This is a genomic window from Nocardia brevicatena NBRC 12119 (assembly GCF_000308495.1).
GTDB lineage: Bacteria > Actinomycetota > Actinomycetes > Mycobacteriales > Mycobacteriaceae > Nocardia > Nocardia brevicatena.
This window is the reverse complement of record NZ_BAFU01000070.1, coordinates 173,015-230,685: the sequence shown is the minus strand read 5'-3', so window position 1 is coordinate 230,685 and position 57,671 is coordinate 173,015. Positions and strand designations below refer to the sequence as shown.

At 68.8% G+C, this 57,671-nt stretch carries 50 protein-coding genes (2 of these 50 running past the window's edge); 25 read left to right on the top strand and 25 right to left on the bottom strand.

From position 1 onward, the window contains the following. Together ON20_RS20085 and ON20_RS20080 are read left to right on the top strand one after the other, a co-directional pair. On the top strand, positions 1–1,208 hold the 3' portion of the coding sequence (locus ON20_RS20085; protein WP_040837584.1) for a PPE domain-containing protein. The gene continues 73 nt to the left of window position 1, outside the view; only the last 1,208 of its 1,281 coding nucleotides appear in the window; its start codon lies off the left edge, out of view; it ends in the stop codon at positions 1,206–1,208. Beyond that, on the top strand, positions 1,205–2,143 hold the full coding sequence (locus tag ON20_RS20080) for an ESX secretion-associated protein EspG (RefSeq protein WP_040837801.1): 939 nt from the start codon (positions 1,205–1,207) through the stop codon (positions 2,141–2,143). The genes ON20_RS20085 and ON20_RS20080 overlap by 4 nt, the downstream gene beginning before the upstream one ends. Positions 2,144–2,182: 39 nt before the next feature. Here ON20_RS20080 and ON20_RS20075 read toward each other — a convergent pair whose 3' ends face one another. Further along, a complete protein-coding gene (locus ON20_RS20075) occupies positions 2,183–2,947 on the bottom strand; it encodes a hypothetical protein (protein ID WP_040837582.1) in 765 nt (254 codons plus the stop codon). A 240-nt stretch (positions 2,948–3,187) separates the two neighbouring features. On the opposite strand from ON20_RS20075, the gene ON20_RS20070 reads away from it, so the two are divergent. Both ON20_RS20070 and ON20_RS20065 read left to right on the top strand, forming a co-directional pair. Further along, positions 3,188–4,360, top strand: coding sequence for an acyl-CoA dehydrogenase family protein (locus tag ON20_RS20070; RefSeq protein ID WP_040837800.1), 1,173 nt, complete (start codon positions 3,188–3,190; stop codon positions 4,358–4,360). Positions 4,361–4,369: 9 nt separating this feature from the next. Then, positions 4,370–5,497 carry an acyl-CoA dehydrogenase family protein gene (locus ON20_RS20065; protein WP_040837579.1) on the top strand — a complete coding sequence of 376 codons (1,128 nt, stop codon included), beginning with the start codon at positions 4,370–4,372 and terminating at the stop codon, positions 5,495–5,497. Between the two features lie 92 nt (positions 5,498–5,589). Here ON20_RS20065 and ON20_RS20060 read toward each other — a convergent pair whose 3' ends face one another. Next, positions 5,590–6,366 (bottom strand): hypothetical protein, encoded by a 777-nt coding sequence (locus ON20_RS20060; protein WP_040837577.1) that lies wholly within the window; start codon positions 6,364–6,366, stop codon positions 5,590–5,592. 298 nt (positions 6,367–6,664) lie between these two features. Here ON20_RS20060 and ON20_RS20055 point away from each other — a divergent pair, with 298 nt between their 5' ends. From ON20_RS20055 to ON20_RS20040, 3 genes are all read left to right on the top strand, one after another. After that, the gene (locus ON20_RS20055) at positions 6,665–7,015 is read left to right on the top strand and encodes a hypothetical protein (protein WP_218002576.1); all 351 of its coding nucleotides are present in this window, start codon (positions 6,665–6,667) and stop codon (positions 7,013–7,015) included. 551 nt (positions 7,016–7,566) lie between these two features. Beyond that, on the top strand, positions 7,567–8,652 hold the full coding sequence (locus tag ON20_RS20045; RefSeq protein ID WP_040837574.1) for an S-(hydroxymethyl)mycothiol dehydrogenase: 1,086 nt from the start codon (positions 7,567–7,569) through the stop codon (positions 8,650–8,652). Then, the gene (locus ON20_RS20040; RefSeq protein ID WP_040837572.1) at positions 8,649–9,266 is read left to right on the top strand and encodes an MBL fold metallo-hydrolase; all 618 of its coding nucleotides are present in this window, start codon (positions 8,649–8,651) and stop codon (positions 9,264–9,266) included. Before ON20_RS20045 ends, ON20_RS20040 begins: the two co-directional genes overlap by 4 nt. A gap of 653 nt (positions 9,267–9,919) precedes the next feature. On the opposite strand, the gene ON20_RS20035 is transcribed toward ON20_RS20040, so the two are convergent. Genes ON20_RS20035 through ON20_RS20010 form a run of 6 tightly spaced genes read right to left on the bottom strand, consistent with a single transcriptional unit; the run spans position 9,920 to position 15,660 of the window. Then, entirely contained in the window at positions 9,920–10,402 is a 483-nt protein-coding gene (locus ON20_RS20035) for a nitroreductase family deazaflavin-dependent oxidoreductase (protein ID WP_040837571.1), read from the bottom strand. A gap of 21 nt (positions 10,403–10,423) precedes the next feature. After that, positions 10,424–11,002: a TetR/AcrR family transcriptional regulator gene (locus ON20_RS20030; protein ID WP_040837570.1), complete on the bottom strand. Its 579-nt coding sequence runs from the start codon at positions 11,000–11,002 to the stop codon at positions 10,424–10,426. 18 nt (positions 11,003–11,020) lie between these two features. After that, the gene (locus ON20_RS20025; RefSeq protein WP_040837569.1) at positions 11,021–12,487 is read right to left on the bottom strand and encodes an FAD-dependent oxidoreductase; all 1,467 of its coding nucleotides are present in this window, start codon (positions 12,485–12,487) and stop codon (positions 11,021–11,023) included. Next, positions 12,487–13,398 (bottom strand): NAD(P)-dependent oxidoreductase, encoded by a 912-nt coding sequence (locus ON20_RS20020; protein WP_040837567.1) that lies wholly within the window; start codon positions 13,396–13,398, stop codon positions 12,487–12,489. Before ON20_RS20020 ends, ON20_RS20025 begins: the two co-directional genes overlap by 1 nt. Further along, entirely contained in the window at positions 13,398–14,147 is a 750-nt protein-coding gene (locus ON20_RS20015) for an SDR family oxidoreductase (protein WP_040837565.1), read from the bottom strand. The genes ON20_RS20020 and ON20_RS20015 overlap by 1 nt, the downstream gene beginning before the upstream one ends. A gap of 43 nt (positions 14,148–14,190) precedes the next feature. Further along, complete coding sequence (locus ON20_RS20010; protein ID WP_040837563.1) at positions 14,191–15,660, bottom strand: aldehyde dehydrogenase; 1,470 nt, start codon at positions 15,658–15,660, stop codon at positions 14,191–14,193. 321 nt (positions 15,661–15,981) lie between these two features. Here ON20_RS20010 and ON20_RS20005 point away from each other — a divergent pair, with 321 nt between their 5' ends. From ON20_RS20005 to ON20_RS19985, 5 genes are all read left to right on the top strand, one after another. After that, positions 15,982–17,187, top strand: coding sequence for a cytochrome P450 (locus ON20_RS20005; protein ID WP_040837561.1), 1,206 nt, complete (start codon positions 15,982–15,984; stop codon positions 17,185–17,187). Beyond that, on the top strand, positions 17,187–17,978 hold the full coding sequence (locus ON20_RS20000) for an SDR family oxidoreductase (RefSeq protein WP_040837560.1): 792 nt from the start codon (positions 17,187–17,189) through the stop codon (positions 17,976–17,978). The genes ON20_RS20005 and ON20_RS20000 overlap by 1 nt, the downstream gene beginning before the upstream one ends. Positions 17,979–17,987: 9 nt before the next feature. Continuing rightward, entirely contained in the window at positions 17,988–19,103 is a 1,116-nt protein-coding gene (locus ON20_RS19995) for a cytochrome P450 (protein ID WP_040837559.1), read from the top strand. Then, a complete protein-coding gene (locus ON20_RS19990) occupies positions 19,100–19,585 on the top strand; it encodes a glutathione peroxidase (RefSeq protein ID WP_040837557.1) in 486 nt (161 codons plus the stop codon). The genes ON20_RS19995 and ON20_RS19990 overlap by 4 nt, the downstream gene beginning before the upstream one ends. Before the next feature lie 542 nt (positions 19,586–20,127). Beyond that, positions 20,128–21,297, top strand: a complete 1,170-nt coding sequence (locus ON20_RS19985; protein ID WP_040837555.1) for an MCE family protein — start codon at positions 20,128–20,130, stop codon at positions 21,295–21,297. Between the two features lie 3 nt (positions 21,298–21,300). Here ON20_RS19985 and ON20_RS19980 read toward each other — a convergent pair whose 3' ends face one another. The 3 genes from ON20_RS19980 to ON20_RS19975 all read right to left on the bottom strand — a co-directional run bounded on the left by ON20_RS19980 (position 21,301) and on the right by ON20_RS19975 (position 23,393). Further along, the gene (locus ON20_RS19980) at positions 21,301–22,248 is read right to left on the bottom strand and encodes a hydroxymethylglutaryl-CoA lyase-like TIM-barrel protein (RefSeq protein WP_051162888.1); all 948 of its coding nucleotides are present in this window, start codon (positions 22,246–22,248) and stop codon (positions 21,301–21,303) included. A 187-nt stretch (positions 22,249–22,435) separates the two neighbouring features. Further along, complete coding sequence (locus ON20_RS36560) at positions 22,436–22,588, bottom strand: hypothetical protein (RefSeq protein WP_157228913.1); 153 nt, start codon at positions 22,586–22,588, stop codon at positions 22,436–22,438. A gap of 34 nt (positions 22,589–22,622) precedes the next feature. Next, positions 22,623–23,393: a deoxyribonuclease IV gene (locus tag ON20_RS19975; RefSeq protein WP_040837554.1), complete on the bottom strand. Its 771-nt coding sequence runs from the start codon at positions 23,391–23,393 to the stop codon at positions 22,623–22,625. A 186-nt stretch (positions 23,394–23,579) separates the two neighbouring features. Between ON20_RS19975 and ON20_RS19970 the strand changes: the two genes are divergently transcribed. The 4 genes from ON20_RS19970 (at position 23,580) to ON20_RS19955 (ending at position 30,288) form a co-directional block, all read left to right on the top strand. Next, positions 23,580–24,626, top strand: a complete 1,047-nt coding sequence (locus ON20_RS19970) for a serine/threonine-protein kinase (protein WP_083865077.1) — start codon at positions 23,580–23,582, stop codon at positions 24,624–24,626. 176 nt (positions 24,627–24,802) lie between these two features. After that, complete coding sequence (locus ON20_RS19965; protein ID WP_040837553.1) at positions 24,803–26,593, top strand: protein kinase domain-containing protein; 1,791 nt, start codon at positions 24,803–24,805, stop codon at positions 26,591–26,593. 414 nt (positions 26,594–27,007) lie between these two features. After that, a complete protein-coding gene (locus ON20_RS19960; RefSeq protein WP_040837796.1) occupies positions 27,008–27,730 on the top strand; it encodes an ABC transporter ATP-binding protein in 723 nt (240 codons plus the stop codon). A 29-nt stretch (positions 27,731–27,759) separates the two neighbouring features. Then, on the top strand, positions 27,760–30,288 hold the full coding sequence (locus tag ON20_RS19955) for an ABC transporter permease (protein WP_040837551.1): 2,529 nt from the start codon (positions 27,760–27,762) through the stop codon (positions 30,286–30,288). 21 nt (positions 30,289–30,309) lie between these two features. Here ON20_RS19955 and ON20_RS19950 read toward each other — a convergent pair whose 3' ends face one another. The 4 genes from ON20_RS19950 to ON20_RS19935 form a co-directional block, all read right to left on the bottom strand. Further along, complete coding sequence (locus ON20_RS19950; protein WP_051162886.1) at positions 30,310–31,497, bottom strand: VWA domain-containing protein; 1,188 nt, start codon at positions 31,495–31,497, stop codon at positions 30,310–30,312. Positions 31,498–31,714: 217 nt separating this feature from the next. Continuing rightward, positions 31,715–34,183, bottom strand: a complete 2,469-nt coding sequence (locus ON20_RS19945; protein WP_245547332.1) for a DUF5682 family protein — start codon at positions 34,181–34,183, stop codon at positions 31,715–31,717. Then, entirely contained in the window at positions 34,180–35,295 is a 1,116-nt protein-coding gene (locus ON20_RS19940) for an ATP-binding protein (RefSeq protein ID WP_040837550.1), read from the bottom strand. The genes ON20_RS19945 and ON20_RS19940 overlap by 4 nt, the downstream gene beginning before the upstream one ends. Further along, positions 35,292–38,150, bottom strand: a complete 2,859-nt coding sequence (locus tag ON20_RS19935) for an SWIM zinc finger family protein (RefSeq protein WP_040837549.1) — start codon at positions 38,148–38,150, stop codon at positions 35,292–35,294. Before ON20_RS19935 ends, ON20_RS19940 begins: the two co-directional genes overlap by 4 nt. 389 nt (positions 38,151–38,539) lie before the next feature. On the opposite strand from ON20_RS19935, the gene ON20_RS19930 reads away from it, so the two are divergent. Both ON20_RS19930 and ON20_RS19925 read left to right on the top strand, forming a co-directional pair. Further along, positions 38,540–38,956: a YchJ family protein gene (locus ON20_RS19930; protein ID WP_040837548.1), complete on the top strand. Its 417-nt coding sequence runs from the start codon at positions 38,540–38,542 to the stop codon at positions 38,954–38,956. 9 nt (positions 38,957–38,965) lie between these two features. Beyond that, entirely contained in the window at positions 38,966–39,277 is a 312-nt protein-coding gene (locus tag ON20_RS19925; protein WP_040837547.1) for an Rdx family protein, read from the top strand. Positions 39,278–39,298: 21 nt separating this feature from the next. Here ON20_RS19925 and ON20_RS34650 read toward each other — a convergent pair whose 3' ends face one another. Then, the gene (locus ON20_RS34650) at positions 39,299–39,523 is read right to left on the bottom strand and encodes an FmdB family zinc ribbon protein (protein WP_040837546.1); all 225 of its coding nucleotides are present in this window, start codon (positions 39,521–39,523) and stop codon (positions 39,299–39,301) included. A gap of 77 nt (positions 39,524–39,600) precedes the next feature. Here ON20_RS34650 and ON20_RS19915 point away from each other — a divergent pair, with 77 nt between their 5' ends. Then, positions 39,601–41,169: a carboxylesterase/lipase family protein gene (locus ON20_RS19915; RefSeq protein WP_083865076.1), complete on the top strand. Its 1,569-nt coding sequence runs from the start codon at positions 39,601–39,603 to the stop codon at positions 41,167–41,169. Between the two features lie 20 nt (positions 41,170–41,189). On the opposite strand, the gene ON20_RS19910 is transcribed toward ON20_RS19915, so the two are convergent. Both ON20_RS19910 and ON20_RS19905 read right to left on the bottom strand, forming a co-directional pair. Next, positions 41,190–41,912: a TIGR03089 family protein gene (locus ON20_RS19910; protein ID WP_040837544.1), complete on the bottom strand. Its 723-nt coding sequence runs from the start codon at positions 41,910–41,912 to the stop codon at positions 41,190–41,192. A 104-nt stretch (positions 41,913–42,016) separates the two neighbouring features. After that, positions 42,017–43,480 carry an LCP family protein gene (locus tag ON20_RS19905; RefSeq protein WP_245547331.1) on the bottom strand — a complete coding sequence of 488 codons (1,464 nt, stop codon included), beginning with the start codon at positions 43,478–43,480 and terminating at the stop codon, positions 42,017–42,019. 147 nt (positions 43,481–43,627) lie between these two features. Here ON20_RS19905 and rfbD point away from each other — a divergent pair, with 147 nt between their 5' ends. The 5 genes from rfbD (at position 43,628) to ON20_RS19880 (ending at position 49,806) form a co-directional block, all read left to right on the top strand. After that, positions 43,628–44,500 (top strand): dTDP-4-dehydrorhamnose reductase, encoded by an 873-nt coding sequence (rfbD, locus tag ON20_RS19900; RefSeq protein WP_051162883.1) that lies wholly within the window; start codon positions 43,628–43,630, stop codon positions 44,498–44,500. Between the two features lie 77 nt (positions 44,501–44,577). Next, positions 44,578–45,471, top strand: a complete 894-nt coding sequence (locus ON20_RS19895) for a glycosyltransferase family 2 protein (RefSeq protein WP_040837542.1) — start codon at positions 44,578–44,580, stop codon at positions 45,469–45,471. 76 nt (positions 45,472–45,547) lie between these two features. Then, positions 45,548–46,627, top strand: coding sequence for a mannose-1-phosphate guanylyltransferase (gene manB / locus ON20_RS19890; RefSeq protein ID WP_040837541.1), 1,080 nt, complete (start codon positions 45,548–45,550; stop codon positions 46,625–46,627). A gap of 360 nt (positions 46,628–46,987) precedes the next feature. Then, on the top strand, positions 46,988–48,355 hold the full coding sequence (locus tag ON20_RS19885) for a cation:dicarboxylate symporter family transporter (RefSeq protein ID WP_051162950.1): 1,368 nt from the start codon (positions 46,988–46,990) through the stop codon (positions 48,353–48,355). 140 nt (positions 48,356–48,495) lie between these two features. Next, on the top strand, positions 48,496–49,806 hold the full coding sequence (locus ON20_RS19880; protein ID WP_040837538.1) for a cytochrome P450: 1,311 nt from the start codon (positions 48,496–48,498) through the stop codon (positions 49,804–49,806). On the opposite strand, the gene ON20_RS19875 is transcribed toward ON20_RS19880, so the two are convergent. The 7 genes from ON20_RS19875 to ON20_RS19845 form a co-directional block, all read right to left on the bottom strand. Then, positions 49,796–50,722 carry a cation diffusion facilitator family transporter gene (locus tag ON20_RS19875; protein WP_040837537.1) on the bottom strand — a complete coding sequence of 309 codons (927 nt, stop codon included), beginning with the start codon at positions 50,720–50,722 and terminating at the stop codon, positions 49,796–49,798. The genes ON20_RS19880 and ON20_RS19875 overlap by 11 nt on opposite strands. 546 nt (positions 50,723–51,268) lie before the next feature. Then, entirely contained in the window at positions 51,269–52,486 is a 1,218-nt protein-coding gene (manA, locus tag ON20_RS19870) for a mannose-6-phosphate isomerase, class I (RefSeq protein WP_040837534.1), read from the bottom strand. Next, entirely contained in the window at positions 52,486–53,712 is a 1,227-nt protein-coding gene (locus ON20_RS19865; RefSeq protein WP_040837532.1) for a hypothetical protein, read from the bottom strand. Before ON20_RS19865 ends, manA begins: the two co-directional genes overlap by 1 nt. Positions 53,713–53,827: 115 nt before the next feature. Continuing rightward, positions 53,828–55,204 (bottom strand): phosphomannomutase/phosphoglucomutase, encoded by a 1,377-nt coding sequence (locus tag ON20_RS19860; RefSeq protein ID WP_040837530.1) that lies wholly within the window; start codon positions 55,202–55,204, stop codon positions 53,828–53,830. A 181-nt stretch (positions 55,205–55,385) separates the two neighbouring features. After that, positions 55,386–55,772 (bottom strand): DUF3499 domain-containing protein, encoded by a 387-nt coding sequence (locus ON20_RS19855; RefSeq protein WP_040837529.1) that lies wholly within the window; start codon positions 55,770–55,772, stop codon positions 55,386–55,388. 342 nt (positions 55,773–56,114) lie between these two features. Then, the gene (locus ON20_RS19850) at positions 56,115–56,594 is read right to left on the bottom strand and encodes a metallopeptidase family protein (RefSeq protein WP_169332360.1); all 480 of its coding nucleotides are present in this window, start codon (positions 56,592–56,594) and stop codon (positions 56,115–56,117) included. 80 nt (positions 56,595–56,674) lie between these two features. Further along, positions 56,675–56,932: a WhiB family transcriptional regulator gene (locus ON20_RS19845; RefSeq protein WP_169332364.1), complete on the bottom strand. Its 258-nt coding sequence runs from the start codon at positions 56,930–56,932 to the stop codon at positions 56,675–56,677. A gap of 488 nt (positions 56,933–57,420) precedes the next feature. Between ON20_RS19845 and cofD the strand changes: the two genes are divergently transcribed. Further along, on the top strand, positions 57,421–57,671 hold the start of the coding sequence (gene cofD, locus ON20_RS19840; protein ID WP_051162881.1) for a 2-phospho-L-lactate transferase. It continues 748 nt past the right edge of the window; the window shows 251 of its 999 coding nt (coding positions 1–251); its start codon is at positions 57,421–57,423; its stop codon lies off the right edge, out of view.

Sequence of the window (57,671 nt, the reverse complement as noted above, 5' to 3'; positions counted from 1 at the left end):
TCTTCGACAATCTCACCCATCAGGAGATCCACGCCGGTGTGTCGCTGCTGAACCCGGTGGTACTGCAGACCGGCAGCCAGGCATGGCAGGGCGCGGCGATCGGCCTGTCGGATGCGGTCGCCGCGGCGCATACGGAGATTCGCGCCGCCATCGCCGACGGCTGGCGCGGCGGAGCGGCCCGGCAGGCCGCCGCGGCGGTCCGTGATTTCGAGCAGGCCGGTCGGGATCTGGCCGATGTCCTGGCGGCGGTCGGGCAGCGGCTGGGACGGGCCGGCGATGCCGCCGAAACGCTGCGCGCGGGTATCGCCGAACCATCCGGTGCCGAAACAGATCTCGCCGCCGCACTGCTGAGCCCGGCGGCGGCGATCGACAATATCGCCGTGCAGCGCGGAGCGGAGGATGCTCGCCAGGACGCGGTGCGTGTAATGGAGACGGTGTACGCGGGCGCGTTCATTCCAACCGGCTCCGCGGTGCCGGCCTTCCCCGAACTGCCCGATATCGGGACGGAAGCCGCGAGCGCACCGGTCTCGGCTCCGGCGCAGGCCGAGCGGGGTGGGTCTCCGGAAACACCGACGGGACAGACCCCCGCCCGGCCCGGTGCGGCCTCGCTCCCGAGCCCGGTGGCCGGCGTCGGCGATGTCGAGGCACCGGCCGTCGCGGCCGCGGTGGGTGAGTCCCCCGCGGTTCTCGCGGCATCCGTCGCCGGAGTGGCCGGTATCACCGTCCCCGAGCAGGTTCCGACGACCGCCACTGCCGCCGCCGAACCCCTTCCCGCACCCGGTACGCCGAGCGCGCAGCCGGCGCCGACGGCGACCGGCCCGACGGCACACCAGGTTTCCGCCGCGGCCCCGGCGACAGTGATGCCCGGCCTGCCCGCCGCCGTCGCGGCGTCGGCTTCCCCGGATCAGCGCAAACGCGAAGAGCCCCGCGATGGTTCGGGAAGCGAGACGGTCACGGGTATGGGCGCGGGGGCGGTCGGCGGCCTCATGGGAGGCGCGCTCGCCTCCGATACGGTGCGATCGGGAACGGGTGTGGCCGGTACCGCCACGCCTCCGACGCGTACCCAACGCGTCGAGGACGACGAGCAGCTGCACTTCCCCGACGAGGAATTGTTCTTCCTGGAGCCGGGCGAGGAGGCCGGGGAACTCATCGGCGCCATGGACCCGACCACGCCGCCCGTCCTGGGCGAGTGGGCCGAGCCCGAGTGAGTTGGATACTCACCCCGGACCAGTTCGCGCTGGTCTGGGCACGTACCGACGGTGACCGCATACCCTATCCGCTCGCGGTTCGCCTGTCCGCTCGCGACAGCGTCGAACGTGCCGCGCAGCTGGCCGAGCTGAACGCGTGGTGCGATCGCACGCTCGATGCCGACCTGGAGGCGGCGCTGCGGATACTCGGCCGCCCCGACCTGAGTATCGAGGTATTCGGGCAAGGGGGTGGTGCGGGCGGGCCGAGCGATATGGTCTCTTCCCGCGGCGCGTCCGGGTACGGCGGGACGCGACTCTCCGGTGACGAGAGCGGAGCAGTACGGACCGAGGTCGCCGGTCGGCTCGGCGGGGCTCGTGGGCAGTCCGGCCCGGTGATCGGGTCGGGGCGTTCCGGCGCGGTAGTGGAGCACAACCGTCCTCTTCCGTCGGAGGAGCCGATACGGGTGCTCGGCGCCGTGGCCGGGAATATCGCGGTGGTCGTCGTCCAAGAGCCGGGGGCGGCTCCCGACCGCGGGGCGCGGCTGCGGATCTCCGTCGGCGGTGTCGGCTCGCTCGCCGCCCGCGTCGTCCGGGCGCTGCCGCCGGTGGCCGCGGGTGGCGGTCCGAGGCTCGGCGCACCACTCGACCGGGTGGTCGAGGACGGCCGCGACCTGGTGACGGTTCCGGTGGAGGGCCCCACCATGTCCACTCGTATCCGCAGGCTGCTGGTCCGGCGCCGCGACGGTCTGGGCCAAATCGTGGTTTCGGTGCACCGGGACGGGCGTCCCCGGCCTTTCGGGGTGCTGTGTTGGATCGACGTGACCGGTGACGGGCGCTATACGGTGCGCACCGGCAAACATGTCGATATCGAGGCGGTCACCGCCGACGGGTTCACCGCCGCTCTGCGCACCGTGATCACCGCGGGCCGACGCACCGCGGCCTACGCCGATCGCTGACCGGCGCGCCCGGCCCGGCGTTCCGGGCCTGCGCCGGTGTTACTCGGGTGCGGTCTCCGCCGGTGTCGGTCCGGGTGCCGGTGCCGGGTCCGGTCCGGGTGTAGGGCTCGGTGCGGATGTCGGAGTCCCGGGCGTGGGTGCGGGCGTCGGAGTCGCGGCGGGGACGGGTGGCACACCGAACACGCCGACGGTCGGCGTCACCATGCAGAGCGCGCCCGGATAGTCGACCGGACCCCATATCGATGCCAGGACCGTGCCGTATCCGGTCGGCACCGTCTTGGACAGCGACGGCAGCCCGGATGCGTTTCGGTCGTCGAGGGTGGTGAGACCGGCGGCGCCGTTGTTGATATTGATCCAGGCGATCGTGAGGCCGGTGTTCTGTGGGATACCCGCATGCGACGGGGTGGCGTGGAAGGTCAGCGTGCCCGGTGCGCTGTTGCGACCGAAGGTGGTACTGGGGCCGTTGGCGGTGGCCGAGGCGAAGGTGGTGGTGATCAGGCCGTTGCTGCCGCAGCCGAAGGTTACCGCGGGGTAGGAGAACGGGGTGAACAGGCTGTTGACGTTGCGCAGTTCGGCGATATCGAGGAGTTGGGTGTACTTGCGCAGCGCGTCGACGCCGTCCCGGGCCTTCGGGTTGTCGGCGGTTCGGTCGGCGAGGGTGAGGAGCGCCGTCTTCGCCGGGGCGGACGCGGTGGTGTCCGGCCGGGTGGGTTCGGCCGCCGCCGGTGCCGTGGGTCCGAGGCCCGCGCCGATGCCCAGGGCGGCCGCGGTCGCGGCGATACGCACGATGGTTCTGTTGTGCACTGCCTACTCCCTCATCCGAACCGTCGCGGTGACGCTCGATCGCACATCCGGTCCGACGCAATCGTGAGCGTCTCCGCCCACGCTGCAAGGTACCAGTGGTCGCTGCCCGGCGCCGGTCACCGCCCGGTTTGGGCGGTCGGGGGCGATATGTGACCTACTCGACTGTGATCCACTCGACAGCGCATGATTACCGAAGGGTAGGTTTAAGGCGGGATATTCGAGACACGCAGGGAGATGCGTATGAAACTAGCCCTTTCCCCCGACGACGTCGCGTTCCGGGACGAACTGCGACGGTTCTACCGCACCGAGATTCCCGCCGAGATTCGTGAGCGCGTCAAATACGGCCTGGAGCTGTCGCGCGAGGACATCGTCACATCGCACAAGATTCTCAACGACCATGGTCTGGCCGTACCCAACTGGCCGGTGGAGTGGGGCGGCAAGGACTGGACTCCGATGCAGCGCCATATCTGGCAGGACGAGATGCAGCTGGCCTGCGTGCCCGAGCCGCTGACATTCAACGCCCAGATGGTCGGCCCGGTGATCGCCCACTTCGGCTCGGAGGAACTCAAGAAGCGGTTCCTTCCGCCGACCGCCGCCCTGGACATCTGGTGGTGCCAGGGCTTCTCCGAGCCCGACGCCGGCTCCGACCTGGCCTCCCTGCGCACCACCGCGGTCCGCGACGGCGATTCCTATATCGTCAACGGCCAGAAGATCTGGACCACTCTGGCCCAGAACGCCGACTGGATCTTCTGCCTGGTCCGCACCGACCCGAACGCTCCGAAGAAGCAGGCGGGTATCTCCTTCCTGCTGTTCGATGTGAAATCGCCCGGTGTCACCATCCGCCCGATCAAGCTCATCGACGGCGGCTACGAGGTGAACGAGGTCTTCTTCGAGAATGTCCGAGTGCCCGCCGATCAGCTGGTCGGCGAGGAGAACAGGGGCTGGACCTATGCCAAGTTCCTGCTCGGCAACGAGCGCACCGGAATTACCGGCGTCGGACGCACCAAGGTGAAGCTGGGCGTGGCCAAGGAGTACGCCGCGGCCACCACATCGGGTTCGGGCACCCTGCTCGAGGATCCGCTGTTCGCCGCCCGGGTGGCCGAGCTGGAGAACGAACTGCTCGCCCTGGAGCTCACCCAGTTGCGGGTCGTGTCGAATTCCGCCGACGGGAAACCGAACCCCGCCTCGTCGGTACTGAAGCTGCGAGGCTCGGAACTCCAGCAGGCCGCAACCGAACTGCTGCTGGATATCGCCGGTCCGGATGCCCTTCCGGTCGGTGCCGGGGATATCGCCTCGCCCGAATGGGCGCAGCGCAGCGGCCCCGCCTACCTCAACTACCGCAAGACAACCATTTACGGAGGTTCGAGCGAGGTGCAGCGCACCATCATCGCCTCCACGATCCTCGGATTGTGAGACCAGGACATGGATTTCGATCTCACCGATGAACAGGCCCTACTCCGCGACACCGTGCGTGACGTGCTTGCGCGTAACTACGACGCCGAATCCCGACTGAAGGTCACCGAGACCGAGCTCGGCTGGAGCCGCGATGTCTGGGGCCAACTGGCCGAGTTGGGTGTGCTCGGGCTGAGTTTCGCCGAAGAAGACGGCGGAATGGGTGCCGGACCGGTGGAGACCATGCTGGTACTCGAGGAGATCGGTCGCCGGCTCGCGCCGGAACCCCTGCTCGACGCCGTGCTGGTACCCGGCGGTCTCATCGCCCGGGTGGGCACCGCGCAGCAGCGGCAGCGGATCCTGCCCGAGGTGGCCTCCGGTGCCCGGCTGCTCGCCTTCGCACACGCCGAACCCGGCTCCCGCTGGCCCGACCACGAGATCGCCGCCACTGCCGTCGCCAAGGACGACGGGTACGTGCTCACCGGCACCAAGAACCCGGTGCCGCACGGCGACTGCGCCGATGAACTGGTGGTCAGCGCGTCCCTGCCCGAGGGCGGGATCGGGCTGTTCCTGGTGGCCGCCGCCGGTTCCGGTGTGACCCGCAAGCCGTACACCACCGTCGACGGGCAGCGTGGCGCGCAATTCGAGTTCGACTCGGCCCCGGCCGAAGTGCTCGGCTCGGCCTCCGATGCCTCCGCCGCGGTGAACTCGGTCTTCGCCCACGCCCAGGCCGGGCTGTGCGCGGAGTCCATCGGTGCGATGACGGAGGCGCTCCGGCTGACCACCGACTACCTGAAGACCCGGAAACAGTTCGGGGTCACCCTGTCGAAGTTCCAGACGCTCACCCAGCGCGCCGCGAATATGTACGTTTCGCTGGAACTGGCCCGCAGTATGAGCTACTACCTCACCGCATCGCTGGTCGACGGCGACGAGGACCAGGTGAAGGTGTCCCGGGCACGTCTGCAGATCAGCCGCTCGGCCCGCCACGTCGGGCAGGAGGCGATCCAGATGCACGGCGGTATCGGTGTCACCTCCGAGTACCCTGTGGGCCACTATGCGGCCCGGTTGACCGCGATCGAGCGGAGCCTCGGCGGCAGCCTGGAGCATCTGCGGATTCTCGCCGGGAACGTCGGGGAGTACGGCCTACCCGAACTGTAGGGGTTCGGGCACCGGAGCCATCGATACGGGGGCCGGCATCCGGCGGTACGCACCGGCGGGTGCCGGCCTTTCCGTTTCCGGGTGGGGTGCGTTCAACCCTGTGCGGATGCGGTGCCGTCGGTCGACGGCGCGGTCCCGGGCTCCGGTTCGACGGGTTCGGGGGCCACGGTTGTTGTGGGCGCGCCGATTTCCGGGAGCGGCTGTGCGGTTTCCGGCGATTGTTCGGTACCCGCCGGTTCGTACGCGGCGGGTACCGACGTCTCGGCGGCCACGGAGGATTCGGCGGACACGGACGGTTCGGAGGTAATCGCCGGTTCGGCGACCACGGCCGGTTCGACCGCCGGTGTCGGAGCCGGCGCGGCCGATGGTGCCGGGGCGGCGGTGATCTCCGGGACCGGTAGTCCGCTACTGGCCGGTTCGATCGGTGGGACGAGGGTTTCCGTCCCCGGTTCGGCGGTGCCGGGACCGCCCGGTTCCGTGGTGTCCTCTTGGCCTTCGGGGGTCGACTCGGTCGGCGCCGACGTGGGTGTGGCTTCGTCCGGGCTCTCGGAGCCGCCGGGGTTCTCGCCTTCTTGGGCGGTGGCCGTCGTGGTCGAGGTGAGGTACTGCGTCGGGAGCGTGCGCCGGGGCGCGGTGATCTCGGGAGCGACCTGCCAGGTGGGGGATGGTGGGATGATCACCTGGGCCGTCGTTGCGGTGGTGTCGCTCGGTTGCGGAGTCGGTGCCGCCTGCAGGCCCGACCGGATCGGCGGCGGGGCGACATAGGTGTCCTCCTGGCCGATTCCGCATGCCCCGATGAGCACCAGGCCGAGGGAAACGGCGCCCGCGGCGGCCAGTGGACCGGCTACCTTCGTTCTGCTGTTCTCCATCGGTAACGCTCCTGTGATATCTCAGTGGGCCTACCTTAATCGAGGCAGCGTGCGCCGACCAGTCCCGTATTGGGTCGAAAAGGGCGGTACCAGGGCGGATTTGGAATGAAACATCTTTAATTCAGATATCGAATTGATCTCGCCGGCGTGTCTGGGGTACGTGTCAGGTCACAATCACCCAACGGTGGCCGTAGCGTATGTGGCCGAAGTTACGCATGGGACGCCGGGACAACCGGATGGGCGTATATCGAGCGGTTCGCGTGCGGATCGGGTTACGAACGGCGTCATCGAGGAGTGGATGATGGGAGACCAAACGACCACCCGGTTACCCGGCACGGTCGAGGGATTCGAGATGTCCGGCGCGGAGCCGGGTGTCGTCGAGGCCGAGGTCGTGAGCTCCGAGGCGGACGTCGAGATCGCCGAGGCGCGGGGTGGGGGTGTCGGATCGGGCTCGCGTAGCGCGGGCAGGGTCGTATTCCGGGCATTCGGTTGGCTGTTCTTCGTCGGCGGTCTGGTCGGCGCGGTCCTCGGTATCGCGGGCCTGCATGTGGAGATCACCGTGGCCGGGCTCATTCTGGCCTGCACCGCCGGTCTGGTCCTGCTCAAACTGCGCGCGGACGGGCCGCCGGGTCCCGCCGCGGCGGGCTGAGCCGGATTCGCCTTCCGCGTGGTGTTCTCCCGGTGCGGCCGATGCTGTCCGGGTGGCGGCCGCGTGTCGCCACGCGCCGAGGTCCAGGCATCGCGTCCATTGAGTTGGACACCAATCTGATGGGGTTTCCGGTCGTGGTGGTCGCCGCCGGTGTCGGTTCGCCGGCGGCGACCGCTGCCTTGACCGCGGTCGACGGGGGTTTGCCGGTTATCCGGTGTGGGCCCGTCGAAGGCGCGGGAGGGGTGGCGTAGGCGAAGGAAGAGCTCGGTCGAATCGGTTTCCACGAGCGCGGGGCCACCGACGTTCGGCGAGCCCGGGGCCGTCGCCATGACATACCCACCGTGGGCCCGGGAGTTGTCCATATGTTTGCCGATCCGCTCTCGGTGCCGCGGGACGGGCCCGGCATATGCGATCGGCATCGGCGACGGGAAGACGCGGTCGGTGTAACAGGTTTCGAGCGCAGGTGTCCGTATTCGGGTCCGGGAGGATAACGTTATGCGCATCGGCGCATCATCGTCGGCCGCGTCGATACCCGCCCGAGAGGAGATGCCGTGCCGCAGAACGTCCGAGGGGTCATCGCCCGCAGCTCCGGTGCACCGGTGGAGATGGTGACCATCGTCGTCCCCGACCCCGGTCCGCGCGACGTGGTCGTCCGGGTACAGGCGTGCGGTGTGTGCCATACCGACCTGACCTACCGCGAGGGCGGTATCAACGACGAATTCCCCTTCCTGCTCGGCCACGAGGCCGCGGGCGTGGTGGAGTCGGTGGGCGAGGCGGTCACCCATGTGGACGTCGGCGATTTCGTGGTGCTGAACTGGCGCGCGGTCTGCGGACAGTGTCGAGCCTGCAAGCGGGGCCGCCCCTGGTACTGCTTCGACACCTTCAATGCCGGTCGCTCCATGACGCTGGAGGACGGCACCGAACTCACTCCTGCCCTCGGCATCGGGGCGTTCGCGGACAAGACCCTCGTCCACGAGGGCCAGTGCACCAAGGTCGACCCCGACACCGATCCCGCCGTCGCCGGTCTGCTCGGCTGCGGTGTGATGGCCGGACTGGGCGCGGCGATGAACACCGGCAACGTCGGCCGCGGTGATTCGGTGGCGGTGATCGGCTGCGGCGGTGTCGGGGACGCGGCCCTCGCCGGCGCGCGGCTGGCCGGCGCGACCACCATCATCGCGGTGGATCGGGACGCCAAGAAGCTGGAGTGGGCCCAGGACCTGGGCGCCACCCACACCATCGACGCCTCCGGGACCGATCCCGTCGCCGCGATCCAGGAGTTGACGGGTGGTTGCGGCGCGAACGTGGTGATCGACGCGGTCGGTCGCCCCGAGACCTGGAAGCAGGCGTTCTACGCCCGTGACCTGGCGGGAATGGTGGTATTGGTTGGGGTACCGACCCCGGATATGACCCTGGAGATGCCGCTGATCGACTTCTTCAGCCGCGGCGGCTCGCTGAAATCGTCCTGGTACGGCGACTGCCTGCCGGAGCGTGACTTCCCGATGCTGATCGAACTGTACCGACAGGGCCGGTTGCCGCTGGATAAGTTCGTGACCGAGCGGATCGGGCTCGACGAGGTGGAGCAGGCGTTCCACACCATGCACGAGGGCGCGGTGCTGCGATCGGTGGTGGTGCTGTGAGCGCGCGAGTCGAGCGGGTCGTTACCGAGGGGCAGTTCTGCCTGGACGGCGGCTGCTGGGATGTCGAGAACAACATCTGGCTGATCGGCGACGACGCGGAGGTGCTGATCGTCGACGCCGCACACGCCGCGCAACCGGTGCTCGACATCGTGGCGGGACGGCGGGTGGTGGCGATCGTGTGCACCCACGCCCACAACGACCACGTCACCGTCGCGCCCACGCTGTCCGCGGCCACGGGCGGCCCCATCCATCTGCACCCCGACGACGATGTGCTGTGGCGGCAGACCCATCCGGGCGTCGACTACCGCCCCCTCGAGGACGGCCAGGTGTTCACCGTCGGCGGCTCCGAACTGCGGGTACTGCACACCCCAGGGCACTCTCCGGGCTCGTGCTGCCTGTACCTGCCGAATACCGGTGAGGTGTTCAGCGGTGACACGCTGTTCGAGGGCGGGCCCGGCGCCACCGGGCGCTCCCACTCGGACTATCCGACCATCCTCGCCTCCATCAACGAGCGCCTGTTCGCGCTGCCCGATGAAACCGTGGTGCACACCGGTCACGGACCCGACACCACGATCGGCGCCGAGCGGGCCAACGTACCCGCCTCCGCCGAATAGCGCCGCGGCCGGGGCCGCGTTACTGCATCGGCGCGCCGCCGGCCCGACTGGAAGGCCGGCTCGCGCTGTCGACGCTGTACCGGCGCTTCCCCGAGCCGAACCTGGCGATCGACCCGGACGATATTGCCTATACCCCGTCCTTTTTCACCATCGGCCCATGTCGATCCCGGTGAACCTCGGAACGCCCGCCTGATTCCACGTTCGGACCGAGTGCCCTCGGTGGAACCGCGCGGTGCGGCCACCGAGGGCGTGGTTATCGCCCGGACCCGGCGTCGATGGTCACGGCCGATGGAGGTGGGCTGTGCCGCTCACGAGGCGAGACGATACGGAGATTCTGCGGAACCCGCGTAGATTCTTCCAGTCCTGAATTCTCTTCTACCGCAGTCGGGCCCGCCCACCAGAGTTTTTCACTCTCGGCGTCCTTGATCATAGGGTTTTCCCTAATTGCCCGTAGTCCCCGACAGGTGATTCAGGACCATGGCGGTCAGAGGTCCCGGTCCATAGGACAAAACATCCCCGATCACAAATCCACCGGCGCAGCGCGCGACAAATATCGCGGGACGGCCGGCGTCGCAGTACAACGAAATACAGCCGGTGTGCCGAAGCCGTGGGGGCGATCGTTGATCGAGTCGCCCGGCCCGAAGCCGGAGAGATCAGGTGGTTCGGGGCTCCAGAACGAAGACGGGGATACGGCGTTCGGTCCAGGACCGGTAGGTGTCGAAATCCGCGTACAGCTCGACCAGCTTCGGCCACAGCCGTTCCCGTTCGGCCTCGTCTGCCAGGCGCGCACGGACCGGTAGGTGTTCCTTGCCGATCTGCACGGTGGTATTCGGGCCGGCCAACAGGTTGTGATACCACTGCGGGTTCTTCGGCAGACCGCCCTGCGAGGCCACGACCACGATATTCGCGCCGTCGCGCAGGTACAGCAGCGGCGCGACGAACCGCTTCCCGGATGTGCGGCCGACGTGTTCCAGCAGCAGGGTGGGAACCGGTTTGCGGAAACCCGCGCCGACCCGCCATTTTCCGCCGATCCGCCCCCCGGTGCGCCGATAGGCCCAAGCGTTGATCTTGGACATGTATTTGATGGCGGTGGACACCATCGGCGAATCGAGTTGTTTGGGACGGCTGTTCGGCATGGGGGTCTTCCTGTGGGAGTGTCAGCGCAGGATCATCAGCGCGGATTTCTCGAGGAGATCGGCGATATCGGCGTAGGAGGCATAGCCCATACCGGCCCGCACCAGCGCGCCCGCGTAGAGCAGTTCCAGTGAGACCACCACGTCGGGGTCGGTGTCGGGGCCGAGTGCGCGCACGATACGGGTGCGGATCTCGTTGCCGATGCGGGCGCGCAGATGCGCGACGTCGGGGTCGCGGCCGAGCATGGCGCTGGTGACGGCGCCGGACACCGCCTGTTCGTCGGCCACCAGCATGGCAATGGCGCGCAGTTCGGCCACCACTCGGACGACCGGGTCCGGATCGTCGCTGACCGGTGACGGGGCGGCCATCAGCCGCCGCCAGAAGATCTCGGCGACCAGGTGTTCCTTCGACGAGAAGTAGGTGTAGGCGGTGGCGGTGCCCACGCCTGCCGCGGCGGCGACCATCCGGATGGTCATCCCCGCGAATCCCTCGCGCGCCAGCACCTCCACCGCCGCCTTCGTCAACTTGTCGACCGTATCGGCCTGTTTCGCGGACAGGCGGCGACGGGTCGCTTCCACGACGACGGGTTCACCCTCGGACATGTGTCTGAATGTACCGGTTCAGCTTTTCGCGGCCGCAATCCCGGCTCGGCGGCCGTAGAAGCTGCCGTCGCCCAGGGAGGTGCCGCTGGCGTAGCCGCCCGCGCAGACACCGGACGTGCAGCGTCCCGCCGCGAACAGGCCGGGAATGGGTTCCCCGTTCACGTGCAGGACCCGGGAATCCAGGTCGGTGCGCAGCCCGCCCAGGGTGAAGCCCGCCGTGAAGCCGCGCATATCGAAGGCTGCGAACGGGCCCTCGAGGGGTTTGACCCATTCGGATTTCTTCCCCAGCAGCGGGTCTCTGCCGTCGGCGGCGTGACGGTTGTACAGCTCGATGGTCGTCTGCAGTGCGAGCTCGGGCAGGCTCATATCGGATTCGAGTTCGGCGATGGTCTCGGCCGCCCAGGTGGGTGGCTGCCGGAAGAACGGGGTGGACGTCTCGGTGGTGAGCGCCTCCTCGTAGGCGGCCTCGCCGATGATCAGATACGCCTGGTTCTCCTGGTGGAAGAGGGTCATCTGGCCGATGCGGCCCGGGTAGGTGTCCTCGGGGACGTAGCGTTGGCCGCGGCCGTTCACCAGGATGCCGCGCGCCATCATCTGCGGGTCACCGAAGAACGCCACCTCGGTGGCGTCCATATGGGCGAGGTCGGCGCCGAGGGCCTGGGCGATCCGGATGGCTATCCCGTCGTGTTCGGAGATGGCGGCGCCGGGCCGGCCGATGAGCCGCGGGGCGTAGCCCTCGATCATCTGGTCGTGGTAGGCGAAACTGCCGGTGGCCAGGACGACACCGCGCTGTGCGCGAATGGTGAGTTCTTTTCCGTACTGTTTGGCGATCACGCCGACCACCCGCTCGCCGTCGACGATCAACCGCTGGATACGGGTGTCGTACTCGGCCGCGACGCCGAGGCCCTCGGCAGTCTCGGCGAGCGGTTTCATCAGCATGTAGCCGCCGCCCTTGGACCCGGTCCGCTTGTTCTGCATCTGCGGCACATGTCCGCGCGGGGCCGGGGTGGCGATGGTGTTGAAGGGTGCGGCGTTCTCCCCGCCGGAGTACATCAGGCCCTCGTCGTGTGGCGGTTCCCAGCCGGGTTCGCCCCAGAACTCCGCCTTGAACGGCACCCCGTTGGCGACCAGCCAGTCGTAGTGTTCGACGCTGCCGCGGCAGTAGTCGGCGACCTTCTCCCGGTCCACGCCCGGCCCGAGCGCGGCGACCATGAACTTTTCCATGTTGTCCGGGCTGTCCTCGAAGCCGAGCGCCTTCTGCAGCGGGGTTCCGCCGCCCAGGTAGATGAACCCACCGGCGAGCGCCGCGGCGCCGCCCCAGCCGCTGGTGCGTTCCAGGATCAGCACGTTCGCCCCGGCCCGCGCGGCCTCGATGGCGGCGCAGACCCCGGCGATACCGTAGCCGGCGACCACCACATCGGCGGTGCGGTCCCAGTCGGTGACCTCGGCGGCGGACAGCGGTCGAAGGGTAGTGGCTGCAGCCATTATTCGGTTTCCTCACTCTTGTTCCCGGCGCCGAGTTCCCCGACGCCGACACCGAGTCCCGTGCCGAGCCGGTCCAGGGCGATCCGGGCCAACGGCAGGTCGACGCCGAGCCGGTCGCCGAGGGCCAGCGCCAGGCTCAGGTCCTTTTCGCCGAGTTCCCGCACGTGGGTGAGGATCGGCAGCCAGAAGTCGCCGTCCTCGATCGGCGCGGTGGTGTCCCGCAGCATAATCGAGCCCGCCCCGCCGGTGACGGCGTCGGAATGCCGCACCACCTTGCCGAGCGCTGTGATGTCCAGCCCGGCCGCCTCGGCCAGCCGCTGGGCTTCGGTGGCCGCGGTGAACGAGACGAAATGCAGCAGGTTGCGGGCCAGTTTCATCCGGGTGCCGGAGCCGACCGGACCGGCGTGCACGATGCGGTCGGAGAAACAGGCGAACGGTTCGCGCAGAGCGGCGACGGCGGTGTCGCTGCCGCCGATCATCACCACCAGCCGTCCACTGTCGGCTCCGGCGGCCCCACCGGAGACCGGCGCGTCCACGAATTCCACCGCGTGTTCGGCGCACAGGCGCGACAGTTCCTCGGCGGTGCCGTCGCCGATGGTGGAGTGCACGGCGATCACGGTGCCGGGGGCCGCGGTGCTCAGGACCCCGTCCGCGCCGGTCAGAACCGTGCGGACCTGCGCGTCGTCGACCACCGCGATCGAGACGATCCCGCATGTGGCGGCGAGTTCGGCGGGGGTGGCGGCGGTTTCGGCGCCTGCGTCGGTGAACGGTTCCACCGCCTCGGCCCGGGTATCGCAGACCGTGAGCCCGCCGGACCGGTTCAGCAGCTTCTTCGCCATCGGCGCGCCCATGGCCCCGAGCCCGATGAACCCGACCCGCACCGCGGCGGTGGTGTCGGTGCCGTCGCCCATTATCGGATCACCTGGCCGCCGTCGACACAGAAGATCTGGCCGGTGACCCAGCTCGCGTCGTCGGAGAGCAGGTAGAGCAGGGCGCCGGCCATATCCTCCGGGGTGCCCATACGCGCGAGTGGCAGTCGCTTCACCATGTCCTTGACCATGTTCTCCGGGGTGGTGGACCTGGTGGCCTCGGTATCGGTGGGGCCCGGCGCGATGGCGTTCACCCGGATATCGGAGCCGCCGAGTTCGGTCGCCAACTGCTGGGTGAGTCCATTGATGCCGACCTTGGCCAGACCGTAGAACCCGGAGTACACCCAGGCCGCGGTGGAGGACTGGTTGACGATGGAGCCGCCGCCGCCTGCTGCCATGTTCTCCCAGACCGCGCGGGTCATCACCAGCGCGCCGTCCAGGTTCACCGACATGAACTTCTTGTAGTAGTCCCACGGGACGGTGAGCAGCAGGTCGAGTTTCATCCCGCCGTAGATCGCGGCGTTGTTGACCAGGTGGTCGATCTTGCCGTACCGCTCGATGGTGAAATCGGCCAGTTCCTTGGCCGAGTCGGGGTCGGAGACGTCCACCGGGTGGAATGACGCGGTACCGCCGTCGGCGACGATCTTCTCCGCGACGGCCCGACCGCCCTCGGCGTTCAGGTCGGCCACGACGACGGACGCGCCTTCGGCGGCCAGCGCCTGCGCGTAGACCTCGCCGATACCGCGCGCGGCGCCGGTGACAATGGCCGACCTGCCGGTGAAACGGGCCATGATCGAACTCCTCGTTCTCGATGAAAGCCGGTAGTGGACAGGGTTACTGCGCCGTGGCGACCAGTTTGGTTTCCAGGTACTCTTCGAACCCGGCCACACCCATCTCACGTCCGATCCCGGACTGCTTGTATCCGCCGAACGGGGCGTCGGCGCTATACCACATACCGCCGTTGACGCCGAGGGTTCCGGTGCGCACCCTGTCGGTGACATGTTCGACGCGCGCGGGATCGGTGCCCCAGACCGAACCGGACAGGCCGTAGGGGGAGTCGTTGGCAATGCGAATGGCGTCGTCGTCGCTGTCGTAGGGCAGGACCACGAGAACCGGGCCGAAGATCTCCTCCTGGGCCACCCTCGAGCTGTTGTCGAGATCGGCGATAACGGTGGGCTCCACGAAGAAGCCGCGCTCCTTGCCGGCGGGCCGACCGCCGCCGACCGCGATCCGGCCGCCCTCGGAGCGGGCGATATCGATATAGCGCAGTACCCGGGCGCGCTGTTTGTCGGAGATGACAGGGCCGCAGACCGTGCCGGGATCGGTCGGGTCGCCGGGCGCGAGCCCGCCCATGGTGGCTGCCGCGATCTCCACCGCCTGCTCGTATGAGGCGCGCGGAACCAGCAGGCGGGTGCTCAGCGCACAGCCCTGCCCGGCATGCACGCAGAGGGAGAAGCCGGTGAAGCCCACGGCCTTGCCGAGGTCGATATCGTCGAGGACGATGGCGGCCGATTTACCGCCGAGTTCGAGGAAGGTCTTCTTCAGGGTGGCGGCGGCGTTGGTCATCACGGCCCGGCCGGTGGCGGTGGAACCGGTGAAGGAGACCATACCGACCCGCGGATCACCGGTGAGTTGGCCGCCCAGCGAGTGATCGGACGAGGTGACGATATTGATCACGCCGGGCGGGATATCGGTCTGTTCGGCGATGATCGCGCCGACCGCCGCTGCACACCACGGGGTGTCCGGGGCCGGTTTGAGCACCACGGTGTTTCCGGCGGCGAGCGCGGGCCCGACCTTGGCGAAGTTGATCTGGTGCGGGAAGTTCCACGGGGTGATCGCGCCGACCACCCCGACGGCCTCCCGGCGCACCACGCGCCGGGTGCTGATCCCCATCGGCGCGGCCACGCCCAGCTCGGTTTCCCATTCATAGGTTTCGGTGAGCCGGGTGGCGAACTCCAGGTCGGCGATCGGCCCTTCCAGATGGGGGCCGCTGGTGAACATGACGGGCGAACCTGCTTCCGCGACGGTGATCTCGCGCAGCTCCTCCACATGCGATTGCAGTGCGGTGCGCAACTGGTCCAGGCAGTGCACGCGGAAGGTGTGGTCGCGGGACCAGTCGGTCTCGTCGAAGGCGGTGCGGGCGGCGGCGATCGCGGCGTCCATATCGTCGGCGCCGGCGTCGGCGGCCGTGCCGATTACTTCCTCGGTCGCCGGATTCACGGTGTCGAACACGCCATTACCGCCGGCGACGAGCTTGCCGCCGATCAACAGCCGCGAGCTGTCGCCGGGCAGGAGACTGTTCATAGAAGACCCCAATAATGTCTGGACAGGTGTATGGAATATAGTCCGGCTGCTTCGGCGAGTGCAAGGACAATCGCGAGAACTGGTTCTATGTTTCCAGGCCGACGGCGGTGCGGCCGCGTGTTTTGCCCAGGGTCGGCCGGGTGTCGCGGTATTGCGGCCAGGAAACACCTTTGCCCAGCTGGAGAGGCAAATATCCGCCTATTATTGTCCGAGTGGCTTGCCGCTGGTACCGTCCAGACACGTGTCCAGCTATATGTCTCTGTCCGGTGGCCGGCCGGTTGTGCTCGACGAGAACTCGTTATCGAATCAGAGGTGGCACCGATGACAGCCGCATCGTTGGAACCATTGGTGTTCGACCCATACGACTACGCATTCCACGAGGACCCCTACCCGACGTACGCGCGGCTGCGCGCGGAAGCGCCGCTGTACCACAATCCGGACCTGGACTTCTACGCGCTGTCCCGGCACGCCGACGTCACCGGGGCCTTCCGCGACAGCACCCGACTGTCCAGCGCCAACGGTGTCTCGCTGGACCCGGCCGCCTGGGGGCCCCACGCCCACAAGACCATGTCCTTCCTGGCCATGGACGATCCGCGGCATATGCGCATGCGGCGCCTGGTGTACAAGGGCTTCACCCCCAAACGGGTCGCGGAAATGGAGACCCGAATCCGGGAGATCACCCTCGAACACCTGGAACCCGCGCTCGCGGCGGGAGAATTCGACTGGATCGAAGAGTTCGCCGGCAAACTGCCGATGGACGTGATCTCCGAACTCCTGGGCGTACCGGCCCAGGACCGCGCCGAGATCCGCCGTCTGGCCGATCTGGTGGTGCACCGGGAGGACGGTGTCCTCGATGTTCCCCACGCGGCCATCGAAGCCTCGCTGAACCTGGTGGTCTACTACTCCGAGATGGTCGCGCAGCGGCGCGCCCACCCCACCGACGATCTGACCTCCGCGCTGCTGGACGCGGACATCGATGGGGACGTGCTCACCGTCGACGAGATCATCGGCTTCATGTTCCTCATGGTGGTCGCCGGTAACGAGACCACCACCAAACTGCTGGGCAACGCCCTGTACTGGGCGGGACGCCACCCCGAGGAGTACGCCCGGGTCGCCACCGATCCCGATCTCGTCTCCGACTGGGTGGAGGAGACCCTGCGCTACGACACCTCCAGCCAGATGGTCGCGCGTACCGCCGCCACCGACCTGGAATACCACGGCGGCGTCATCCCGGCCGGGGCAAAGGTCCTGTTGCTGATCGGCTCCGCCAACCGCGACTCCGAGGTCTTCGACGACGCCGACAGCTACCGGCCGGACCGCCCCGACAAGGGCAACCTCGCCAGTTTCGGCGCCGGGGTGCACTTCTGCCTGGGCGCGCATCTGGCCCGCCTGGAAGCCAATGTCGCCCTACGGGAATTCGCCCGCCGGGTGCGTTCGTATGGGGTACGCGACGAAGGAATCGAACGCGTGCATTCGACCAATGTGCGGGGCTTCGCCAAGCTCCCGATCGCCGTGGAGGTGCGGTAATGCCCAGATTCGATCCCCATCCGGAACGCCGGCCCACGATCGTGGCCGGGGCTTCGTCCGGTATCGGCGCGGCCACCGCGGTGGCCCTGGCCGAACAGGGACATCCGGTGGCGCTCGGCGCGCGGCGGGTGGAGATCTGCGAGGAACTGGCCGACAAGATCAGGGCCGACGGCGGCACCGCCTACGCGCACCGGCTCGACGTCACCGACCGGAAATCGGTCGAGGAGTTCGTTACGGCCGCAGAGGAGGCGCTGGGCCCCACCGAGATCCTGGTCTCCGGCGCCGGTGATATCGAGTTCGGCCTCATCCAGGAGATGGACCCCGAACAGTTCCTGCACCAGGTGCAGATCCATCTGGTCGGCGCGCACCGCATGGTGCATCGGGTACTGCCCGGCATGATGGAACGCCGCCGCGGCGATGTGGTGCTCATCAGCTCCGACTGCGCCCCGACGCCACGGCCGCGCAACGGCGCCTACAGCGCGGCCAAGGCCGGACTGGAGGCCATGGTGAACCAGCTGCGGATGGAACTGGAGGGCACCGGTATCCGCGCTTCCCTGGTACGACCCGGTCCCACGGTCACCGGTATGGGAATGAACGCGTCCCCCGAGGTTGTGGGCCCGTTGCTGGAGGACTGGCAGAAATGGGGTTTCGCCCGGCATCCGTACATGCTGCGCGCCAGTGATCTGGCAGCCGCCGTCTCGGCCGTGGTCGGCACACCGCGCGGCGCGCATCTGGTGCTGGTCGAAGTGCAGCCAGAGGCCCCCCTGCGTCCGCTGTCGGAGGAAGGATAAGGACTCGTAATGACAGCCGCACTGCCCCCGGGCTTCGATTTCACCGATCCGGCGCTATGGGAACAACGCAGCCCGGTGGAGGAATTCGCGCTGCTGCGGCGCACCGCGCCGGTATGGTGGAACGCCCAGTCCGATGAGATCTCCGGCGGTTTCAACGACGGCGGGTACTGGATGGTCAGCAGGCTGGAGGATATTCGGGAGATCTCCCGCACACCGGAACTGTATTCCTCGCAGCAGAAGGGCGCCATCATCCGGCTGCCGGGCGATATTACTCCCGAGCAGATGAACTCCACCGGTGCGCTGCTGGTGAACATGGACCCGCCCAAGCACTCCAAGGTACGGCGGATCGTCTCGAAGGGGTTCACTCCCCGCGCGGTGGAGGGGCTGCGGGCCGCGCTCACCGAACGGGCCGAGCGCATCGTGCACGAGGCGAAGAAGAGCGGCAGGGGTGATTTCGTCGCCCAGGTCGCCTGCGAATTGCCGCTGCAGGCCATCGCCGAGCTGATAGGGGTGCCGCAGGAGGACCGGCGCCAGATCTTCGACTGGTCCAACCAGATGCTCAACTACGACGACCCCGAATACGGCGATCCGGCCCTGGCCTCGGCGGAAATCCTCGGCTACGCGTGGAACATGGCCGAGCAGCGGCGGGTCTGTCCGGTCGACGATATCGTCACTCGGCTGGTCAACGCCGATGTCGACGGGGAAGCGCTGGGTTCGGACGAATTCGGTTTCTTCGTCATCCTGCTGGCCGTCGCCGGCAACGAGACCACCCGCAACGCCATCACCCACGGGATGAAGGCCTTCGTGGACCACCCCGAACAGTGGGAGATCTTCAAGGAGCGGCGTCCGCGCACCGCGCCCGACGAAATCGTCCGGTGGGCCACCCCGGTGACCGCTTTCCAGCGCACGGCCACCGAGAACCACGTGCTGGGCGGGCAGGAGATCAAACGAGGACAGCGACTCGGACTGTTCTACGGTTCGGCCAATTTCGACGAGGACGGAATCGACCTGATGTTCAACGCGATCGCCGATGCAATGCCCAACCTGCGCTCGGTCTCCGATCCGGTACGGTTGCGCTCGGGCTGGATCAACGGAATCAAGAGTTGGCAGGTGCGATACGAATGAACGTCCGAGACATTCCGGTGCGAACGCTGTCCGGCGAGGAGACAACGCTGGCCGACCTGGCCGGAGACAAGGTCGTCCTGCTGGTCAATGTCGCCTCCAAATGCGGCCTGACCCCGCAGTACTCGGGACTGGTGGACCTGCACCGGAAATACGGGGCGCAGGGATTCAGCGTGATCGGTTTCCCGTGCAACCAGTTCATGGGACAGGAGCCCGGTAGCGCCGAGGAAATCCAGCAGTTCTGCTCCACCACCTACGGCGTGGACTTTCCGCTGCTGGAGAAGGCCGACGTCAACGGCGACAACCGGCACCCGCTGTATCGGGAGCTGGTCGCAACCGCCGACGCGGAGGGTGCAGCCGGGGATGTGCAGTGGAACTTCGAGAAGTTCCTGATCGGCAAGGACGGCACGGTACTCGCCCGCTTCCGCCCGACCACCACCCCCGATGCGCCCGTGGTGGTCTCCGCCGTCGAGGCCGCCTTGTAGTCGCTGTGTTTGATTGCGCCGCCTCCGGCGGCGCAGGGCCGCAACCCTTTGTGGTCTCGTGAACCTTGGAGCCCTCTTGTGCTATGCCGCTTCGGGCGGTTCGGACCCGGGCGGGCTGTGGGGTGGCACTGCCTTCGGTGACGTTGTCAGGGCCGGCGTGACCCCAGGGTCTTCCCTGCCTGCGCGGCGCCGCTGCGCAACGTCGCTCCGGGCGGTCCCGGTCCGACCAGCGGGGTGAGGTGTCCGGGTAGGTGTAGGTCGGACCCTATGTTGTGGGGGACTTTCTCTCCAGGCCCGCTCACCGCAGGTGATCGGGCCTTTTTCATTGCCGTTCGGAGGGGTTGCGGGGAGGGCGGCGGAATTTGCGCTACCTTCGCGGAAACCGACTCCCGGGAATGCTCGTCCCCCTACTATGGACAGCTGTCCGGACGTAAATCCGAGGCGGCCGATCGGTACACCGGGATACCGGATCGTCACTAGGCAGGTGAGTGGTGGGATCGTTACGGCACACCCGAGCCGACAGGTCTGCTCCGTGGCGGGCGATGTGGGCGGCAGTCCGACTGAAGGTCGCGGGCCTGGCCATGGTGCTCGTCGCCGCGCTGTTCGTGGCCGTCGCGCTGATCATGTTCAGCGGCGGTTTCGCTCCCCACGAGTCGGTGGCCGTGGAGGTGCCGCGCAGCGGTCTGGTGCTCGACCCCGATGCCAAGGTGAAATTCCGCGGCGTTCGGATAGGGCGGGTCGAGACCGTCGAAACGGCCGGGAACGGGGCGCGGTTGGAGCTCGAGCTGGACCCGGACATGATGCGGCTGGTCCCGGCCAATGTGCTCGTCGATATTCGCTCCACCACCGTATTCGGCGCCAAATACGTCAACTTCGTCGAACCACCGGACCCCTCCGAGCGGCTGCAACCGGGAACGGTGCTGCGCGGTGAGTCGGTGACCGTCGAGTTCAACACCCTGTTCGAACGGCTCACCGAGGTGTTGAACATGGTCGAACCGACCGAACTCAATGCCACACTCACCGCCCTCGGCACCGCACTCCAGGGTCGCGGCGACCAACTGGGTGATCTGCTGGTGCGGGCCGACGCCTACCTGAAGGAGATCAACCCGACCCTGCCCACGCTGCGCCGCGATATCCAGGCCACCGCCGCGGTGACCAACCTCTACGCCGATACCGCCCCCGATCTTCTGCGTGTCCTGGAGAACGCCACGGTGACCGGCACGACGATCGCCGACGACGCCGGGAACCTGGACATCCTGTTGCTGGACACCGTCGGCCTGGCCGACACCACGGGCGCGGTGCTGCGGGAGAACGAACAGCCACTCGGAACCGCCCTGGAGCTGTTGCGGCCGACGGCCGGTCTGCTCAATGAATACAAACCGGCGCTGAACTGCACGGTCGTGGGCCTGGCCCGGGCCATGCCGCTGGCCGAGGACCTCTTCGGCGGCCGGAATCCGGGCGCTTCGTTCAACGCCAGCTTCATGTACGGCGCCGAGGCCTACACGTACCCGGAAGACCTGCCGAAGGTCAACGCGACCGGCGGCCCGAACTGCAAGGGTGTCCTCGACCGAGTCCCCGGCAGCCACGCCGACTACTCCGTCACCGATACCGCCGAGATCACACCGTTCGTACCGTCCACGAAGATCTACCCGAACCATCCCACGGTGTTCGAACTGATCTTCGCCGGTATGCCCGGCGTGCCGCGGCGCTGACGGTCAGGATGCGGCGACCACCCATTCGAACGCCGCTGCCTTCGAACGAGCGCCCTCGGTGGTGCGCGAGCGGTTGGGCTCGCCGAGTTCGTGGAGAACACCATCGGTGAGCGCCACCAGGCCCGCCAGGGTCTCGGGAGTGAACCAGGACGGACGGGTGGCGAAGAGCAGGTCCTCGGTGGGGGTGTTCCCGCTCGCGCCGGGCGCGAACGGGCAGCCGCCCAGACCACCCAGCGAACCGTCGACCACCGCGGCGCCGGCCTCGATCGCGGCCAGCGAATTGGCCACGCCCATGCCCCAGGTGTCATGGCCGTGGAAGACGATCCGGCGTTGCGGGTCCGCCTCTCGAACCGCTGCCACCAGTTCGGCGACCTGCGCGGGATATGCCTGGCCCAGGGTATCGGCCAGCACGATATCGTCGGCGCCCGCGGTACGCGGGTCGGCGGCTATGGCCAGCACCCGTTCGGGATCGACCGGACCCTCGAACGGGCAGGTGAACGCCGTCGCCAGACACAGCTGGATACTGCCGTCGACGGCGGCGCTCGCGGCCACCGCGTCCGGCATGGCGGACAGGCTGGCCTCGGTATCGCGGCCGATATTGGCGCGGTTGTGGGCATCCGATACCGAGAAGCAGTACTGGAAATTGCGTACCCCGGCGCCCGCCGCCCGCTCGACGTGACGGGGGGTTGCCACCCACAGCCAGCACCGCTCGAGTTCGGCCGGGGTGAGCATCTCGACCAGCTCCATACTGTTGGCCATCGGCGGAACCAGGTCCGGCCGTGCCATGGAACCGATCTCCAGTGCCGGCGCCCCCAGTGCCAGCAGCCGCCGGACGATCTCCGCCTTGCGCTCCACCGGCAGCAGCTTGCCGGTCAGCTGCAGACCGTCGCGCAGGGTGACATCGCGCAGGATCGGCTCGTTCCCGTCGTCCGCAGGCGGAGTCGATGTCATCGGTGCTCCTTGTTCTCCCTGTTCGCGGGACGATTCTCCCCGGGTTCCGGGCGGACGCACATCACGCCTCCACACGGTTTCTCGTTCATCCCGGCGGGGTTCGGGTGCACCGTCGGCCGGCGGTGCCCGGGCGCGCGCAGCTCCGCTCCGGCGCGGCCACGGGGCCGCCGGGCGATCCGACGGCGCCTCATCGGGTCGCCTCGTCCCGACCGAGTAGGGGACGCGCCGCCCACGCGTCGGCGCGCCGCGCGAGGTCGAGGACGACAGCGCGGCCCGCGGGCGCGGTCACATCATTGCCCAGTTCCAGGACGCCTACACCGTCCAACGACCGAATACTCATGCCGATAAGTGTGAACTACCGGCCGACTCGGCCGTCAGCCGACGTGTTCGCGCAGGTAGGCCAGGTCGTCGGCGAGACCCTCGGCGGGCGTCTCCAGCACCACGGGGGCATCCGCGGTACGGCACACCTCGGCCAGCAGTTGCGGATCGATGGTGCCCTCGGCGAAGTTGGCGTGCCGGTCGGCGCCGGAGTTGAACTCGTCGCGCGAAGAGTTCAGATGCACCAGGTCGATGCGGCCGGTGATGGCGCGGATCCGTTCCACCACCCCCACCAGGTCCTCCCCGCCCGCCCAGGCGTGGCAGGTGTCCAGGCAGAAACCGGCTCCGTAATCGCCGACCGCGTCCCACAACCGGGCGATGGTGTCGAAATGCCGGGCCATGGCGTGGTTTCCGCCCGCGGTGTTCTCGATCAGGATGGGAACCGCGAAACCCCCCTTGTCCTCTTGACGTTCGAAAAGTTTGCGCCAGTTGACGATTCCGGCCTCGACCTCGTCGTCGGAACGAACATGGCCACCATGGACGACCAACCCGAACGCGCCGATATCCGCGGCGGCCCGGGCCTGCTGCGCCACCGCGTTGCGCGAGGGCATCCGCAACCGGTTGTTCAGGCTCGCCACATTGATCTGATACGACGAATGCACCACCACGTCGATCGGGCTGGCCAGGATCTCGGCGGCCCGCGGATGCGGCTGTGGCTTGTCCCAGCTCTGCGGATCGATCACGAAGAGCTGGATGACATCGGCGCCGAGCCGTTCGCCGAAACCGATCGGGTCGCTGTCGAGGCGGACATGTGCTCCAATGCGCATGGGCCAACCCTATATGGCCCTTATTCGGCACGGCCGGACGTCGGGGTCGCGGCCGGGGCGCGGGCACGCCGCGCCACCGTCCCCGACAGGACCCCTGTCCACCCCGGTGATCGTCTTGCGTGCACGCCGCGGGGAGAGATACACCAGTAGCATTGCTTTCGACCCGATGAGGGGGGATTTCCGCCGATGCTGGAGCGTGGTGACGACTTCGCGGGCTATGTTATCCGGCGCCGGCTCGGCGTGGGCGGGATGGCCATGGTCTTCCTCGCCCGACATCCCCGACTGCCCCGTCTGGTGGCATTGAAACTGCTCGACCCGCGGCTCTACACCGACACCGAGATTCGCCGCCGGTTCGAACGCGAGGCCGATCTGGCCGCCCGGTTGGAACACCCGAATATCGTCACCGTCTACGACCGCGGTACCGAGGACCGACAGTTGTGGATTTCGATGCAGTATGTCGCCGGCGCGGATGCCGCGAGTATCGATGTGAACGTGCTCGACCCGCATCGGGCCGTGCAGATCATCGCCGACACCGCGGACGCGCTGGATTTCGCCCACGCCAACCAGGTTCTGCACCGGGATGTGAAACCGGCCAACATCCTGCTGGCCAAGGCTCCGATCGGGCAGCCGGAACGAGTACTGCTCACCGATTTCGGTATCGCCGGCCGGCGCGACGCGGAAACCACCCTCGCCGCCCCCGGCACCATCACCGCGACCCTGGCCTATGCCGCTCCGGAGCAACTGCTCGGCACCACACTGGACCACCGGGGTGATCAGTATTCCCTGGCCTGCACGCTGTTCTGGCTGTTGACCGGCAGACCGCCCTATCCGGGGAGGAATCCGGCCGAGATCATCAACGGCCATCTACGCGCGCCGGTACCGCGACCGAGCCGGTTGCGCCCGGGACTGTCGCCCGCGCTGGACGACGTGCTGGCCCGCGCCCTGGCCAAGGATCCCGCGGACCGCTACTCCTGCTGCCTGGAGTTCGCCCGCACCGCCCAGTACGCGCTCCGGGCCTACGGTGCGCCGGTCGGTCGCGTGCCCGCCCGACCGTACCCGTCCTCTGGTCATGCGCGGGTGGCACCATATCCGACGCCGCCGCGGCCGTATCCGCCGTCCAGGCGAACCGCTCCCACCCCGACCGCGATCGACCTACCCGGTTTCCGCCGGCCGCCCGGCGGTGTGCCGCCGGAGCGTCGGGCCCGGCCGCCGCACGATCCGGGGCCGACATAGCCGTCGTGACATCGGCGTCTCGATACCGCCGGCGTCGCGATGGGCACGAGCGGGGCGGCGAGTGCTGCTATGGTTTCGATGATTTGGCGTGGCCGTCTCGGTAGGGTCCGGCCACGCTCTTGTCTACGCCCGTGCGTCGGTGGGTCCTGGCGCCCGTGGCGGGAAGTGGAGCAAACATGCTGGCCAATGGCGATGTTTTCGCCGGCTACGTCATCGACCGGCAATTGGGTCGGGGCGGTATGGGGTCGGTCTATCTCGCTAAGCATCCGCGGTTGCCGCGGATGACCGCGCTCAAGCTGTTGAATCGCGAGATGTTCTTCGACAAGGAGGTGCGGGCCCGGTTCGAGAGGGAGGCCGATCTGGTCGCCCAGCTGGACCACCCGAATATCGTCACCGTCTACGACCGCGGGCTCGAGGACGAGCAGCTGTGGATCTCGATGCAGTACATCGACGGTATCGACGCCGCCTCCGTGGATTCGAGACAGCTGCCGCCCGAGCGTGCGGTGCAGATCGTCGCCGAGACCGCCTCCGCACTGGACTACGCGCACGGTATGGGAGTGCTGCACCGGGACGTCAAACCGGCGAACATCCTGCTGGCCCGCTCCATCGGTGGTAATGGGGAACGCGTCTATCTGACCGACTTCGGTATCGCCCGGCTTCGGGACGATACCGGCCACCTCACCCAGACCGGCACCTTCACCGCCACGCTGGCCTATGCCTCACCGGAACAGCTGACCGGTTCTCAGTTGGACGGCCGCTCCGACCAGTACTCGCTGGCGTGCACACTGTTCTGGCTGCTCACCGGAAACGGCCCGTTCACGGCCACCAACCCGGCCGCGGTCATCCAGGGACACCTGCAGTCGCCGCCGCCCCCGGTGAGCACCGTGCGTCCCGGCCTGCCGCCCGCCCTGGACGCGGTGCTGGCCAAGGCGATGTCGAAACGGCCAGAGGACCGCTACCCGTCCTGTTCGGATTTCGCCACCGCCGCCCGGCAGGCACTCAGCGGTGTGAGTTCGCCCGCCATGCCGATCGCCGGACCGGCGCCGGGGAACCCGTACCCGGCCATGGCCACCGGATACAGCAGCGGTGTGCAGCCGCAGCCGTTCACCAGCGGGGGCCAGGCCCAGCCGTACCCCAGTGGGCTGCAGTCCCAGCCCACCGCGGTTCAGCCCTACGGCAGCGATATGCATCAACAGCAGTTCGTCGGCGGCAACCCGGGCTATAACCATCAGGGGATGCCCGGTCCGTCCGTGATGCCGCAGCATCCGCAGGGCGTGGGGTCCGGACCCTATCCGCAGCGGGGCTACCCGCCGCACGGCGCGATGAGCATGGGACCGGGTGGGCCGCAGAAGTCGAACACCGGCCTCATCGTGGGTATCGTCATCGCCGCGGTGGTTCTCCTCGTGGTGGTCGTCGGGATCGTGTTGGCGGCCACGGGCGGTGACTCCGGCGCCGGCAACACCGCGGGTGACAACACCACCAGCCGAGTCTCCACCGCGCCCGCGGTCCCGGCCACCGCGGATTCGATCAGCAAGGAATTCCCGAACCTGGTGCCCGCCTCGACCTCGGGGGAGGTCGGGTACAACAGCGCGAAATGCTGGGAGACCGGAACCACCTACGCGCCGACACCGGATTCGGGAGAACCCGATTTCGGCAAGTGGCAGTGGCAGTGGCGCTGTTACGGCGGCAACAACAACGACGATCCGTTCTACCGGATCTATGTCTACGAATCGGCCGCCGATGTCGAATCGGTGATTCGGTCGCTGCCCGCCGATGCGGAGAAGTCCACCGACACCAACGGCGGCAAGACCTACACCAACTACAAGATCGACAACAGCGACGGCCCCAAGATGATCACCGTGTTCACCGGGGAACCGGACCGCGCGCAATTCCTGATGTACACCGACGGTGTGGTCGGCACCATCGACGAGGTGCTCACCTGGTGGCGTTCGGCACCGCTGAACTGAGCGACGCGATGTCGGGCGGGCAGGCGGCCGAGCCCGGTGGCAGGCCCTCGGCCTGGGGATCACCTCGACCGCCTACCGGGCTCAGGGTGATTCCCCATGGCGCGCCGGCCCGTCTCCCGACAGACTGGACGGCATGACCAGCAAATGTAGCGCGCAAGCCTCTGCGTTCAGTCGAGGGTCGGTGTATCCGGCCACCTCCAGCTACGCTGCACGCCCCGCCGCCGGGTGGGCGGAGACGGGAAACACCTGTGGAGGCCGGGTAAGACCACAGTCCGCTGTGGCACCGGCCAGTGAAGCAGGAACCCATCGAGGTGTCGCGTGAGCGGCACGGCAGGAATCTCCGGCCTTCAGGCCGGGGAGGACGTCACTCCACACGTCGCGGACACGAGTCGGACCGCACCGGCGGCCTCGGCCGTGGCTGCCGGTGCCGTCGAGCTGACGAAGATCTACGGTTCCGGTGATACCCGGGTCGTGGCGCTGGATACGGTATCCGTCGGGTTCGCGCGCGGTGAATTCACCGCGATCATGGGCCCGTCGGGGTCGGGCAAATCCACCCTCATGCACTGTCTGGCGGGGCTGGACTCGGCCGATTCCGGCACGGTGCGGATCGGGGACACCGATCTGACCGAGCTGACGGACAAACAGATGACCGCGCTGCGCCGCGACCGGGTGGGTTTCGTGTTCCAGGCGTTCAATCTGGTGCCGACCCTGACCGCGCTGGAGAACATCACACTGCCGCTCGATATCGCGGGTCGCGAACCCGACCGGGAATGGCTCGACGCGGTGCTCGACCGGCTCGGCCTGACCGACCGGCTGACGCACCGTCCCAGCGAACTGTCCGGCGGGCAGCAGCAGCGGGTGGCGTGCGCACGGGCGTTGGCGGGCCAACCGGAGATCATCTTCGGCGACGAACCGACCGGAAACCTGGACTCGCGTTCCTCCGGCGAGGTGCTGTCGATTCTGCGGGCCGCCGTCGACGAATTCGGTCAGACCGTCGTGATCGTCACCCACGAACCCCACGCCGCGGCCTACGCCGACCGGGTGATCTTCCTCGCCGACGGCCGGATCGTCGACGAAATGCGCGATCCGACGGCGGATTCCGTACTGGACCGGATGAAAGCGCTCGAAGGCCGGTGAGCGTCGACTGCGTGAGGGAGGGGCGGTAGATGGCGGGCAGCCCGATGAGCAAGGTGGCACTGCGCAATCTCGCCGCCCACCGGGTGCGGTTGGTGCTGACGGTGCTGTCGGTGGTACTCGGGACCGCGTTCATCGCGGGCTCGTTCATCTTCACCGATACGCTGCAACGCACCTTCGACGGCATCTTCGCCGACGAGGCCAAGGGTGTGGATGTGCGGGTGAGCCCGGCCGAACAGCTGTCGCTGGGCATCCCGCAGGAAGAAGTGGACCGGATCGCCGCCATGGACGGCGTACGCACGGTGGCGCCGGGTCTCAACGGACCGGTGGTGCTGCTCGACCCGTCGGGGAAGAAGGCCGTGCAGACCGGGGGCGCGCCCAGTGTGGGCAAGGTGTATCTGCCGCCGGACCGGGCGGTCGCCGAACCGCCGCAGTTCGTGGCGGGAACACCGCCGAGCCGGCCGGGGGAGGTCGCGCTCAATACGAGCGGGGCCGAACGGGCCGGTCTGCGGGTGGGCGACCGGACGAAGATACTGGTCTCCGCGCGGGGCGAGCCGATCGACGTCACGCTCACCGGCATCTACTCCGACGCCACCGATACCGGCGGTTTCATCGGCGTGCTGTTCGAGGAGTCGCAGGCCCGGCAGCTGTTCACCGACGGAACCCACGTCGCCTACGTCGATATCGCGGCCAAGGGGATACCGGGGGACAAGCTGCGCAACCGCCTCGCCATGATCTACCCCGACTACAAGGTACTCAACGGCGAGCAGGTGCGTGCCGAGGCGAAGGCCCAGATTTCCGAGGCACTCAACTTTCTGAACTATTTCCTGCTGGCCTTCGGGGCGATCGCCCTGATCGTCGGCACCTTCATCATCTACAACACCTTCTCCATGATCGTGGCCCAGCGGCTGCGGGAACTGGCGCTGCTGCGCGCGGTCGGCGCGAGCAGCCGGCAGGTGGGCGCCTCCGTGGTGGCCGAGGCCCTGGTCATCGGTGCGATCGGGAGCTTCCTCGGGTTGCTGGCCGGGATCGGGCTCGCGTTCGGACTGGCCGCCGTGTTGAACGCCTTCGACCTCGGGGTGCCCATCGGACAGATGACGGTGCTGCCGCGCACCGTGCTGGTCGGGTTCGCGGTGGGGCTGCTGGTGACCGTGGTCAGTGCCTACACGCCGGCGCGCCGCGCGGCCCGTATCCCACCGGTGCAGGCCATGCGCGAGGAGTTCTCCTCGGCCGCCGATTCGCTGCGATTGCGGACCGCGCTCGGGCTGCTGCTCGCCGGAATCGGAGTGGTGCTCGTGGTACTCGGTGCCCGCTATACCGGCGGTGCGGCGGCGGCGGTCGTCGGTGTCGGAGCGCTGGCGCTGGTGTTCGCGGTGCTGCTTGCCTCGCCGGCCCTGTCTCGTCCGGTCATCGGCACGCTCGGCGGGCTGCTGCGTCCGTTCGGTCCGATCGGGCGGATGGCGCGCAACAACGCGGTCCGCAACCCGCGGCGCACCGCCGCGACCGCCTTCGCGCTGACCCTCGGGCTCATGCTGGTCACCGCCATCGGCATGCTGGGCACATCGGCCAAGGAGAGCGTGTCGGTTCTGGTCGACAAGGGCGCGCGGGCCGACTACATGCTCGCCGGCCCGCAGTTCCTCGGCGTCCCACAGGGCGCTGCCCGATCGGTACGCGAGACCGTTCCCGCCGCGCAGGATGTGGTCGCGCTGCGCGGGGTGAGGCTGAAGATCCGCGGCGACGATGAGTACGGCACCTCCCCCGACGGACCGTTGGACAGTGTGCTGAACTACAAAATCGTCAGCGGTACCGCGAAATTCGGCGACAACGAAATCCTGCTCAGCGAGGATGAGGCCGACGACTTCGGCGTGCGTGCGGGCGAGCGGCTCGTACTGACCAGCCTGGACGGCAAACGTATACCGGTCACCGTGGCGGGTGTCTACACCAACTCGCCGCTGCTCGGTCCGCTGGTGGTGCCCTCGGAGATCTACGAGCAGGTGATGCCGGTATCGATGCGAACCGACGCGGTCGTGCTGATCACGGCGCGGCCGGGCACGGACCTCGCCGCCATGCGCGGTCAACTGGAGCAGGCGACCGAGCGGTTCGTGGTGGTGCAGGTGCAGGACCGGGAGGAATTCAAGGGCGCACAGGGCCGCCAGATCAACACCCTGCTGGCCATCCTGTACGGCCTGCTGGCATTGGCGGTGGTGATCGCGATCCTCGGTATCGTCAACACCCTGGCGCTATCGGTGGTGGAACGACGGCGCGAAATCGGCATGCTACGTGCGGTCGGCACACAGCGCGCCCAGATCCGCCGCACCATCTATCTGGAGTCGGTACTCATCGCGGTCTTCGGTGCCCTGGTGGGCGCGGTGCTCGGCCTCGGCCTCGGCCTCGGCTTCCTGCGCACCCTCCGCGATTTCGGCCTGGACCAGATCGCCGTGCCCTGGGACCAGTTGGTCCTCATGCTCGTCGGGTCGGCGGTCGTGGGTGTTCTCGCCGCTCTCTGGCCGGCGATCCGGGCCGCCCGCACCCCACCCCTGGCCGCGATCGCCGACCTGTAACCCGAAAACCGTCCGCGCAACCTAGGCCGGCGGTAGCAGGGACCGCAGGTCCGCGCGGGCCAGTGCCCGGGCGAGAAGGTCGGGGAACAGGTCCGGGGTGCAGGCGAAGGCCGGGACGTCGAGGGCGGCCAGGGCCGCGGCATTGTCGTGGTCATAGGCGGGGGCGCCGTCATCGGAGAGGGCGAGCAGGACCACCACCTGTACGCCGGATTCGGTGAGGGCATTGACCCGCCGCAGCATCTCCGCGCGGATTCCGCCCTCGTACAGGTCGGAGATGAGGAAGAACAGGGTGTCGTCCGGGCGGGCGACCAGCGACTGACAGTAGGCGATGGCGCGATTGATATCGGTCCCGCCGCCGAGTTGGGTACCGAACAGCACGTCCACCGGATCGGACAGGTATTCGGACAGGTCGACGACCTCGGTGTCGAAGACCACCAGTGAGGTGCGCAGCGACCGCATGGACGCCAGCACCGCCCCGAACACCGACGCGTACACCACGCTCGCGGCCATGGACCCGGACTGGTCGATCGCCATGATCACGTCACGCTGCACCGCCCGGCCGCGGCGACCGTACCCGACCAGGTGTTCGGCGATAACGGTGCGCTGCTCCGGGAGGTAGTTGGCGAGATTTCGGCGAATGGTGCGGTCGAAGTCGATATCGCGGGGGCGGGGGCGGGAGGTCCGGGCCGACCGGTTCAATGCGCCGTTCACCGCGGTAACCGTGCGCGCGGCGATACGTTCCTCGATTTCACGCACCACCCTGGCGACCACCGCCCGGGCGGTCGATTTCGTGGTCTCCGGGATCACCCGGTTCAGGCTCAACAGGGTGCCGACCAGATGGACATCGGGCTCCACCGCCTCCATCAACTCCGGCTCCAGCAGGAGTTGGGTCAGTCCGAGCCGCTCCACGGCATCACGCTGCATCACCTCCACCACGGCCGACGGGAAGTAGGTGCGGATATCACCGAGCCAGCGGGCGACCTTGGGTGCCGACCCCTCCAGGCCGCCGGAACGGCGCGCCCGACCCGATTCGCGGTCGTCGCTGTCGTAGACGGCCGCCAGTGCCCGGTCGATGGCGGTGTCGTCGGAGCCGTCGAGTCCACCGAGAGCGGATTCGGCGGCAGTTCCCAATACCAGCCGCCAACGTCGGGAACGCGGATCGGCGCCCCCGGGCGATATCTCGCGAGCAATGGAGGTGTCGGAGTTCATGCCGGGCTCCCTTTGCCGGACGCGGAGGTTCGGATGTCACCGTGGTGCCCGCTCCGGCATCGACCGCTCGTACCGCGTCGGTCGGGCGTGCACGGGCGCCTTGTGTGGTTGCGTTGTGCCGCCTCCTCCGGGTACCGACCGCTCATGCTGTGTCCATTCGGTGTGTGCGGGCGCCCTGTGTGGTTACGCTGCGCTGCCCCCTCCGGGCCCTGACCGCTCACGCCGGGACCCCCAGGATCTCGGCGACGATGCGCATGGTCTGTGCGCCGCGTCGCGGGTCGATATCGGTCGTGGTCTCGCTCGCCGGCGCCGGACCACCGTCGCGGACCGCCTGGCCTATGGCGCGGCGTTCGCCCGATTCGAAGGCGCCGAAGGTGCGACGCAGCAGCGGCAGGACCTCGAGGAACTGCTCGTCGGTCAAACCCGTGAGCCAGTCGTCGATGAGTCGCAGCAGGGCCCGGTCGTGCACCAGCACCAGACCCCGGCCGCCGACGAAACCATCGACCCACGCTGCCTTCTCCGCGGCGGTATTGCCGATGGACAGCGCCGCCGAAAGTCGGCGGGCGGCCTCGTCGGTATCGATACGCCCGGTATCGGCCAGTAGCCGGACCACCCGGCCGACCAGCACACCGTGCACATCCTCGCGGTCGGCCAATCGGTCGAGCGCGCCCAGCCACCTCTCGGTCGCCCGGGCGTCGTCCCGGGTGTGGATGGCGGTATGGGCGGTATCGAGCAGGGCACGCAGCTCCAGCGCCATTTCGGCGCCCAGCCCGGTGACCGCCGCCGGTAGCCCGGCGCAGATCCGTACCAGCATGCTGTCGGCGACCCGGGCCAGGGTCGCGGTATCGGTGCCGCGCACGTCGCCGTACCGCAGGGTACGGACCAGGGCGGGTAGTGCCCGCAACAGGTGGGTGACATCGTGGTCGAGTGCCACGGCGGAGCCCAGCCGGTCGATCAGCCCTTCGGTGGCGCCGGGGAGATCGGCCGACAGCGCCTGCTCCAACGCGTCGGTGAGTTCGCCGACACCGCTGTCGGCGCGCTCGGCGGTGTCCAGGACCTTGGCCTCGGCTGCGCTCTGCACGGTAGTGCCCCATCGGGCGGCTTCGATAACCGCGACGGCGAGTTCGGGGCGCCATTCGAGCGCCCAGGTCTCCCGGAAGGTGCCGGTGGATCTGGTTTCGCTCGCCGTGCGGGTGCCCCAGTCGATGCCGAGCAGACGTAAGCGGTGCAGCAGGTGGGATTTCGCGATATCGCGTTCGGCGCGCAGGTCCAGTTCCACTGTTTTCATCAGGGCCTGCTGTTTCATTCGCAGCGAACGGATCCGGGCACGCAGGTCCGCGTCCAGCGCGACCGTCGGGGTGTCCAGCGGGACCGTGCCCAACGCTTCGCCGACCACCAGCTCCTCGTCGATGAGGCGCAGCATGGTCTCGTCACCCTCGCACAGGACGGCGCGGGTGGCCTCGGTGACCTCCGACAATCCGGCCAGCGGCCGTCCGCGCAGGGTTGCGAGGGTGTCCGCGAGCCGGATCGCCTCGATGATATGGGCGCTGGACACCGGCAGATCGTGTGCTCGCAGCGCACCCGCCACCTTGGTCAGCCAGGCCGCGATCGGCCGCTCGGTCGCGGTGAACAGATGGTGGTACCAGCCGGGGGAGGCTACGCCGGCGCCGTACCCGGACGCGGTCGCCAGCCGGGAATGCGTCCATGGCACCCAGGTCAGTGTGGCCTTGATCTTCGGCAGCCCCTTCAGCAGCCGGCCATCGGCCGTCGCGGGCCCGAGTGGCCCCGACAGGGCGGGCGCATGCCAGGCCCCGCACACCACGGCGACCCGTTCTGCGCCTTCTTTCAAGGCCTTTCGCAGCACCTGGCGCATATACGCCTCGCGGCGCAGCGTGTGCGCATCCACGACCGGTGGGGGTGTTTCGGCGGGTTTCGGTGCCGCATCGCGGGTATCGCCGTTGTGTTCCACGGCAACACCTACCGCGTTATCGGTGGTGACTCCCGCATCGGTTGGATCGGTTTCGGCGGTCGCCGCCTCGCGCAGGGCGCTCATGGCCTCGGTGATGGCCTCGAAAGTGGCGGTATCGCTACTCGATTCGACCACCGCGTCCCACCAGCGTTCGGCATCGTCGTAACCGGCGGCCGCGGCCAGATCGGCCAGGGCGTCGCGTCGTGCGGGCTCGTCGTCGACGGCCAGCGCGATCCCGGCGGGCAGATCGCAGAATCGCACCGGGACCTCCTGCTCGACGGCATACTGCAGGGCCTGCCATTCCGGGGAGAACACCGCATACGGCCAGAACGCGGCCCGGGACGGGGTAGCGGGGTTGTAGGCCAGCAAGGCGACCGGCGGTGACATTCCATCGGCGGACACATACGCGACCAGCGGGTCGGCGTCGGCGGGACCCTCGATCAGGATGGTGTCCGGCCGGAACTCCTCGAGAGCCAGACGCAGTGACCGGGCCGAACCCGGACCGTGATGCCGGATTCCGAATACCCGAGTCTCGCCGGACGTGCGGCCGGTGGGCCACCCGAGCGCGTCTTCACCTGCGTTTCGGCCGTCCGCGTTCCGCGCAACTCCGCGTTCGCGCCGGTCGCGCGGGTCCTTCGTATCCTCGCCGTCACGTCGGTCGTGCGTATCGCGGGGGCGGGCTGGTGACCGGTCGTGCCGATCCGCGGCGAGGCTCATCCCATGATCTCCCGGCAGGCTCGGTAGAAATCGGACCATTCGTGGCGTTCCCGCACCACCGCTTCCAGGTATTCGGTCCACACCACCGAATCGGCGACCGGATCCCTGATCACCGAGCCCACGACCGCGCCCGCCACATCGGAGGCCCGCAGCACACCGTCACCGAAATGCGCCGAGAGCGCGAGACCACTGGTGATCACCGAAATGGCCTCGGCCGTGGAGAGGGTGCCGGACGGCGATTTGAGTTTGGTGCGGCCGTCGGCGGTGACCCCGGAGCGCAGTTCCCGGAAGATCCGCACCACGCGCCGAACCTCCTCGGCGGCCGCGGGGACCTCGGGCAGTTCCAGCGCCGTACCCAGTTGCGCCACGCGGCGGGTGACGATCTCGACCTCTTCCGTCTCGTTCGCCGGCAGCGGCAGCACGACGGTATTGAACCGTCGCCGCAGCGCGGAGGACAGTTCGTTGACACCGCGGTCGCGGTCGTTGGCGGTGGCGATCACATTGAACCCCTTGGCGGCCTGGACCTCCATACCGAGTTCGGGGACGGGCAGTGTTTTCTCCGACAGCACCGTGATCAGCGCGTCCTGCACATCGGAGGGGATACGGGTGAGTTCTTCGATACGGGCGATCGCACCGGTGCGCATGGCGGTCATCACCGGCGAAGGCACCAGCGCGCCGTCGCTGGGGCCTTCCGCCAACAGCCGTGCGTAGTTCCAGCCGTATCGGATCGCCTCCTCCGCGGTACCGGAGGTGCCCTGTACCAGCAGGGTGGACGCGCCGCTGATGGCGGCCGTGAGATGTTCCGACACCCAGGTCTTGGCCGTGCCGGGCACACCGATCAGCAGCAGCGCGCGGTCGGTCGCCAAGGTGGCCACCGCGACCTCCATCAGCCGGCGCGGCCCGACGTATTTGGGGGTGATCACAGTGCCATCGGACAGCGTGCCCCCGAGCAGGTAGGTCACCACCGCCCACGGCGACAGCCGCCAGGATGGGGGCCGGGGCCGATCGTCGACGGCGGCCAGTGCCCGCAGTTCCTCGGCGAACGCCTGTTCGGCGTGGGGACGCAGCAGCTGCGGCGCGGTGGTCTCGGTCGGCGGTTCGGCGGTGGTCACTGCAACTCCTGAAGCATCGTCGAGCGGCGCTCGAGGTCGTGGGCGAGTTGGTCGAAAACCGCTTCCCAGGCCGGGTCCTGGCAGCGGCGGCCCAATGCGGCGGCCTCGGCCGCGGCGGCGGGGGGCAGGTGAAGTGTGGCGGTGTGCAGCAGGGAGCGGTGCGCGCCGGGGGAGGAGCCGCGGGCACCCGGCCGACGCTCGGCGGCGCGAGCCCGTTCGAACAGGAGCAACAGCAGATGGTTGGCCAACTGCCGCGGCCAGGGCCGCGCCACCGCGGGAAGCAGCGACTCGAGTTCGGAGAGCCAGGAACCGTCGAGCCGTAACAGCCGCCGGATCTGCTCGTCGGTGGGCAGCAGCGCGAACAGTTCGCGACGCCGCAGCACGGCCAGGTCGGACGGCATACCGGCGTCGAACAGCGCCGCCGCCCACTCCGGATCGCGCCGGGCGAGGGCGGCGTCCATCCAGCCGTCGAACAGCGGCTGCCGAATCCGGTCGTCGGTAGCGGCCGCGATGGCGGCGCTCGGGCCGCCGAGCAGGTCGTTCCAATGGTCGAGCGGGAGGGCGGCCACCAGTTGGCGCAGTCGTCCCGCCCGGATGTCCGGCGCGCCGTGTCGGCGGTAGCCGAATTCCTCGGTGCGATCGGTGATTCCGTCCCGGATCGTCTCCTCGTCGAGGATTCCCGGGATATCGATGACGATCCCATCCGGTGCGCGTTCGCCCGACCGACCGATCCAGGATGCGGCGCGTTCGGCCATCCGTCGGGCGTATCCCGAATCGGGAAGACGGGCGAGCAGTTCCGCGGCCGTCCGGCGTACGTCTGCCCGGCGGTCGTCCAGGGCCCGTTCGAGGAGGGGTTCGTCGGCGCGGGAGAGCCCGTCGCCGAGAACGGCCAAGAGCTCGGCCTTCACTCGGCCCGTTTCCTGCGGCCACGACGCTTCCAGGACCGAACGCGCGAAATCGGGGTCACGGCGGCGGGCCGCGACCAACCATCCTCGGCGTTCGGCGGGCAGACCGAGCCGCCAGCCGTCGTCGTCGACGGTCGGGTCGGCGGTGGTGTCGTGCCGGACCAGCGCCTGCCATTCCGGGAACTGTCCGGCCAGCCAGCGCCCCCGCGCACCCGCCAGGCCCAGAGCGGATTCGCGCAGTTCCCCGGCGGTGTGGGCATAGTCGAGCAGATATCCGCACAGCCGGTCGGGAGCGCGATAGCCGTGCTGTTCCGCCGCGACGAACCATTCCGGCAGATACTCCTTCTCATGCCGCAGCAGTCCCACCAGACGCTGTGCGGCCGGAGGGGGCAGCGTCGGTCGCGGGTCCTCGGCCGCGATATCGGTGGTCGGCTCGACGGCCGAGGCCGTGGCGCCTCCGCGGGCGAACGCGTTCTGCAGGGCGGTGGTCTCGAGCAGTCGGACCGCCGCCTCGCGGTCGCCCAACGCCTCGGCGGCCGTCGCGACGGGCCCGGCGAGGCGTTGGGCGCCGACCGATCCGCGAGCGGTGCCGAGCAGCGCGACGGACGCCAGTTCGGCCGCGGCGGCAGCGGATGGTGCCGTACTCGCCACCGGGCCCACATCGTGGATCTCGCCCCCGGCCAGAACGGAGACCGGGGACAGGTATCGCCCGTTCCACTCGCCGCAGATGGTGACCGGATGCCCCCCGGATACCGCGGGCAGCCGCCACGGCTGCCCCAGGGGGTCCACCGGCAGGGCCGTGCCGTCGGGTTCGGCGAGGTACCAGCCGTCCTCGGTGCGCGTGGGCACCACATCGTGCAGCAGTACCGGCCAGGAATCCAGCCAGGGATCGGCGCCGAGTGCCTCGGCATATCGGTCCAGTGCCGCCGCCACGGTGTGCCGGACGAGGTCCTCGGGCGGCACACCGACCGTCTCCGGCGTACCGTGCCGTTCGCCGAGCGCCGCGCGCAGTGGCGCGGCTCCCGGATAGTGGTGGAGTTGCGCCTCCGTCGCGGTGCCGAGCGGGGGCACCTCCGCCGAAAAGGCGGGCGAGCCGTAGGAGTGTTCGAGTATCAGCCCCCAGCGACCGGTACGACGGCCGTACAACCAGGTCCGCCGGGTGTGCAGCCCTTCTTCCTCGCTCGTTCGGACCCCCACGGCCAGCCAGTGGTCGCGTATCCCTGGTTCCCGCAGCACCGCGTCGACCGATACGGGGTAGCCGATATGTCCACGGACGCTCGCCGCGAGCGGTTCGGGCAGTTCGTCGAGCCGGCGATGCGCGGCGATGAGCAGATGCAGTAGGGCGAACCGGCCCAGCACCACCTCGGGCCAGTCCGGTCGGACGACCACGGCCGTGGGCAGGCGACGCAGGGCGGCGGCGATACCGGGCGCCTGGGCGTCCACCATGCGCGCGGCCACGGCCTCGAACGCGCCGTACGAGCGATCCGTGTCGGCCAGGCCGGTGCGTATCCGGTCGGCGAGCCAGATATCGAGTTCTTCCAGGCCCGCGCGGACCCGCTTCCGCCGCTGTTCGATGGTGGCCGGGTTCGCGGTGCGGGGCACCCGGTGGGAAGGGTGCTCGGTCTTCGCGGGCCGCCTCCGGAGCCATTCGTCGGCGAAGTCCGCCGGTCGCGCCACCTCGCCGATCTCGCCCGCCGACCAGCGCATCAACAATGACAGCGCGTGTTTGCACGGAAACTTGCGGCTCGGGCACGAGCAGCGGTACGCCGGGCCGGTCAGGTCGACGATCGTCTGGTACGGACGCGACCCGCTGCCCTTGCACAACCCCCACAGGGCACCGTCGCGCCACCCGGTGTCCGACCACCGCCCGGCGAGTCTGCGGGCGGCGGTGAGCGAGCTCGCGTCCGGCGCGAGCGTGGTCACCTGGCTCTCGGTCCACCGTTCGGTCATGCGGCGGCCTCGGTCGAGTTGCGCATCGTATTTCCCCCGTTCGTCGGTCGAAGAGTTTCTACCCGAGCCCACCGACACACGTTGGCCCCGATGTGCTCCCGAGGGTCGGAAGACCTTGCCTCCGTGTGGTATCCGAGGTCGCCGGCGCGCGCGGAAATCTTGCGTGGGGGAGATTTCTCCGGCATTCTGTGATGTTCGGCCTGGCCGAGCCGCCCGTTCGGGTGACGTACCGCCGAACTGTCCACGGGGATGGCGAGGGGTGGACATCGGCGCTCAGGCCAGGCCTCGATGACCAGGATTCCATCCCCGCGGACAGGTTCGCGCCCACCTTCCGCGCGGTGCGGGTCCCCGCGAGGTGCCGGAACCCGGGTCCTGCGCAGAATCGAGGGATGGACGAATCCAACCCGTGTCCGTGCCGTCGGGGCGATACTTTCGGCGCCTGCTGCGCGCCGATCCTGACCGGTCACCACGCCGCGCCCAACGCCGAGGCCCTGATGCGCTCGCGATACACCGCCTTTGCCGTCGGTGACGCCGAGTATCTGCTGAGCTCGTGGCATCCGCGGACCCGCCCCGCCGAGCTATGTCTCGATCCCGGCCGCCGTTGGCTCTTCCTGGAAATCCTGCGCACCGAGCGCGGTGGTCCGTTCGACGACAGCGGGACCGTCGAGTTCGTCGCCCACTATCGGGACGCCGGCGGACGGGACGCCCTGCACGAGACCGGCCGGTTCGTCCGGGTGAACGGCGCGTGGCGCTACCTGGACGGGGTGGTCGACACCGGGACGCCCGGGCCTGCTTTCGGGCGGTAGGGTCGGTTCATGCCTCGTGTCGCGATCGAATACTGCACGCAGTGTCGCTGGTTGCCGCGGGCGAGCTGGATGGCGCAGGAACTACTGGGGACCTTCGCCGCCGAACTCGACGAGGTCGCACTGGTACCGGGCTCGGGTGGCGTCTTCCGCATAACCGTGGACGGCGGCCAGGTGTGGGAGCGCAAGGCCGATGGCGGCTTCCCGGACATCGCCGTCCTCAAGCAGCGGGTCCGCGACCGGGTGGCGCCGGAGCGTGACCTCGGCCATATCGACCGAGCCCACGCCGGCCCCGGCCCCCACCGCGAAACCGTCGCGGAATAGTTCCCGCGGGTGCCGTGCCGGTCAGGCGCAACACCCCCCGCCGCAACACCCACCGCCGCCGGTGGGCGGCGACACCGGAGCCGGGCCCGGGCCGGTCGCCCGGCCCACGGTGGCGAAGGTGGTGAGCAGTTTGACCGTGTCGTCGTGGCCGGCGGGGCACATCGCGGGATCGGACGACTGCGCCATCGGACGATTCACCTCGAACGTATCGCCGCAGCTGCGGCACCGAAAACTGTAACTCGGCATGACCGTGATTCTAGAGCTGTCGGGCCGGCCGCCGGGCTCGTCGTACCCTCGAAGGCAAGAGGACGAGGAGGTTCGAGATGAGTACGCAGGTCTTCGAGGCGGCTTCCGGCCTCGGGGAGTTCGAACCGGTGGCATGGACCGAATACGGCCGGGTGCGCGGCGCCCGGGACGGGTCGGTGCTCGTCTGGCGCGGTATCCCCTACGCCGCCGCCCCCGCCGGTCGGTACCGTTTCCGGCGTCCCCGGCCCCCGGAACCCTGGGACGGTGTGCGCGACTGCCTTACCGTCGGGCAGATCGCACCGCAGAACATGGACAATACGGTCCCCATCGACCGGTCGCTGAGTATGGGCGAGGACTGTCTGTGGCTCAATGTGTGGGCCCCGGCCGGGACCGCGGACGAGCCGCGTCCGGTCATGGTGTGGTTGCACGGTGGCGCCTACTGCCTCGGGACCGCCGCCCAAGGGGTCTACGACGGCCGCGTCCTGGCCCAAACCGGCGATGTCGTGGTCGTCACGGTGAATTATCGGGTCGGCGCGCTCGGCTTCCTGGACCTGTCCTCGCTCTCGCCGGACTTCGTCCCCAACCTCGGCCTGCACGACCAGTTGGCCGCCCTGGAATGGGTGCGCGACAACATCGCGTCGTTCGGCGGCGACCCGGGCAATGTGACGTTGTTCGGTGAATCCTCCGGCGCCGGCTGTGTCACCGCGCTGCTCACCGCCCCGCGGGCCGCGGGGCTGTTCCACCGCGCCATCGCGCAGAGCCCGCCGGCGACCACCGTGTACGGGCCGGAGCGCGCCGCGCGGGTGGCCGAGCGGTTCATGGAACTGATGGAGCTGCCGCCCGGGCGCGCCCACGAATTGCCGGAGCTCCCGATCGAGCGGATCGTCCGAGCGGCCGCCGTCCTGATCGACGAGGTGCCGGTCACCTCGCCGGGCACCCTGGCCGCCGCGCCGGTGGTGGACGGGGACCTGCTGCCCGGCTATCCCACCGACCGCTTCCAGCAGGGCCGGTCGCATCGGGTGCCGCTGATCATCGGGACCAACCGGGACGAGGCCTCGCTGTTCCGGTTGTTCCGCTCGCCGATCATGCCGGTGACCCCGGAAGCGGTGAACGCCATGCTCACCGCGGTCCAGGAGAGCCACCCCGGGCTCTCGCCGGAACGGATCGCCGAAATCACCTCGGCCTATCCGGACCTGGGCAAACCTCGCGGCGCGCTGGCCATGTCCACGGACGCGGCGTTCCGGATGCCCGCGCGCTGGGTGGCCGACGCCCACGCCCGGCACACCCGCACCTGGATGTACCGGTTCGACCACGCGACGCCAATGCTGCGCGCGGCGCGGGTGGGCGCCGGACATGCCACCGAACTGCCCTATGTCTTCGGCAATTTCGGCACCTTCAACCACGATCCGACCTTCTGGCTCGGCGGTCGCAAACAGGCCATGGAGGTCTCCGGCCGGATGATGCGCCGGTGGCTCGCCTTCGCCGCCCACGGTGTGCCCGCCGCGCTGGACGGATCCAAACACTGGCCGCCGTACCATCCGGAGAGCCGGGAGACACTGCTGATCGACACCATCGACCGGGTCCTCCGGGATCCCGACGCGAATCTGCGCTCCGCCTGGGGAGACCAGGTCGTCGGGTTCGCCTGATCGGTCCGCGCCGGCGCGGCTCAGACGCGCTGCGCGGTAACCCGTTCGGTCTCCACCCGGCGTTTCTGCCGCGCGGGATCGGGGTTGACCACCTGCACCAGGGAAGCGCCCGCCGCCAGTACCGCGATATAGCCGTCGATCAGCTCGGTCGGGGTCTCCCACGGGGTACTGGACAGCACCCGGTCCCCTTCACCGAACCCCTGGGCCAGACCCGAGGCGCGGGCGGCCGCCAGAACCTCCGGTACCGACATCCCGTCCAATACCGCCCCGGTGCCGCCGGGTAGGAACTGGTCGCCGTGGACGCGGACCGCGGTCGCGAAATCCGTGACCCCCACCGGCAGATCGGGCACCGGGGCGCCGAGCGCGTCCAGCGACAGCGCCGCCACCTCGCCGGCGTCGGCGGTCTCGTCCAACCGGTCCGCCGAGACCAGGGCCAGATCGGCGTGCGGATCGGGGTGCAGCACCACCTCCGTGCCCGCCCACCAGCAACCGAGCAGCACCGCCGCTGTCTGCCAGTGCGCGGGGAGCAGAACCGCGACGCGGGCGCCGGGAGTCAGCCCGAATTCGTCGCGAATCAGGTTGGCGGTCTTGGCCGCCCAATTGGCCAGGGTCAGCCCGGACAGTTCGACCCGCGCACCCGTGGCGTCGTCGTACCAGGTGATACGCGGGCCGGCCGGGTCGCGGGTCAGGATCGGGTCGAGCACGGCCTCGGTGAGGGTCAGTGCCTGGTCGAAGTCACGCATCGTCTCTCGGGTTCGGTGAGTCCATGGTTGTCCGGCCCAATATGCACAGCGGGAGGCAGATCCGTCCATAGTTCGCGTCCGGCCGGAGCGCGGGCGGGGTTCGCCTAGTTCACGCATTTCGGTCCCTCCCGGCCGGCGTCGATCGGCGGGGCGGGGGGAACCGGTGTGGCCGAGGTCGTCGGATTGTCGAAGTCGAACAGGGTCTGCGCCTCCGATCCGGGACCAGAATAGTCGTCCGCGAGCACCACGCTCACCGTGCCGGCCGGAATCGACGGATCGGCGAGTACCGGCAGACCGCCCAGCGCCTCGGCGACCGATTCGGCCTTCGGATCCTCGTCGGAAGACGCCAGTACTCGGCTGCCGCCGACGGTCCCGCCGGTGTAGTTACCCACATCCCCGGTCCGGTAACCCCGTGCGATCAGGGTCTGCGAGACCTCACCGGCCAGTCCGGTGATACCGCCGGCGTTGTATACGTCCACGGTCACCGTCCGCGGGGCGACCGTGGACGTGGCCTTCGGTTCGCCCGTCGGCTCCTCGCCCACCAACGAGGCGACATACGACCGGACCTTGTCGGGATCCACCCGCACCACCGATTCCCCGTTCGGGCTCATCCCGTTGAGGTCGGCGACCGGGATGGTTTCGAAGGTCACCTGTCCGGCACTGAGATCCTGCAGCTGCTGGAGGAAGGACAGCACATCCCAGTCCTCGTCGAGGACCACGGTGCGGCCGACGGCGTCGCTGAGCTCCTGCAGTTTGCCCGGGTCGCTCAGGGTGCGGGCGCTGAGCACCTGCTGCACCAATTGGGCCATGAACACCTGCTGGCGCACGATACGGTCCAGGTCGCCGCGTTCCAGGTTGTGCCGTTGCCGGACGAAACTCAGCGCCCGCGGCCCGTCCAGCCGCTGCCGGCCGGCCGGGAAAACCGCGCCGGACAGCGGTTCGTCGACCGGATGCCGCAGGCACACATCCACTCCGCCCACCGCGTCGGTGAGCAGTACGAACCCGAGCAGACTGACCTCGGCGTAGTGGTCGACGGTGATACCGGTCAACCCCGCGATGGTCTTGACCAGCGCCTGCCGGCCGCGCTGGGTGGACTGTTCCTCCGCTTCCTGATCCGAGGCGCCCTGCTCGATCAGCTGCCGGTAGGTGTTCTGCTTGGTGGTGCCGTAGGCCGAGTTGACCTTCCCCTTGCCCAGTCCGGGGATATCCACGTAGGCGTCGCGCGGAATCGAGATTGCGGTGGCCGAGCGGCCGTCGTTGGGAATCCGCATCAGCACGATGGTGTCGGTATTGGTGCCGATCTCGTCCCCGGCGTGCAGTAGATCCCGTTCGGTCGCGGTGAGCGGATTGCCGTGCGCGTCGGTGCGGGAATCGACGCCCACCAGCAGTATGTCCACCGCGCCGTCGCGTGTGCCGCCGAGGCCCAGACCGGGGATTCGTTCGATATCCGCCACCAGGCTGTCGATACCCCGCCAGGCGAAACCCGTGCCCACGAGCACGATCAAGGCCAGCGACGCGACGACGACTCGCAACGGCCCCCACGGTGTCCGCTCCCCACGCTGCGCCACCCGAATATCCTCTCCCGCATCCGGATCGCGCCGATCCGGTCACCAGTCGGCCATTCCTGTCCCGCATCCGCTTCGCCACGAAGGCTAACCAACGGCAACCTCGGACACGCCGAACCTCCGGTTTTACGGCGTGCCACACTGACCGGCGTGTGTGCCGCCGTAGTACCCGGATCCGATCTCGGTAATCGCCTCGTCGTGGTCGGGGCGGGCGGGCAGGTCGGCCGCGAACTGTCGGGTCTGGCGCCGAGCGCGCGCGCCTACACTCGCCGGGAGCTCGATATCACCGATGCCGCGGCCGTCGCGGCGGTGCTGCGCCCGGGTGACGTGGTGCTCAACTGCGCCGCCTATACCGCCGTCGATCGCGCCGAATCCGAACCGGCGGCGGCCTTTACCGGCAATGAGACCGGACCGGCGCGACTTGCGGCCGCCTGCGCCGCGGTAAACGCCCGGCTGATCCACCTGTCCACCGACTACGTGTTCCCGGGCACCGGCGAAACCCCCTACGAGACGACCGACCCGACCGACCCGGCCACCGTCTACGGCCGCTCCAAACTCGCCGGGGAACAGGCTGTCCGCGAGCTGTGTCCCGACGCGGTAATCGTCCGCACCGCCTGGGTGTACAGCGGTGTCGGCACCGATTTCGTGGCGACCATGCTGCGCCTGGAACGGGAACGCGAGACGGTGACCGTGGTCGACGACCAGATCGGTTCCCCCACCTATGCCGCCGATCTCGCGGCCGGTCTGCTGGAACTGGCCACCCGACCGGACGCGCCGCGGCTGCTGCACGCCACCAACAGCGGACAGGCGAGCTGGTTCGAACTGGCTCGGGCGGTCTTCGCGGGAATCGGCGCCGATCCGGAACGGGTACGACCGTGTACCTCCGCGGAGTTCCCCCGCCCCGCACCGCGTCCCGCCTATTCGGTGCTGTCCACCCGGTCGTGGCGGCAGGCCGGGCTGTCTCCGCTGCGCCCCTGGCGCTGCGCGGTCGAGGCGGCGCTGGCACGTCCGGCCGGAGCGTAGCCGAAGCAACGCCCATCGGCGTACGAGACATTCGGCGGCGTCCACTATGGTGGTCGCCTGTGAGCTCCACCGACCCCATGGGCGCAACCGGTACCCGTCCCAGCCTGGCCGTGATCACGGTCACTTATTCCCCGGGTGAACACCTGGAGCACTTCATCAGCACCCTGGCCACCGCGACCGCGGAGAAACCGCAGGTCATTCTGGCCGACAACGGGTCGGTCGACGGTGTTCCGGAAATGGTCGCCGAGACCAACTCGCATGTCCGACTGCTGCGCACCGGCGGTAATATCGGTTACGGCGGCGCCATCAACCGGGCCGTCGCCGAATTGGATCCGGAGCTCGAGTTCGTAGTGATCGCCAACCCGGATATCCGTTGGGGCGCCGACTCCATCGATGAATTGCTCGCCGCCGCCCGTCGTTGGCCGCGGGCCGGAGCGCTCGGCCCGCTGGTACGGGAGCCGGACGGCAGCGTGTACCCATCCGCGCGTTCGGTGCCCGGCCTGCTCGACGGTGCCGGTCACGCCATCCTCGGCGCCGTCTGGAAGACGAACCCGTGGACCCGGCGCTACCGCCAGGAGAACGAGGAGATCTCCGAGCGTGTGGTGGGCTGGCTGTCCGGTTCCTGCCTGCTGGTGCGGCGGGCCGCGTTCGACGCGATCGACGGCTTCGATTCGCGCTATTTCATGTACATGGAGGACGTGGACTTCGGCGACCGGATGGGCAAGGCCGGCTGGCACAACGTTTTCGTGCCGAGTGCCGAGGTCACCCATGCCAAGGGGCATGCGGCGAGCCGCAATCCGGAGAAGATGCTGCCCGCCCATCACGCCAGCGCCTACCGATTCCAGGCCGACCGGCATCCGCACTGGTGGCAGGCGCCGCTGCGGTGGGCGCTGCGGGCCGGACTTGCGGTGCGCTGCCGGATTGCGGTTCGATCTGCGCTGCGCGCCAAGGCGCGGGAACAGGCCGCGTAACGCCGCGGGTGTAACCCGGCGGCCGAGCCGAATACGCGGTGTGCGGCCGAACCGATGTAGTGAACGAGGGAGTTCCATGGCAGGACAAGCAGGCACCGACGCCGTCATCCTGGTCGGCGGCCAGGGCACGCGGCTGCGTCCGCTCACCCTCTCGGCGCCCAAGCCGATGCTGCCCACCGCCGGGCTCCCCTTCCTGACCCATCTGCTGGCCCGGATCGCCGAGGCGGGAATCACCCACGTGGTGCTCGGCACGTCGTACAAGGCCGAGGTCTTCGAGGAACATTTCGGTGACGGCGCCGAGCTGGGTCTGGAAATCGAATACGTCACCGAGACCGAACCGTTGGGCACCGGCGGCGGGATCCGCAATGTGCTGCCCAAACTGCGGGCCGACACCGTGATGGTGTTCAACGGCGACGTCCTCGGCGGCACCGATCTGCGCGCCGTGCTCGCCACCCACGAGAACACCCGTGCCGATGTCACCCTGCATCTGGTGCGGGTGAGCGATCCGCGGGCGTTCGGCTGTGTGCCCACCGACGAGGAGGGTCGGGTCACCGCCTTCCTGGAGAAGACCCAGGACCCGCCCACCGATCAGATCAACGCCGGATGCTACGTCTTCCGGCGCGAGTACATCGAGAAGATCCCGGTCGGGCGCCCGGTCTCGGTGGAGCGCGAAGTGTTCCCCGCGCTGCTGACCGAAGGCGCCCGGGTCCAGGGCCATGTCGACACGTCGTACTGGCGGGATATGGGCACACCGGAGGATTTCGTCCGTGGTTCCGCCGACCTGGTTCGCGGGATCGCCCCCTCACCGGCGCTGCCCGGTCAGCGTGGGGAGTCGCTGGTACATCAGGGTGCGGGGGTCGCGCCCGGTGCCCTGCTGATCGGCGGCACGGTGGTGGGCCGCGGCGCCGAGGTCGGCGCCGGTGCGCGACTGGACGGCGCGGTCCTCTTCGACGGCGCGCGAGTGGAGGCCGGGGCCACCGTCGAACGCTCGATCATCGGGTTCGGGGCCCGGATCGGCCCGCGGGCCCTGGTCCGTGACGCCGTGATCGGCGACGGCGCCAGTGTCGGCGCCCGCTGCGAATTGCTGCGCGGCGCCCGGATCTGGCCGGGGGTGGAGCTTCCCGACGGCGGAATCCGCTTCTCCACCGACGTCTGAACCCGCCGGCGCTCCCCGCTACCGTTGCCGCCACCGGGTTCGGGGCCGTCCGGTCCGGCCGTAGTCGAGGCGTGGCGGTCGACCGTCCCGTCCTCGACGGCCGTCCGGCCGCGCTCGTACCGGGCGCTCACCATCGCGAACACCGCCCAGACGCCCGCTTACCAGGGTCGGCGGAACCGATCGCAGCACGAAGACCTCTGTTCCGCCAGAGATGGCCGACCGCTTCGCGCCCACTCCTCCGGTGAACGAAATGCGCCAAATCGTGACGGAAATCACGTGGGCAGTCATTATTCTGCAGGGGCGTCGTGGCCGGGTTCACCTCGCCCGGCAGTGCAGCACGACTCGGAGGAGATCACCGATATGACGGACTCGACGCGAACACGGCACGATCGCACGCACTGGCTGTATCCGGCGGTTGTCGTCGCCGTCGTGGCCGGTGTCCTGGTCGGCCGGCTGGCACCGGGTACGGGCCAAGCGCTGGCCCCGCTGGGCACGATGTTCGTGGACCTGATCAAGATGATGATCGCGCCGGTGATCTTCTGCACGATCGTCCTGGGTATCGGCTCGGTGCGTGCGGCCGCAACCGTGGGCAAGGTCGGTGGACTGGCCGTCGGCTACTTCCTGGCGATGTCGACGGTCGCGCTCGGTATCGGCCTGCTGGTCGGCAACCTGCTGGACCCCGGTACGGGGATGGATATCGCCGACGCCGCGGGACAGGGGGCCGAATACGCGGACGAGGCGCACAGCGCGGGCGGCACCTGGGATTTCATCCACGGCATCGTCCCGACCACCCTGGTGTCTTCCCTCACCGCGGGCAGCGTGCTGCAGGCACTGTTCGTAGCGCTGCTGGTCGGTTTCGCGGTCCAGGCGATGGGTTCGGCGGGGGAGCCGATCCTGCGCGGTGTCGCCCTGCTGCAGAAACTGGTCTTCCGGATTCTGGTGATGATCCTGTGGCTGGCTCCGGTCGGCGCGTTCGGCGCCATCGCCAATGTGGTCGGCCGGACCGGCCTGGACGCCGTGGTGCAGTTGGCGACGCTGATGGTCGCGTTCTACCTGACCTGCCTGCTGTTCGTCTTCGGTGTGCTCGGGGTGCTGCTGCGCCTGGTCGCCCGGGTGTCGATCTTCAAGCTGTGCCGCTACCTGGCGCGCGAATACCTGCTGATCGTGGCCACCTCCTCCTCGGAGTCGGCGCTGCCGCGGCTGATCGCGAAAATGGAGCATCTGGGTGTCGAGCGCACCACGGTCGGCGTCGTCGTACCGACCGGTTACTCCTTCAATCTGGACGGCACCGCCATCTACCTGACCATGGCATCGATCTTCATCGCCGACGCCATGGGCCGGCCGCCGGCCCTGGCGGAACAGATCGGCCTGCTGCTGTTCATGATCGTGGCGTCCAAGGGCGCGGCGGGGGTGACGGGTGCAGGCCTGGCAACCCTGGCCGGCGGCCTGCAGAGTCATCGGCCGGAGCTGCTCGACGGTGTCGGCCTGATCGTCGGTATCGACCGGTTCATGTCCGAGGCCCGCGCGCTCACCAATTTCTCGGGCAACGCCGTGGCGGCCGTGCTCATCGGCACCTGGACCAGGACGCTGGACCCGCGACAGGTCCGCGATGTGCTGGATCGGAAGCTGCCGTTCGACGAACAGACCATGGTCGACGAACACGAACTGCGAGCCGTATCCGAGCAGGAGGGATCCGAGGGCCGGGAGGGGGTCGGTTCCGCCGCGTGATCGGCGGTCGTCGCTGCCGGCTTCTCCTACCACGGTAGGTTCCCGGCTCCGCCCCGGGCAGGTTTCCCCGGTTTCAGTGGGGCCGTACCGTGGTGGTTACGTGCAGATGTGGTGGGCGTAACACAACGGAGTGGTGGGATATGAAGCCGCAGTATCTGTTTCGCTGGATCAACTATCACGGCATCATCCGGGCGGTGCTCGACGCCGGGATCCGCCGAGGCGATCCGTTCCCCCGCCTCATCGGCAGCCCCGAGGGAATAGCCGATCCGTATCCGCTGATCGAGCGGCTTCGCGGCGAAGGCGGAATACATCGGTTGGCCCCTACCTGGGTGACCCTCGACCACGCGTTGTGCCGGGAAATCCTGCGCGACGATCGGTTCGGGGTGGGGTTACCGTCGACCGTCCGCGTTCCGGAGCCGCTGCGACGGCTCGGCCGCCGTTTCCCGATCCCGCCGAATCCGGTCGATCCCCCCTCGATGCTGATGGTCGACCCACCCGAGCACACCCGGCTGCGCAAACCGGTCGCTTCGGCATTCACCCCGCGGGCCATCGGCAGGCTGCGGGAGCGAGTTGTCACGGTCACCGACGAACTGCTCGCCGCGCTGCCCGAAAACGGTCGCGCGGATCTGGTCGCGGATTTCGCGGCCCAGGTGCCGATCGCCATCATCTCCGAGATGCTGGGGTTCCCCGACCGGGACCGGCAGATGTTCCTGCGCTGGGGTGACGATATCAGCCCGCTGCTGGACTTCGGGATCCCCTGGCGGACCCACCAGCGGGCCATGCGTTCCTCGGAAAAGGTGAACGGCTACCTACTCGACCATATCGAGCGACTGCGCGCCGAACCCGGCGAGGACATTCTCAGCAGCATGGTCACCGGGGGCAATCTGTCCACCGAGGAACTCCTCGCCGGTGCGTCCCTCCTGATGGGCGCGGGCTTCGAAACGACCGTCAATCTCATCGGCAAGGGCATCGTCGCACTGCTCGCCCACCCCGACCGGTTGGAGCGGCTGCGCGCCGAACCCGAGCGGTGGCCGAACGCCGTGGAGGAGATACTTCGGTTCGACGCCCCAGTGCAGGCCACCGGTCGGATCGCCCTGACCGATGTGGAGATCGGGGGTGTGTGGCTGCGCAAGGGGTCGATGATCATCCTGTCACTGGCGGGTGCGAACCGCGATCCCGCGGTCTTTCCCGAACCCGATCGCTTCGATATCGACCGGGAGAACGCGAAAGACCATCTGGCCTTCAGCAGCGGGATCCACGTCTGTCTGGGGGCGAGCCTGGCGCGGATGGAAGGTGCTCACGCCCTGCGCGCCCTGTTCGAACGGTTCCCGGATCTGCGCCTGACCGAAACTCCGCGGCGCCGCCGATCCTACATCCTGCACGGTTACGAGCGCATACCGGCCGAGCTGGGCCGGCACGCGCCGGTTGTGGCCGCCGCGGTCAGCTTGTAGCCGCGGTCTCCCGGTACAGGTCCGGTTCCAGATAGATGATCCGTGCGGCGGGCACGGCGGTGCGGATACGGCTCTCCGCTTCGTCGATGGCCGAGGCGATGGTGGCGATATCGAGACCGGGCGCCACACCCACCTTGGCCGCGACGAGCAGTTCCTCCGGCCCGAGGTATTGGGTCTTGAGGTGGATGACGCGGTCTATCCGGTCACCGTCCACCAGGTTCGCGCGGATCGCCTTGTCCTCGTCGGGGGTCGCGCCCTCACCGATGAGCAGACTCTGCATCTCGATGATCAGCACGATGGCGATCACGCCGAGCAGGACGCCGATGGCCAGGGTGCCCATACCGTCCCAGACCGCGTCACCGGTAATCGTGGTCAATCCGACACCGAGCAGGGCCAGAACCAGACCGATCAGCGCACCGGTGTCTTCCAGCAGCACCACCGGCAGCTCCGGGCTACGCGAGTGGCGAATGAACCGCCACCAGCTCGCGCGGCCCTTGAGCGGCCGCGATTCCCTGAGCGCGGTGACGAAACTGAAGGACTCCAGGCCGATGGCGATGAACAGGATGACGACGGCCACGATCGGCGAGGACAGATCCTCCGGGTGTCGGACCTTGTGGATGCCCTCGTACAGCGCGTACACCGACCCCAGGGTGAACAGCACCAGCGCCACCACGAACGAGTAGAAGTACCGGCTGCGGCCGTATCCGAACGGGTGCAATGCGGTGGCTTCCTGTTCGGCACGGTTCTGTCCGAACAGCAGCAGTCCCTGGTTGGCGGTATCGGCCACCGAGTGCACGCCCTCGGCCAGCATCGACGCCGAACCGGTGATCGCCGCGCCCACGAACTTCGCTGCGGCGATTCCCGCGTTCGCCGACAACGCGGCGAGGATCGCCTTCTTACCTCCACCAGCCGACATCCGGCCCACCTTCCTCTATCCGATGTGCTCCCGCCGTATCGCGGTACCCGGAAAGCCCTGTACCCGCGAGAACCGGGACAGCCCCGAGACAGACTATTCGAGCCCTCTCGAATACGCCGCTTCACACCGGCTCCCGAGCCCGACCACGGACCCCGACCGACCGCCCACGAAGCGCGAACACTCCACCCCTCACGACCCTCATCCCGATGTGCCCGGTCCGGATCGACCACGACCGCGCCATAGCGACGTCATGGGGTGAGAAGACCGGGACCATGAGGCCGCGTGCCCCGCCCTGGGAGTCGGCATCCAAACCTTCACGAACGCCCCACTGTGACAACCAGGGCCGGAACCGACCGTGACGACGCCGTACCGGTCCGCAGAGACAGCGCCCGGATCGTCAGGTCACGGGCCGATACCTCTTCGGACGCCTCACCGGGGTATTCGGAGTCCGGACCGTCAGGAGCGAATTCGCGTCAGCGGATTCGCGGAGGGAGGAAAGAGCCGGGGTCACGAGGGCCCCGACCCGCGCCGCCGAAGGCGGCGCCATCAAACACAGCCCCCCACGCAGGCGCAGAAGAGCTGGGCGGGGCCGTCCACCGCCTGTGCTCTGATATCGGTATCGGCGGCCGAGACCCAGGCGGCGGCGCCCCGCCCGAGTACCAGTTCCGATCCGTCGCGCCGCAGTCGCACCGTACCGGATGAGCAGAGCACGATTCCGGGACCGGCCTCGGTGAGCGGCACCTGGCCCGACCCCTCGATCAGGTCGAAGCGCCGCAGCGCGAATTCCGGTGCGGGCGTGCGATAGCGCACCGACCCGTCGCCCGCGGGTTCGGGCAGCACCAGCGGCAGGTCGATCGGTTCGAAATCGAGTACTCGCAGCAGTTCCGGCACATCGACATGTTTGGGGGTGAGCCCGCCGCGCAGCACATTGTCGGAGTTGGCCATGATCTCCACGGCGAGTCCGCGCAGATAGGCGTGCAGGTTCCCCGCTGCCAGGAACAGACCCTGTCCCGGTTGCAAGGTGAGCCGGTTCAGCAGCAGTGCCGCCAGCACCCCGGCATCACCCGGATAGGCCTCGGCCAGTTCCAGCGCGGTGCGCGCCTCGGCGGCGAAGGTGCGGTCGGGGCCGGACAGATAGCGCACACATCCGTCGAGCGTGGCCGGCAGCAGCGTGGACAGCACATTCTGTGGCAAGGTGATCCAGGTCGTGAACAGGGTCCGCAGCCCGTCCGAATCGGGTTGGGCGGCGAGCAGGTCCGCATACGAGGCGAGTTCGGGCACCGCCAACGCGCGCAGCAGTTCGACGGTGTGCCGCGGGGTCCGGAAACCGGCCAGCGCCTCGAAGCGGTCCAGCGCCACCACCAGTTCCGGTTTGTGGTTCTCGTCGCGATAGTTGCGCTGGGGCGAGTCCAGTGGCACCCCGGCCTGGTTCTCCCGTTCGAAACCGGCCTGTGCCTGCTGCAGGCTCGGATGCGCCTGCAGTGACAACGGCTCCTCGGCGGCGAGGAGTTTCAGCAGGAAGGGCAGCCTGCCGTCGAATTCCGTTGCGGCCGGGCCGAGCTCGCGGGCGGGATCGTCGGATACCACCTCGAGCAGGGAGCGGGTGCCGTTGTCGGTGCGGATATGCGCGGGATCGGCCGGGTGGGCCCCGAACCACAGCTCCGCCTCGGGATGTGCCGAAGGTACGGGCCGGCCACACAGTTCGGCGAGCGCGGTGCGCGAGCCCCAGGCATACGAGCGCAGTGCACCAACGAGTTCGTGCACTAGTAGCGTCCCCCGTCGTAGCTGTTCGTCCCGTCCGCGGCCGGTTGCCCGCCGATCAGCCGGAGATAGGCGGCCGCCATCTCCACACGCAATGCCAGTACAGCGAGTCGTTCCAGTTCACTCACGGTTCGCCCGTTCGCCGGTGCCGCCGCGGGGTCCCGGTCGGGCGGCAGCGGCGCTCCCGGTGGCGGCAGTTCTTGCGGTAGCCCGGCCGTATCGGCCTCGGCCGGGTCGGCGGTGAGGAGGTCGGCGTCCACCAGGCCCGCCCCGGCGCCGCCGAAGACGGCGAGTTTGCGGCGGGTGGCGACCTCGTCCGTATCGGCACTGAACAGGAACACCCGCATCCGGTTCACCGGCGGCGGTCCGTCGAGTTCTTCGTCGTGGAATAGCGGGTCGTAGTCGGGTGTGGCCGCGCCCGCGGCGAGGAACCGGGGCAGCGATGTCACCGCGACGGTCAGATCCACCGCGGTCGCGATACGCCCCGCCGATTGCAGCAGCACCTCGGCGGCGTGGGTGGCCAGTTCGGTTGTGGCGTTGGTGTCGCCGGCCAGCACCAGTTCCCGCTGCTGCATCCGGGCGGCCAGGGTCTTGGCCGGATTGTGGAAGACCTCGTGCTGTGGTCCGTCGCGCAGGGCTTCGGCATCCAGGACGTCGGCCAGGGCGTTCAATTGGGGCAGCAGGGCACCGCTGCGGCTCGGGTCGATGGCGTGCAGGACCGCGATACCGACGGCGAGGAAGCGCAGCATCCGGTTGTGCTCCAACACCGGCACCCGCGGTTCCAGCAGCGCCGCTCGACCGGCGGCCGCCGCGCGCAGCGGTCCTTCCGCCGGCGCCGCTACCACGACTTCGGCGCCGCGACGCTGGGCGCGGTCGATCGCGTCGATGAGCCGCGGATCGCCCGCGTCGTCGCCCGCCACCAGCACCACGTCCAGTGGGCCGGCCCACGGCGGGATGGCGGTGACCGGGACCAGGGGCAGCCCGGCACGGTCACCCAGCGCGGCCACCAGCAGAGCCGCGGCGCGTCGGGCGCGGCCCGCTCCGGAGACCATGAGCAGGCTGCGTGGTCGCAGACCGGTCAGTCGGTCCAGCGCCTCCTCCGCGACGGTCGCGGCGGTGGCACGCACCTGAGCGCCGCCGGACGCGGCCGAGCGCAGGGCGCCCCCGCTGTCCGCAGCTTCCAGCGATGCGGCATCGTCCAGGTCGAGCACCGGTGTCCCAGCGATCATCGGGCGTCCCACCTCCCCTCATCGCGCTGTTTTCGGTCTCGTCCCGCCGCCGCCCGGAGCGTCCACACCGAGCCCGGATCGGGCGAATTCACTGTCTGTGATTCCACTATTCCAGTCAGGCGCGGACGATGCCCAGGATCTCGGTCACGAGTGCGTCTACTTCCTCCTGAGAGCGGGCTTCGACATTGAGTCGCAGCAGCGGTTCGGTGTTGGACGCGCGCAGATTGAACCAGGCGTGGTCGGGCAACTGCACCGTGACGCCGTCCAATCGGTCCACCGAGACGGCCCGGCCGCCGAACGCGTCCAGCACGGCGGCGGTCCGTCCCGCGGCGTCGGCGACGGTCGAGTTGATCTCGCCCGAGGCCGCGTAACCGGAGTAGGAGGCCATCAGCTCCGAGATCGGCTGTTCGGTCTCGCCGAGTGCCGCCAGGACGTGCAGGGCGGCCAGCATGCCGGAGTCGGCGCCCCAGAAGTCGCGGAAGTAGTAGTGCGCCGAATGCTCTCCGCCGAACACGGCACCGGTGGTGGCCATCTGCTGTTTGATGAACGAATGCCCGACCCGGGTGCGCACCGGGGTGCCGCCGAGCCGGCTCACCAGCTCCGGCACCGAGCGGGAGGTGATCAGGTTGTGGATGATCACCGCTCCCGGCTCCTTGGCCAGTTCGCGGGCGGCGACCAGGGCGGTGATGGCCGACGGGGAGACCGGCTCGCCGCGCTCGTCCACCACGAAGCAGCGGTCGGCGTCGCCGTCGAAGGCCAGGCCGATATCGGCGCCGGAGTCGCGGACCAGGTGTTGCAGGTCGACCAGGTTCTTCGGGTCCAGCGGATTGGCCTCGTGGTTGGGAAAGCTGCCGTCCAGCTCGAAGTACAGCGGCACGAGGGTTACCTGCGGCAGGGCGCCGAGGACGGCCGGCACGGTGTGACCGCCCATGCCGTTGCCCGCGTCCACCGCGATGGTCAACGGCCGCATGCCGCCCAGGTCGACCAGTTCGCGCAGGAAGTCCGCGTACTCGTCGAGCAGGTCGAGCTCGGTGGCGGTGCCGGGCGGGCCGTCGTGGTCCGGAACGCCCGCGATCATCTCGGCGGCGATGGTGGCCAGGCCTGTCTCCTGACCGACCGGCAGTGCCTTGGCGCGGCAGAGTTTGATGCCGTTGTAGCGGGCCGGGTTGTGGCTGGCGGTGAACATGGCGCCGGGACAGTCCAGTCGGCCGGAGGCGAAGTACAGCTGGTCGGTGGAGGCCAGTCCGATATGCACCACATCCAGCCCCTGGGCGAGCACGCCGTCGGCGAACGCGGCGGCCAGTTCCGGGGACGAGGTGCGCATATCGTGTCCGATGACGATCCGTCGCGCGTTCTCGGTCCGCATCGCCCGCGCGAACGACGCCCCCACATCGCGGACGAATTCGGTGTCGATCTGATCGCCGACCACGCCACGGATGTCATAGGCCTTGATCACCGCGTTGACGAAATCGGCAGAGCGGGCGACTGTCATGGTTCACACCCTAATGCCCCCGGGTGCGGGCGCCGACAGGCCCTCGGGCACGGGTGCCCGTGATCGCGCGGCCCTCGGTGGCGGCGTGGACGGTGGCGGTCACGGTCGCCCGGACGGTGGCGTGGAGACGCCATCGTCCACGGGTGAGGTGGGACCGGTCGCCGCGCACCGCGCCCTGCCGTCAGCCGGGCGGGTCCGGGAGCACCCGCAGGTGTCCGCGCCGACCGGTGCGGCCGGTGCGGGTGGTGCGCGGGGGCGGCGAGTGATGGTCGCGGTAGCCGCGTTGATCGTGTTCCGGCGGCCTGCGGCGCAGTCCGGCCTCGCGGACGGCCTCGGCGAGGGCGGTCAGATCGTCGTCGTCGGGATTGGTGGAGAAACCGCCCTCGTGCCGGACCATGTCCCACCCCTTGGGGGCGGTGATCCGGGAGGCGTGGGTTCCGCACAGATCCCAGGAGTGTGGTTCGGCCACCGTCGCCAGCGGGCCCACCACAGCGGTCGAGTCCGAGTAGACATAGGTGAGCGTCGCGACGGCCGGATTCTTGCAGCCGGGACGGCAGCAACGACGCATGGGAAGCACGCCGATGAGCGTAACCTCATCGGCCGCCCGGAGTCTGCCGGACACGCTCAACTAGTCCGTTATGTTCGGCGCGTCGGGGTGTGATTCGGGCCGCATTTGCGCTGGAGGGGTTCCCGCGGCGCGCGAAGGGACCGATGTGAGGGCTCGGAGACGAGCCGGAGGTGACCCGGGCCGGGCGGGGTGGACACCGGTACGGGGCATCCGGCGGCGGTGCCGACTGGCCGGCGCGAGTGTGGACCGGAAGGGAGGCGGTTCGGGATGAAGGCCGCGCGGTGGACGGTCCTGGATGCCGAGGCGAGTGGTGCCGGACCGCGGTGGTGACGCGGTCCGGCACTACTCCGGTTCGGGATCGATGACGTCCGGATCGACGCCGAGGTATGTGGCGATCTGCTGGACCAGGACCTCGCGCAGCAGTTCCACCAGATCGTCGGGATCGCCCGCCCGTAGTTCCAGAGGTTTGCGGAAGAGCACCACCCGGGCGCGGATGGGGGCACCGTGTCGGTCGACTCCGGCCGGGATGAGGCGGGACAGCGGTACGGGCCCGTCGGCCACCACCTCGTCCGGCCAGGTGACCGAATCAGGATGCAGGGGGCGGATTTTAGGCACGTCGTCGACGGCGATGTCGAGCTTGGTGAGCCGGTCGTGCCAGCGGGTGTCCAGCGGGGCGAAGGCCTCCAACACCAGACGGTCGAACTTCTGGCCGCGGGTGCGCCAAGCGGGCACGGTCGGCGGGAGCATAGGGCCGCGTACTCCGCGTCCACGGCGGGTCACCGACCGGGTGGTCGGCGGGCGGCGATTGCGGGAACGTGCCATGACTCGAACGTTAGCCGTGTTCGACGGTGCCGCCAAAGGCGGCGCCGGTCGGGGCCCTGCCGGACGGCGGGCCCCGACTATCAGCCGATACCCCGCTTCAGGCGGCGCCGTTCCCGTTCGGACAGGCCGCCCCAGATACCGAAGCGTTCATCATTGGCGAGTGCGTATTCCAGGCACTCGGTGCGGACCTCGCAGCCCATGCAGATCCGTTTGGCCTCGCGGGTCGAACCACCCTTTTCGGGGAAGAAGGCCTCGGGATCGGTTTGCGCGCATAGCGCGCGTTCCTGCCACTGCTCTTCGATCGACTCGAATATCTCGTCGAAGTCGGTCACGATCAGGCTGAGCCGGGGCGTCGAATCGTGCTCGCTCAACTCGTGATCGGTCCAACTGCCGCCAGCGCAGACGCCACGTGCTGCGCCTGCTGCGGAATCGGTCTGCGATACGCCGCCCGGCATACCGGTCGGGGCCAGTTCATTGACCATCGCTCCGCCTCCTCACTGTGTGTTAGCGCAGAATGATTCTTTCCGTCGGACCGACACCGCATACCGACGGCACAACTCCGCGACGTTGTCTCGCGGACTTCCCCGAGCCTGTCATTCCGATGCGAACATCCGTTCGAACTTCCATACGCGCCGTGCACTTCCGCGCGGTCCGGAATGACATGTCAGTGATTAGACACGCCGCACGTATCGATGGTCAAGCCGCCGTCACTATTCCGTTACTATCCGGCGGCGCTTTACGTGCTGATCTTGTACCGGCTATAGCAAATAGGCAGCAAATGTAGCGAGAAGCACACAATTTCGTGCTCCGCTTAGGCTGTGCGGATGTGACTTCACAACAAGCGGACATCACACCCGCCGGCCGGCCCCGCATCGCCGTTCTGGTCGGCGGAGTCGGCGGCGCGCGGTTCCTGCTGGGCGTCCGGGAACTGCTCCCCGAAGCGGATGTTGCGGCCATCGTCAACGTCGGCGACGACGTGTGGATGCACGGCCTCAGAATCTGCCCCGACCTCGATACCTGCATGTATACGCTGGGCGGTGGAATAGATCCGGAGCGCGGCTGGGGCCGGGTGGGCGA

What these genes read in the sequence shown, in the direction of transcription:
- ON20_RS20070 (WP_040837800.1), top strand. Translation starts at nt 3,188, where the DNA reads ATGAAACTAGCCCTTTCCCCCGACGACGTCGCGTTCCGGGACGAACTG.
- ON20_RS20065 (WP_040837579.1), top strand. Translation starts at nt 4,370, where the DNA reads ATGGATTTCGATCTCACCGATGAACAGGCCCTACTCCGCGACACCGTG.
- ON20_RS20060 (WP_040837577.1), bottom strand. Translation starts at nt 6,366, where the DNA reads ATGGAGAACAGCAGAACGAAGGTAGCCGGTCCACTGGCCGCCGCGGGC.
- ON20_RS20055 (WP_218002576.1), top strand. Translation starts at nt 6,665, where the DNA reads ATGATGGGAGACCAAACGACCACCCGGTTACCCGGCACGGTCGAGGGA.
- ON20_RS20035 (WP_040837571.1), bottom strand. Translation starts at nt 10,402, where the DNA reads ATGCCGAACAGCCGTCCCAAACAACTCGATTCGCCGATGGTGTCCACC.
- ON20_RS20030 (WP_040837570.1), bottom strand. Translation starts at nt 11,002, where the DNA reads ATGTCCGAGGGTGAACCCGTCGTCGTGGAAGCGACCCGTCGCCGCCTG.
- ON20_RS20025 (WP_040837569.1), bottom strand. Translation starts at nt 12,487, where the DNA reads ATGGCTGCAGCCACTACCCTTCGACCGCTGTCCGCCGCCGAGGTCACC.
- ON20_RS20020 (WP_040837567.1), bottom strand. Translation starts at nt 13,398, where the DNA reads ATGGGCGACGGCACCGACACCACCGCCGCGGTGCGGGTCGGGTTCATC.
- ON20_RS20015 (WP_040837565.1), bottom strand. Translation starts at nt 14,147, where the DNA reads ATGGCCCGTTTCACCGGCAGGTCGGCCATTGTCACCGGCGCCGCGCGC.
- ON20_RS20010 (WP_040837563.1), bottom strand. Translation starts at nt 15,660, where the DNA reads ATGAACAGTCTCCTGCCCGGCGACAGCTCGCGGCTGTTGATCGGCGGC.
- ON20_RS20005 (WP_040837561.1), top strand. Translation starts at nt 15,982, where the DNA reads ATGACAGCCGCATCGTTGGAACCATTGGTGTTCGACCCATACGACTAC.
- ON20_RS20000 (WP_040837560.1), top strand. Translation starts at nt 17,187, where the DNA reads ATGCCCAGATTCGATCCCCATCCGGAACGCCGGCCCACGATCGTGGCC.
- ON20_RS19995 (WP_040837559.1), top strand. Translation starts at nt 17,988, where the DNA reads ATGACAGCCGCACTGCCCCCGGGCTTCGATTTCACCGATCCGGCGCTA.
- ON20_RS19990 (WP_040837557.1), top strand. Translation starts at nt 19,100, where the DNA reads ATGAACGTCCGAGACATTCCGGTGCGAACGCTGTCCGGCGAGGAGACA.
- ON20_RS19985 (WP_040837555.1), top strand. Translation starts at nt 20,128, where the DNA reads ATGTGGGCGGCAGTCCGACTGAAGGTCGCGGGCCTGGCCATGGTGCTC.
- ON20_RS19980 (WP_051162888.1), bottom strand. Translation starts at nt 22,248, where the DNA reads ATGACATCGACTCCGCCTGCGGACGACGGGAACGAGCCGATCCTGCGC.
- ON20_RS36560 (WP_157228913.1), bottom strand. Translation starts at nt 22,588, where the DNA reads ATGAGTATTCGGTCGTTGGACGGTGTAGGCGTCCTGGAACTGGGCAAT.
- ON20_RS19975 (WP_040837554.1), bottom strand. Translation starts at nt 23,393, where the DNA reads ATGCGCATTGGAGCACATGTCCGCCTCGACAGCGACCCGATCGGTTTC.
- ON20_RS19970 (WP_083865077.1), top strand. Translation starts at nt 23,580, where the DNA reads ATGCTGGAGCGTGGTGACGACTTCGCGGGCTATGTTATCCGGCGCCGG.
- ON20_RS19965 (WP_040837553.1), top strand. Translation starts at nt 24,803, where the DNA reads ATGCTGGCCAATGGCGATGTTTTCGCCGGCTACGTCATCGACCGGCAA.
- ON20_RS19955 (WP_040837551.1), top strand. Translation starts at nt 27,760, where the DNA reads ATGGCGGGCAGCCCGATGAGCAAGGTGGCACTGCGCAATCTCGCCGCC.
- ON20_RS19950 (WP_051162886.1), bottom strand. Translation starts at nt 31,497, where the DNA reads ATGAACTCCGACACCTCCATTGCTCGCGAGATATCGCCCGGGGGCGCC.
- ON20_RS19945 (WP_245547332.1), bottom strand. Translation starts at nt 34,183, where the DNA reads ATGAGCCTCGCCGCGGATCGGCACGACCGGTCACCAGCCCGCCCCCGC.
- ON20_RS19935 (WP_040837549.1), bottom strand. Translation starts at nt 38,150, where the DNA reads ATGACCGAACGGTGGACCGAGAGCCAGGTGACCACGCTCGCGCCGGAC.
- ON20_RS19930 (WP_040837548.1), top strand. Translation starts at nt 38,540, where the DNA reads ATGGACGAATCCAACCCGTGTCCGTGCCGTCGGGGCGATACTTTCGGC.
- ON20_RS19925 (WP_040837547.1), top strand. Translation starts at nt 38,966, where the DNA reads ATGCCTCGTGTCGCGATCGAATACTGCACGCAGTGTCGCTGGTTGCCG.
- ON20_RS34650 (WP_040837546.1), bottom strand. Translation starts at nt 39,523, where the DNA reads ATGCCGAGTTACAGTTTTCGGTGCCGCAGCTGCGGCGATACGTTCGAG.
- ON20_RS19915 (WP_083865076.1), top strand. Translation starts at nt 39,601, where the DNA reads ATGAGTACGCAGGTCTTCGAGGCGGCTTCCGGCCTCGGGGAGTTCGAA.
- ON20_RS19910 (WP_040837544.1), bottom strand. Translation starts at nt 41,912, where the DNA reads ATGCGTGACTTCGACCAGGCACTGACCCTCACCGAGGCCGTGCTCGAC.
- ON20_RS19895 (WP_040837542.1), top strand. Translation starts at nt 44,578, where the DNA reads ATGGGCGCAACCGGTACCCGTCCCAGCCTGGCCGTGATCACGGTCACT.
- manB (WP_040837541.1), top strand. Translation starts at nt 45,548, where the DNA reads ATGGCAGGACAAGCAGGCACCGACGCCGTCATCCTGGTCGGCGGCCAG.
- ON20_RS19885 (WP_051162950.1), top strand. Translation starts at nt 46,988, where the DNA reads ATGACGGACTCGACGCGAACACGGCACGATCGCACGCACTGGCTGTAT.
- ON20_RS19880 (WP_040837538.1), top strand. Translation starts at nt 48,496, where the DNA reads ATGAAGCCGCAGTATCTGTTTCGCTGGATCAACTATCACGGCATCATC.
- ON20_RS19875 (WP_040837537.1), bottom strand. Translation starts at nt 50,722, where the DNA reads ATGTCGGCTGGTGGAGGTAAGAAGGCGATCCTCGCCGCGTTGTCGGCG.
- ON20_RS19865 (WP_040837532.1), bottom strand. Translation starts at nt 53,712, where the DNA reads ATGATCGCTGGGACACCGGTGCTCGACCTGGACGATGCCGCATCGCTG.
- ON20_RS19860 (WP_040837530.1), bottom strand. Translation starts at nt 55,204, where the DNA reads ATGACAGTCGCCCGCTCTGCCGATTTCGTCAACGCGGTGATCAAGGCC.
- ON20_RS19855 (WP_040837529.1), bottom strand. Translation starts at nt 55,772, where the DNA reads ATGCGTCGTTGCTGCCGTCCCGGCTGCAAGAATCCGGCCGTCGCGACG.
- ON20_RS19850 (WP_169332360.1), bottom strand. Translation starts at nt 56,594, where the DNA reads ATGGCACGTTCCCGCAATCGCCGCCCGCCGACCACCCGGTCGGTGACC.